The 40,389-nt window shown below is 41.1% G+C and carries 35 protein-coding genes and 5 tRNA genes (1 of these 40 running past the window's edge); 21 read left to right on the top strand and 19 right to left on the bottom strand.

Translation table 11 applies throughout. The features are described from left to right. Window positions 1-104: 104 nt before the first annotated feature. The 7 genes from J3L16_RS11040 to gltX all read right to left on the bottom strand — a co-directional run bounded on the left by J3L16_RS11040 (window position 105) and on the right by gltX (window position 4,073). Entirely contained in the window at window positions 105-1,037 is a 933-nt protein-coding gene (locus J3L16_RS11040) for a tRNA-dihydrouridine synthase (RefSeq protein WP_207613034.1), read from the bottom strand. Then, window positions 1,034-1,222: a DUF1289 domain-containing protein gene (locus J3L16_RS11035; protein ID WP_207613033.1), complete on the bottom strand. Its 189-nt coding sequence runs from the start codon at window positions 1,220-1,222 to the stop codon at window positions 1,034-1,036. The genes J3L16_RS11040 and J3L16_RS11035 overlap by 4 nt, the downstream gene beginning before the upstream one ends. Next, the gene (locus J3L16_RS11030; protein ID WP_207613032.1) at window positions 1,219-2,136 is read right to left on the bottom strand and encodes a DUF2817 domain-containing protein; all 918 of its coding nucleotides are present in this window, start codon (window positions 2,134-2,136) and stop codon (window positions 1,219-1,221) included. The genes J3L16_RS11035 and J3L16_RS11030 overlap by 4 nt, the downstream gene beginning before the upstream one ends. A 76-nt stretch (window positions 2,137-2,212) precedes the next feature. After that, window positions 2,213-2,288: transfer RNA gene (locus J3L16_RS11025), tRNA-Glu, on the bottom strand. Between the two features lie 115 nt (window positions 2,289-2,403). Further along, window positions 2,404-2,479 (bottom strand) — tRNA-Glu (locus tag J3L16_RS11020). Window positions 2,480-2,494: 15 nt separating this feature from the next. Then, window positions 2,495-2,570 (bottom strand) — tRNA-Ala (locus tag J3L16_RS11015). A 93-nt stretch (window positions 2,571-2,663) separates the two neighbouring features. Next, window positions 2,664-4,073: a glutamate--tRNA ligase gene (gene gltX, locus J3L16_RS11010; protein WP_207613031.1), complete on the bottom strand. Its 1,410-nt coding sequence runs from the start codon at window positions 4,071-4,073 to the stop codon at window positions 2,664-2,666. Window positions 4,074-4,292: 219 nt separating this feature from the next. Between gltX and J3L16_RS11005 the strand changes: the two genes are divergently transcribed. Continuing rightward, window positions 4,293-4,368 (top strand) — tRNA-Val (locus tag J3L16_RS11005). A gap of 113 nt (window positions 4,369-4,481) precedes the next feature. After that, a tRNA-Val gene (locus tag J3L16_RS11000) sits at window positions 4,482-4,557 on the top strand. Window positions 4,558-4,650: 93 nt separating this feature from the next. Here J3L16_RS11000 and sigX read toward each other — a convergent pair. From sigX to J3L16_RS10985, 3 genes are read right to left on the bottom strand one after another with little or no spacing between them, the layout of a single operon-like run. Then, the gene (gene sigX, locus J3L16_RS10995) at window positions 4,651-5,184 is read right to left on the bottom strand and encodes an RNA polymerase sigma factor SigX (RefSeq protein ID WP_207613030.1); all 534 of its coding nucleotides are present in this window, start codon (window positions 5,182-5,184) and stop codon (window positions 4,651-4,653) included. Window positions 5,185-5,199: 15 nt separating this feature from the next. Next, on the bottom strand, window positions 5,200-6,024 hold the full coding sequence (locus J3L16_RS10990) for a mechanosensitive ion channel family protein (RefSeq protein WP_207613029.1): 825 nt from the start codon (window positions 6,022-6,024) through the stop codon (window positions 5,200-5,202). Next, window positions 6,024-6,293, bottom strand: coding sequence for a hypothetical protein (locus J3L16_RS10985; RefSeq protein WP_207613028.1), 270 nt, complete (start codon window positions 6,291-6,293; stop codon window positions 6,024-6,026). Before J3L16_RS10985 ends, J3L16_RS10990 begins: the two co-directional genes overlap by 1 nt. 300 nt (window positions 6,294-6,593) lie before the next feature. On the opposite strand from J3L16_RS10985, the gene J3L16_RS10980 reads away from it, so the two are divergent. Beyond that, window positions 6,594-7,643, top strand: a complete 1,050-nt coding sequence (locus J3L16_RS10980; protein ID WP_207613027.1) for an OmpA family protein — start codon at window positions 6,594-6,596, stop codon at window positions 7,641-7,643. 53 nt (window positions 7,644-7,696) lie between these two features. Here J3L16_RS10980 and J3L16_RS10975 read toward each other — a convergent pair whose 3' ends face one another. Then, complete coding sequence (locus J3L16_RS10975) at window positions 7,697-8,458, bottom strand: SDR family oxidoreductase (protein ID WP_207613026.1); 762 nt, start codon at window positions 8,456-8,458, stop codon at window positions 7,697-7,699. A gap of 97 nt (window positions 8,459-8,555) precedes the next feature. Between J3L16_RS10975 and J3L16_RS10970 the strand changes: the two genes are divergently transcribed. Next, complete coding sequence (locus tag J3L16_RS10970; RefSeq protein ID WP_207613025.1) at window positions 8,556-9,446, top strand: LysR family transcriptional regulator; 891 nt, start codon at window positions 8,556-8,558, stop codon at window positions 9,444-9,446. A 53-nt stretch (window positions 9,447-9,499) separates the two neighbouring features. Here J3L16_RS10970 and J3L16_RS10965 read toward each other — a convergent pair whose 3' ends face one another. After that, complete coding sequence (locus J3L16_RS10965) at window positions 9,500-11,635, bottom strand: TonB-dependent siderophore receptor (RefSeq protein ID WP_207613024.1); 2,136 nt, start codon at window positions 11,633-11,635, stop codon at window positions 9,500-9,502. A 170-nt stretch (window positions 11,636-11,805) separates the two neighbouring features. Here J3L16_RS10965 and J3L16_RS10960 point away from each other — a divergent pair, with 170 nt between their 5' ends. The 4 genes from J3L16_RS10960 (at window position 11,806) to J3L16_RS10945 (ending at window position 16,310) form a co-directional block, all read left to right on the top strand. Beyond that, entirely contained in the window at window positions 11,806-12,696 is an 891-nt protein-coding gene (locus J3L16_RS10960; protein WP_207613023.1) for a helix-turn-helix domain-containing protein, read from the top strand. 32 nt (window positions 12,697-12,728) lie between these two features. Further along, window positions 12,729-13,430 (top strand): glutathione S-transferase family protein, encoded by a 702-nt coding sequence (locus tag J3L16_RS10955; protein ID WP_207613022.1) that lies wholly within the window; start codon window positions 12,729-12,731, stop codon window positions 13,428-13,430. Between the two features lie 119 nt (window positions 13,431-13,549). Then, window positions 13,550-14,566 (top strand): aldo/keto reductase, encoded by a 1,017-nt coding sequence (locus J3L16_RS10950; RefSeq protein ID WP_347564660.1) that lies wholly within the window; start codon window positions 13,550-13,552, stop codon window positions 14,564-14,566. 121 nt (window positions 14,567-14,687) lie between these two features. Continuing rightward, window positions 14,688-16,310, top strand: coding sequence for a response regulator (locus tag J3L16_RS10945; RefSeq protein ID WP_207613021.1), 1,623 nt, complete (start codon window positions 14,688-14,690; stop codon window positions 16,308-16,310). A 41-nt stretch (window positions 16,311-16,351) separates the two neighbouring features. Here J3L16_RS10945 and moaA read toward each other — a convergent pair whose 3' ends face one another. Beyond that, entirely contained in the window at window positions 16,352-17,320 is a 969-nt protein-coding gene (gene moaA, locus J3L16_RS10940) for a GTP 3',8-cyclase MoaA (protein WP_207613020.1), read from the bottom strand. A gap of 89 nt (window positions 17,321-17,409) precedes the next feature. On the opposite strand from moaA, the gene J3L16_RS10935 reads away from it, so the two are divergent. Both J3L16_RS10935 and J3L16_RS10930 read left to right on the top strand, forming a co-directional pair. Then, entirely contained in the window at window positions 17,410-19,185 is a 1,776-nt protein-coding gene (locus tag J3L16_RS10935) for an ABC transporter ATP-binding protein/permease (RefSeq protein WP_207613019.1), read from the top strand. A gap of 110 nt (window positions 19,186-19,295) precedes the next feature. After that, the gene (locus J3L16_RS10930; protein WP_207613018.1) at window positions 19,296-21,746 is read left to right on the top strand and encodes a carbohydrate-binding domain-containing protein; all 2,451 of its coding nucleotides are present in this window, start codon (window positions 19,296-19,298) and stop codon (window positions 21,744-21,746) included. A gap of 80 nt (window positions 21,747-21,826) precedes the next feature. Here the strand turns inward: J3L16_RS10930 and J3L16_RS10925 are convergent, their stop codons facing one another. Together J3L16_RS10925 and J3L16_RS10920 are read right to left on the bottom strand one after the other, a co-directional pair. Beyond that, window positions 21,827-23,179: a 3-deoxy-7-phosphoheptulonate synthase class II gene (locus J3L16_RS10925; RefSeq protein WP_207613017.1), complete on the bottom strand. Its 1,353-nt coding sequence runs from the start codon at window positions 23,177-23,179 to the stop codon at window positions 21,827-21,829. 96 nt (window positions 23,180-23,275) lie between these two features. Then, window positions 23,276-23,749 carry a low molecular weight protein-tyrosine-phosphatase gene (locus tag J3L16_RS10920; RefSeq protein ID WP_207613016.1) on the bottom strand — a complete coding sequence of 158 codons (474 nt, stop codon included), beginning with the start codon at window positions 23,747-23,749 and terminating at the stop codon, window positions 23,276-23,278. Between the two features lie 92 nt (window positions 23,750-23,841). Here J3L16_RS10920 and pepE point away from each other — a divergent pair, with 92 nt between their 5' ends. Further along, entirely contained in the window at window positions 23,842-24,525 is a 684-nt protein-coding gene (gene pepE / locus J3L16_RS10915) for a dipeptidase PepE (protein WP_207613038.1), read from the top strand. Window positions 24,526-24,557: 32 nt separating this feature from the next. Here the strand turns inward: pepE and bioD are convergent, their stop codons facing one another. The 4 genes from bioD to bioB are packed head-to-tail and all read right to left on the bottom strand — an operon-like array spanning window position 24,558 to window position 28,294. Next, window positions 24,558-25,232: a dethiobiotin synthase gene (gene bioD, locus J3L16_RS10910; RefSeq protein ID WP_207613015.1), complete on the bottom strand. Its 675-nt coding sequence runs from the start codon at window positions 25,230-25,232 to the stop codon at window positions 24,558-24,560. Window positions 25,233-25,239: 7 nt separating this feature from the next. Then, the gene (locus tag J3L16_RS10905) at window positions 25,240-26,025 is read right to left on the bottom strand and encodes a methyltransferase domain-containing protein (RefSeq protein ID WP_207613014.1); all 786 of its coding nucleotides are present in this window, start codon (window positions 26,023-26,025) and stop codon (window positions 25,240-25,242) included. After that, window positions 26,009-27,205: an 8-amino-7-oxononanoate synthase gene (locus J3L16_RS10900; RefSeq protein ID WP_207613013.1), complete on the bottom strand. Its 1,197-nt coding sequence runs from the start codon at window positions 27,203-27,205 to the stop codon at window positions 26,009-26,011. Before J3L16_RS10900 ends, J3L16_RS10905 begins: the two co-directional genes overlap by 17 nt. 9 nt (window positions 27,206-27,214) lie before the next feature. Beyond that, window positions 27,215-28,294, bottom strand: coding sequence for a biotin synthase BioB (gene bioB / locus J3L16_RS10895; protein WP_207613012.1), 1,080 nt, complete (start codon window positions 28,292-28,294; stop codon window positions 27,215-27,217). A gap of 103 nt (window positions 28,295-28,397) precedes the next feature. Between bioB and bioA the strand changes: the two genes are divergently transcribed. The 10 genes from bioA to J3L16_RS10845 all read left to right on the top strand — a co-directional run. After that, window positions 28,398-29,666: an adenosylmethionine--8-amino-7-oxononanoate transaminase gene (bioA, locus tag J3L16_RS10890; RefSeq protein WP_207613011.1), complete on the top strand. Its 1,269-nt coding sequence runs from the start codon at window positions 28,398-28,400 to the stop codon at window positions 29,664-29,666. Beyond that, entirely contained in the window at window positions 29,663-30,187 is a 525-nt protein-coding gene (locus J3L16_RS10885; RefSeq protein WP_207613010.1) for a DUF2937 family protein, read from the top strand. Before bioA ends, J3L16_RS10885 begins: the two co-directional genes overlap by 4 nt. Before the next feature lie 74 nt (window positions 30,188-30,261). Beyond that, window positions 30,262-30,510, top strand: a complete 249-nt coding sequence (locus J3L16_RS10880; protein ID WP_207613009.1) for a hypothetical protein — start codon at window positions 30,262-30,264, stop codon at window positions 30,508-30,510. 145 nt (window positions 30,511-30,655) lie between these two features. Further along, window positions 30,656-31,633, top strand: coding sequence for a calcium/sodium antiporter (locus J3L16_RS10875; protein ID WP_207613008.1), 978 nt, complete (start codon window positions 30,656-30,658; stop codon window positions 31,631-31,633). Between the two features lie 110 nt (window positions 31,634-31,743). After that, a complete protein-coding gene (asnS, locus tag J3L16_RS10870; RefSeq protein WP_207613007.1) occupies window positions 31,744-33,141 on the top strand; it encodes an asparagine--tRNA ligase in 1,398 nt (465 codons plus the stop codon). Window positions 33,142-33,165: 24 nt separating this feature from the next. Continuing rightward, on the top strand, window positions 33,166-34,302 hold the full coding sequence (locus J3L16_RS10865; protein ID WP_207613006.1) for a paraquat-inducible protein A: 1,137 nt from the start codon (window positions 33,166-33,168) through the stop codon (window positions 34,300-34,302). Further along, complete coding sequence (gene pqiB / locus J3L16_RS10860; RefSeq protein ID WP_207613005.1) at window positions 34,299-35,933, top strand: intermembrane transport protein PqiB; 1,635 nt, start codon at window positions 34,299-34,301, stop codon at window positions 35,931-35,933. Before J3L16_RS10865 ends, pqiB begins: the two co-directional genes overlap by 4 nt. Window position 35,934: 1 nt before the next feature. After that, window positions 35,935-36,495, top strand: a complete 561-nt coding sequence (locus J3L16_RS10855) for an ABC-type transport auxiliary lipoprotein family protein (protein ID WP_207613004.1) — start codon at window positions 35,935-35,937, stop codon at window positions 36,493-36,495. Window positions 36,496-36,594: 99 nt separating this feature from the next. Continuing rightward, window positions 36,595-37,764, top strand: coding sequence for an efflux RND transporter periplasmic adaptor subunit (locus J3L16_RS10850; protein WP_207613003.1), 1,170 nt, complete (start codon window positions 36,595-36,597; stop codon window positions 37,762-37,764). Window positions 37,765-37,773: 9 nt separating this feature from the next. Further along, on the top strand, window positions 37,774-40,389 hold the 5' portion of the coding sequence (locus J3L16_RS10845; protein WP_207613002.1) for an efflux RND transporter permease subunit. 543 nt of this gene lie beyond the right edge of the window; only the first 2,616 of its 3,159 coding nucleotides appear in the window; its start codon is at window positions 37,774-37,776; the stop codon falls past the right edge of the window.

The following is a 40,389-nucleotide window of genomic DNA, read 5'->3' as shown; positions in this document are numbered from 1 at the left end:
TTTTGACTCAGAACCACTGAGCCTGCAAGCAAGTGCCTCGGTCAGCAAGGCCCTAAATGAACAAAACTTGTACAGCAAAGATCAACACGCCCTAGCTATTAATATTAAATTTGAGAATGTAATACAGCCACAATATCTTCAGATTGTTTTAACCGTTTAATATCGTTGAACAACACCTCAGCCTCAGGGTATTGACGCTTTAAATAACCACACCATTGTTTAATTCTATTTGGGTAATATCGGCCTTTATCGCCGTATATTTCATATCCAGAATAACGGATCAGTAGCTGGGCTATATCTGCCCATGTCATCGCTGTTTCATTGTGTTTTATACACCTAGCTAGATTGGGCAACGCCAATGCACCGCGTCCAAGCATTATATTCTCGCACTGCGATTGCTGTTGGCACTGAAGGGCATCGGCTTGTGACCAAATTTCACCATTGGCGATAATAGGCGTAGCAATACGGCTTTTTATTTTCGCTATCCAATCCCAATATGCAGGAGGCTTATACCCGTCTCGTTTAGTACGCGCATGAATAACAATTTCTGACGCGCCGGCTGCTTCTAACGCTTGTGCATTTTCATAAGCCAAAGAGGTGTCGTCATACCCCAACCGAATTTTAGCGGTAACAACCTGTTCTTTAGGTACGGCAGAGCGGACCTCAGAAACAATGTCATACAGTTTATCTGGGGTTTGTAATAACACTGCTCCGCCTCGGCTCTTATTCACCGTTTTAGCAGGGCAGCCAAAATTTAAATCTATTCCAGGAGAACCCAATTCAATAGCAAGTTGTGCGTTTTCCGCCAACCATTGTGGATGTTGCCCTAAAAGTTGTACACGAACAGGCACTCCCGACGGGGTTTTACCTTCATTTTTGAGTTCAGGGCAATATTTAAGAAAGGTTTTTTTACTGAGTTTTTGCTCTACTACGCGAACAAATTCTGTGACGCATAAATCGAAACCACCGATACTCGTTAACATATCCCGCATTAAATGATCGACCACGCCCTCCATAGGCGCTAACACTATCTTCATGATTTGTTGTCGTTAGCTTCGCGCTGTGCACATCGGCGTAAAATAATCTGCTTTCTATCATCTGAAGCAGAATGCCAGCCTGTGATTTCATCAATATGGCGCTTACAACCTACGCAAATATCGGCGTTGTCCAGACAGCATTGGCCTATACAAGGCGATCCTAATACAAAGTTGTTTTCGTTCATTTAACTGTAACTACATAGTCAATTGCCGCTTTAATGGCGGTGACTTGTGCTAAATTACATTCTTGTGGCGTTGCGTTATCGCTATCAGGATACACTTCAGTGGTTGTAACATAAGTGGCCTCGGTGAAACCCGCACATAGATTTAGCGCTTTTTTATCGTAGTCAATCACGCCGTCACTGCTAATTTTCACACCAATAATTTTTTGCTGAGCATCAGTTGGTGCAACATGGGTCACTTGCTTGACTGCTTCAATAACCGCCCGTTGAAATTCAATTTCAGGCTTATGGGTATCTGCGACCAAATAAAAACCATCAGGTACTTGCCACACGCCTTGCTCAATTGCATCTCTCGCCGCTAATGCTGGTCTGAATTCTGAATTGTCCGAATCTGTGGTTTCATGCAAATCAATATGCAACAAAGGTTTTAAACCAATTGAAGATACAAACGCCATGGCGCTTTTTGCTTCTATTGAAGGTGAATCTGGAAAAAAATTACGGTTGGGGTCCACCGCATTCGCGCCCCAGCGATTAATGGTTTCATAACCCCAAGGGCTAATACACGGCAAAATAACTATATTTGCCAATTCGCTATAATGGGGTAATTGGTCAAATGCGAAATCAATAGCTCCTTGTACCCCACTGGTCTCATAACCATGTACACCACCGGTAACTAATACATCAGGTAAGTTTTCTTTTCTGTGAGTCGGTACAAGTGCAAATAAAGGGTATCGCGATGTATCTTGAGGCAAAGCACCGTATTGAACACATTGATGAGTTAACGAAGAAAACTGCTCTAAACGAGTGATGACCTCGTCGTGGTAGCTGCGTTTAATAGACTGAGCGTTAAACCATTGTTGTTTTTCATCGCTGTTCCACGGAATGCCAGAACGGCCGATAGGATAAAGAGAATTCATTGCTGCTAGCCTAAAAATAAAATGCGTGAGCTACAAATACAAAAAAAGCCCCACTTTTGCAAGTGAGGCTTCAATATGGCGTCCCCTAGGGGATTCGAACCCCTGTTACCGCCGTGAAAGGGCGGTGTCCTAGGCCTCTAGACGAAGGGGACAAAAAATCGTTATGAAAGCAAAACCTTCATGATCTTTTGTCAGAAAAAAGCATAACATGCTTATTTCTAACCTAGACTCTGGTGTTAATTTTTTTAGCCAAAAAACTAACGAAAATGGCGTCCCCTAGGGGATTCGAACCCCTGTTACCGCCGTGAAAGGGCGGTGTCCTAGGCCTCTAGACGAAGGGGACTAGGTTTGTTTTTTCTGGTGGAGCCAGGCGGGATCGAACCGCCGACCTCTTGCATGCCATGCAAGCGCTCTCCCAGCTGAGCTATGGCCCCGTGCTAAACACAGGAACAAATTTCAACTCAGTGACTGTTCCTTGACAGCGGGGCGCATTCTAGGCATCCCAATGGTTCATGTCAACGCTTTTTTTACGATTTTTCTCTGATTGATATAAAGTTGAGCGCCTTGTCTATTCGTTGACCAATTTCTGACTGTTTTAACAGCGCTAATGTCACATCTAGAGAAGGCGAGTTTCCACCGCCAGTAACAGCAACACGTAACGGCATCCCTACTTTCCCCATACCCACTTCAAGTTCTTCTGCCGTCGCATTAATGGCAGCTTGAATATGTTCAGCATCCCAGCAGGTTAAATCATTTAATTTTTGTTTTACCAAGGCTAACGCGTCTTTTGCCACTGGACGTAAATGCTTTTTCGCTGCTTTTTCATCGAACTCGTCATAGTCAGCATAAAAATAGCCACTAATCTCGGCTAGTTCTTTCAGCGTTTTCACTCTGTCGGCCTGTACGGTGATAACCGAGGCTAAACTAGGCCCTTGGCTTGTATCAATATTTAGTTGCTCAAAATGCCATACAGCATGTTCAGCAACCTCTTCAGCAGGCAACGATTTAATGTAGTGTTGATTTAACCAAATCAACTTATCGGTATTAAATGCCGACGCAGACTGTCCAATAGCATCTAAAGAGAAAAGCTCTATCATTTCCTCTAAAGAAAATATTTCCTGATCACCATGAGACCAACCTAAACGAACAAGGTAATTTAATAAGGCTTGCGGTAAATAACCATCATCGCGATATTGCATGACACCCACTGCCCCATGACGTTTAGATAATTTTTTACCGTCATCACCCAAAATCATCGATACATGGGCGTATTCTGGAATCGGTGCATTTAACGCAAGAAGAATATTAATTTGGCGAGGCGTATTGTTTATATGGTCCTCCCCTCTTACTACATGAGTAATTCCCATATCCCAATCGTCAACCACAACACAAAAGTTATAAGTTGGTGTACCGTCACTGCGAGCAATAATTAAATCGTCTAATTCACTATTGGCAATTTCTATGTCGCCGCGAATGTGATCTTTAATAACAACACTACCCTCTAACGGGTTTTTAAAACGAATAACAAAAGGCGCGTCCGCCGGATGATCATTTCTATCTCTCCAGGTACCAGGGTAACGGGGCTTTTCGCCGTTAGCTTTTTGTTCTTCTCTTATTTGGTCGAGCTCTTCAGCTGGCATAAAACATTTATAGGCTTTGCCCTCGGCTAACAGCTGATCGATAATTTCTTTGTATCGGTCGAATCTATCCGTTTGATATACCGGACCGACGTCAGCATCTAGGCCTAACCACGCCATACCTTCTAATATGGCTTGCTTAGCCGCTTCAGTTGAACGTTCAATGTCTGTGTCTTCAACACGTAAAACAAATTTTCCACCTTGGCTTTTAGCATATAACCAAGAATATAAAGCAGTACGAGCACCGCCTACGTGTAAATAGCCAGTAGGGCTTGGGGCAAAACGAGTTACAACAGACATAAAAGATACCTTAATCACGGTTTAGCCGCGCATTCTACCTTATGCCCTAACCTAGGCTCAAGTGCCCAATGTTCATCTTAAAATAGTTAAATAATCGCCAAAATGGCTAAAATTCATTCATACGATCAAACATATGAAAAATAGTGTTGACAGTTACAATTCCAACTCTATAATACCGCTCCACTTAGCCAAGGTTACTAACCAATTGGCAGAGTATGTGGACGCTTAGCTCAGTTGGGAGAGCATCGCCCTTACAAGGCGAGGGTCACTGGTTCAAGCCCAGTAGCGTCCACCAATTTTTAACTCTGAATTCTAAATTCAAGTTAGAAGGACGTAAAAATCGACTGGTTCAATAACTTCGTTACGAGCCATAGCAACGTCAAACAATTTACTACTTATCTATACAATGGACGCTTAGCTCAGTTGGGAGAGCATCGCCCTTACAAGGCGAGGGTCACTGGTTCAAGCCCAGTAGCGTCCACCATCTCTTAGTTATATATTCCTCAATTAGATATCCTTCTTAAATTTATTAAAATTCATTGTTATCTTAGTTGTTAATCAAACCTAGAATACGCCGCTAGGGATTAATTTGCTCTGACAAAAAGTCAATTACCCGTTTGTGGCGCATTTTAACCGCGGATAACTTTAAGTTACAAATATCGGCGATTTCTTGAAAATCCAACCCTGTACGGTATCGCAGCAACATAATATTGCGGTCGATAAATGACAGGTTGACCATTAACTCAGACAATGCGGTGGATATATCGTCCTGAGTGTTAACCTCATCAACAAGGTTTTCTAGGTAGTTCTCATCGCTTTCGTGGGTATCCCAACGGCGATCACGCATTTTATTGATACACTCATTGTGAGCAATTTTAAACAGCCACGCTTTAAAAGACACTGACCATTTGAAATTCTTCAAATGAGAGAGTGCCTTTATTATTGTTTCTTGAGTGACGTCTTCTGCATCGGCTTGATTCACCAACAATTTCCCACAATACCCTTTCAAAATGGGTAAGTAAGGCGTGACAAGTTGCTGAAACATACGCGTATCATAGGGCAAGCCCTCTTGCGCTAAAACAACGAGCTGACGTTCATTAAGTTGAGTCAAATTGTTATCGTGCTTCTAGCTTTTAGTAACTTTATTCGATAACAAAAAGGTATTGGGTACCGTGGTGATAAGCTCATCTTCACCGACTATTTTGGTTGCCACACTACCTATGGACGCCAAGGTTCCTTTAATTTCGTTAACTTCAATGCCATCTCCTGGCTGGTACATTTCTCGTAAATACACACCTGCCACCACTTCTTGCGCCATGGATTTAGTGCCTATACCTAGTGATATCGCAGCAGCTAAACCTACGCTAGCAATCACCACAGTCATAATGTTATTTAACAATGATACGTCAATATCTAGCTGAGTGATTGATAAGGAAACTGTGATAACAATGATGATTCCTCTGCATACTTCCGCAACCGAACGACCATAATCAACGCCTGTGTTACTTGCAGCAATTTTAACGCCGTTAAACACAATTTGAGCAACAAAGAAACCACAAAGCAATACAGCGAGAGAAGCCAGCAATTTAGGCAGAAATAACACTAGGGTATCGATTAAGTTCGATAATACAGTTAACCCTACAGTGTCTAATGCAGCAAGTAGAAAAATAAGTAAAAAGAAGGTGGATATAAGACTTGCAACAACTTGGCTTCCCTGAACACTGACATCCATCTTTTTCAATAATGTATCTAAACCCAATTTATCTAAAAAGGTATTGAAACCGATTTTGACCAAGCCTTTATTCAATACACTCTTAATAATAGATGCAACAACCCAGCCCACTAATAAAAAGACAAGAGCAACAAGTAGGTCAGGTAAAAACGTGACAATTTCATGCCAAATCGTAATAAAACCTGAATATGCTTTTTGCGTGATATTTTCATTTTCCATTATTTAGTTCCTTGTTCTGGTAATGTCGAATTTGTTCTTGTTTTTGGCGTTTTTGCCATTTGTTTGAATATTGGCTGTAAAATTTGCATAAAAAGGCTAGCAAAAACCACCCAAATAGAAGCCATACCTAATGCAGCCAAGTCTTTCACACCTTGTTGGTTATTCGCCGTTTTCGATGCGCGTTTAAACAATTCACCGTCAGATATACTGAACTCAAAATCAGTATCGTTTTCCAGTTGCTCTGTTATATCTTTCTCTAATTTATTCATGTCACCCTCAAGCAATCTTATTGTCGCTACAACCCTTTAACGGTCCACACATCTAAAAGTCACATTTTATTTGTTCGAATTTCATTCTTTTTGAGTGTTTTATTCGCGGCCCTTTTCGATTATCACATTCTACGTTAACTCGCTTGTTTCTATTAGGTTTTTTATCGCAAAAAGGCGAAAAAAGCTCACTTATAAAAAAATATAAATAAAAATTTTCTTAATTTTGTGACTTTCTGATTTCTATCCCGTTACAGCGTCAGGAGTTAGATAAAGCTCTAGAAACTCAATAAGGATCCATTTATGAAAATAGTTAAAATATCTCTACTAGCCGCGTTAATCAGTTCACCTCTGGCTGCAGATACAATTGATGAAACATGGGAAATCGGCGTATTTGGCGATTACATTAAATCAAGCACAGGTAAAGAAACGTCTCTCGATTTCCAACAAATAGAGGCTGGCAAAGGCATTGGTATAGACGTATCAAAAATTATAAATGATCAATGGAATTTTCGCTTTGAAGTGTCTCGTGCCCGTTACGATATTAATAACGGAACAGATAAAGATTACGGATACCGTTATGGTGTTGATGCCATATATAAAATAGAAGACTCTGGATGGTACCTTTTCTCAGGTATAAAGCGTTTTAATAACGTAAGAAGTTATAATGCACTAAATGTCGGTGCGGGTTATTCGTTATCGGTTAGTGAACGTTTTTCTGTATACAGTGAAGCCGCCATTTACCGTGATGTAGATTATGGTTACACAGACCAAGGCTTTAAACTTGGACTGAAATATACCTTTGGCGACGTTAAAAAAGCGCCAGTGGTAGCGCCAAAAGCAGAACCTACCCCAATAAAACCCGCAGTAGTTAGCGTAGTCGACAGCGATAATGATGGGGTCAAAGATTCCATCGACAAATGCAACAACACCCCAGCCAACGTAAAAGTGGATTCTAAAGGGTGTGCTTTGTATTCAGAAAAGTCAGTTGCGATTAACCTAAATGTTGGTTTCGAAAACAACAGTTCACAATTAAAAGCGTCCACGATGGACGATATACAGCGCTTGGCTGACTTTATGAAAACTTATACAAACACCAGTGTTGTTATAGAAGGTCACAGTTCTAAAGTGGGTACTTCTGAATATAATTTATACCTATCAGAAAAGCGTGCAAATGCAGTTAAAAACGTACTTACAAGCAAATTTGGTATTGCTGAAAGCCGTTTATCTGCAAAAGGCTTTGGTGAAACTCAGTTACTTTCTAATGGAAATAGACTAGCTGACCACATTGCTAACCGCCGTGTAGTTGCAAAAATAGAAACAACGGTAAAAGAAGTTGTCGAAAAAAATTAAAACTACCAATTAAAACGACGAAAGGGGAGTAAAGTACTTACTCCCCTACTTCTTCACTCCAAACCCACCAATTTTCTACCTTCTTCTGTTTTTAGCGAAAAATCCGTTCCCGAATAATGTCCGCCTTCAGGCCCACAAAGGTAAACAATACCTAGAGCCACGGATTCGGGCGAAATATGGCTAGACCAGTCAAGATTACTCACTACATTGATTTTTGCATCGCGAATTTTTTTCATCATCTCGGTCGCGACGGTGCCGGGCGATAAACCAATAACGTGAATGTTATAATGACTTAATTCTTTATGGGCTACTTCAGTTAATTTTTTAGCCGCTGCTTTTGTTGAACAATAATGACTCCAACCTTCCAGTATGCTATTCGCCGCCCCCGAACTTAAATTAATAATGGTGCCACCACCTTGAGATCGCATATGAGGCGCACAAGCGCGAATAACGTTGTAACTCCCTTTCAAATTGACGTCCACGGCTTTAGCCCATAAATCGGGGTCGCTATTAATCAAATGAGCTAAAGGGTCGATAGTTCCTGCACTATTCACTACAAAATCTAGACTGTCTGTTGCTAATACGGTTTCAACACATTTCACTACCGACTGATATTGCGTAACATCACAATGCAGCGCGGTGGCTGAAACACCTTGTTTTATCAACAAGTTGGATTGTTTTTCAATAACATCTAGTGATCTTGCAGCTAAAAACACTCTAGCGCCCTGCTCGCCAAACTTTTTGGCCGCAGCAAGACCAATACCTTGACTCGCGCCAATCACCAATACCGTTTTACCTTTCAAATAATCACTCATACATACGCCTTATAAACTGGATTTAATAAAGATTAATCGTGCGCTAATAACAGATAAACATGATTGACGACACTTCATTAATGCGTAAAATGCAGGAATGAATATAGATTTATTAAGACTCTTTGTTTCTACCTTTCAAAAAGGCAGCTTCGCAGCAGTTGCATTACAGCTGAATATTTCTCCGTCATCTGTATCTAGAGCGGTAGCAAATTTAGAAAAACAATTAAATACTCGGCTATTCCAAAGAAGCACTCGTACCTTAAAACCAACCCAAGCTGGCATAGAATATTATGAGCGTATTCGGACCATCCTCGATGAATTAGACAACCTTCATGAAGACATAAAATACGGTAAAGACTCCCCCTCAGGTACAGTGAAAGTAAGTGCGTCAACCACATTTGGGCAACGTGTACTTCCCGCTATAACCAAAGCATTTTACGAGAAATTCCCTCATATCAATTTAGAATTATCGCTGTCTGATAACCGATTAGATTTAATTGAAAATCAAATTGATGTTGCTATACGTCATGGTGCTCTGTCTGACAGCTCGCTCATTGCAAGAAAGCTCATTAGTGTGAATTATTTTTTAGTCGCTACCCCAGCTTATTTAGATACTCATCCACTCCTCACTCCTGAAGACTTAGTTAATCATCAAATAGTCTCATTTAATTATTCCGATTTTCGCAAACAATGGCACTTTACTAAGGACAACAGCACAAAAAGTATCTCCATCACGCCGTTTTTGCAGACGACGAATGCAGGTATGATCCGAGAGTGTGTATTACAAGATATGGGCATAGCGCTATTGGCCGATTGGACAACAAATGAAGATATTGCACAAGGAAAGTTAGTTCGATTATTGCCAGATTACCTTATATCTGGTGATACTCCACAAACGGCAATTTGGATGGTGCAGCCGAGTCGCTCGTACATCCCACGTAACGTGCTCGCATTTACCGAATTTTTATTTAACCATTTTAATAATTAGAATACATCGTTAACGAATAAGGCCTTAGTGTTCACCAAGGCCTTATTTAGCGATTAAAAATTAGCAGAAAACGTAAGGCTTATTTTACGAGGCTCTCCAGGATACAAAATCGTATCTCGCGTTCCACCATCAAAATAACGCTTATCGAAAATGTTCTCGATGTTTAACGCAATTGAATAATTGTCTCGTTCAAAATAAACCGCAGTATCAAAGGTTGTGTAACTAGGTAATTCAACTCTAGTTGAGGTATCAGAGCTGGTAAATCTTTCACTTTCATGATTAATACCTAATGACACACCGGTTAACCACCCCTTGAATGTTTCTGTTGCGTTGTAGCGAGTCCACAGGTAGAAATCATTTTTAGGCGCAAATGCAGTAGCATTTCCTTGTGTTGTCTCACTAGGACTTTTTGAAATAATTGAATCCACATAAGCGTAACCCGATTTAATTTGCCAGTTATCAATAGGCTGGGCTAAAAATTCAATTTCAAACCCACTGCTTTCTACTTCTCCAAGCAGCTCATCTTCACCGGTTTCTGGGTTATTTTCGACGATATTGTCTTGCACAATATCGAAATAAGCCACGGATATATTGGCTTTATCTTCAAACAAAAACGCTTTTGCACCTATTTCAAACTGTTTACCTTCTTCAGGGTCAAAACTGCCACCATCGGCGTTAGTATCTTCCACACTATTTGGGTTAAAGCTTTCGCCATAACTGGCATAAATCGACAGTTTATCTGTGGCTTTGTAGATAGCGCCAAGAGAAGGCACAAACGCATCGGTAATTTGATCGTTCGTCTCTTCACTTACTTGCTCAATAAAATCAACAAATTGTTTTTCATATCGAACCCCCACCATGGCTATCCAGTGTTCATTAAGGGATATCACGTCTTGAATATATGCACCATAATTCGATAATTCAGTGACACGGTCATTGACGCTTTCATTGCTGTCTTGTTCGACAGATGGGACACCTTCATTCAAAACGGGATTGAATATATCAATATTAGGAGTTATTGCCACTCCAAAACGGATACGGTCAAAGTCTCGTACTTCATAACCACCATTAAAGCCAAATAGCAGCTCATGTTCGATATTCCCGGTTTGAATTGCACCTCGTGAATTAATATCAACAAAGTGATATTCCCGCTTGTTAAGTTGGTTCCGGTCACGTCGTCTTAACGTACCGTCATCGTCATTAACACTGTTATTTTCAAATAGAATTCGGTTATCTTCATGCCAAACGCTTCGCCAGTTTGCCGTTAAATCAAATACGTCATTTATGGCGCTTTTATACGTGGCAAATGCAACAAAGGCTTCGTCGTTATCTACATCGCCATCTTCTTGATAACGGGTATTGATAGAGGCTGTTTGATTGATATCATTATTAAGCGCCACTAAACCTTGGTCAGCAGCCGCATTTTCTTTAACTAGCTCTAATCCAAAGGTTAATTCACTGATATCTGACATACGGTAAGTTAACGTAGGGAAAAGATAGTAACTTTCTTGATCGACGTTATCTCGGTATGAATTAATGGCATCGACGCTCACAATAAGTCGGTACAACCACTTTTCATCTTGAGTCAAGGCACCTGTCGCATCTAATGTGGCAGTGAAACCGTTATCAGTGCCTGCTGAACTCACGTCTGTGTCATAAGTCTGCCCAGATAAATCAAAATTAATAGATTGCTCTGCTTGAGGTTTTTTAGTTGAAATATTCACCAAGCCGCCAGGCTCAAGTTGCCCATAGAGCACAGATGCAGGGCCTTTTAACACCTCGATACGCTCAACATTAGCTGTTGTTGGCGAACCAAATCTAGACGCCAGCCCAGGTAAACCATTAATTTGAATACTTTGTAGACTTGCTGGAAGCCCTCGTAGGGTAAAGCTATTTGCATTAATTCCCGATTGGCTTAACCCCGTAGTGTAGCCATAGGCATCAGATAAGGTTTTGGCTCGTAAGTCACTTAGAAACACATCATTTATGGTATTAACCGTAAATGGCACATCGAAAGGGTCTGATAAGCCCTTAGTTGCAGTAGAAACCGCCGCATTCAAATACGACTCTTGTTTACCGACAACTTGAATAACTTCAATTTCGTCTTCATCGACACTCACTTCTTGGGCATGTATGTCAGTTACCGCAGATGTACAAATAATGCTCATCAACCAAAAACGTTTTTTCATCTATCATCCTTTTGCTAGATAGTTAGGTGTGTTGTAATTTCCGCAATTCTAACACATGCAAATAACAATGATTAGCATTTGCGATTAATTACTGAATAAAAAGCACAAAAGGTCAAACACGCCTTCTTTTAGTTGTTTATGATTAAGCCTACTGGTATCTAGGAAAGCACATGAAGCACTTAAACAGCATTCAAAAAGGCATTGAGTTTATTGAAGATAATTTGGATAAGCCGATTCCACTTACGACAATTTCAGCTCATGCCAATATCAGTCATTGGCACTTTCAACGAATATTTAAAGCCTTAACTAATGAAACCCTTAAGTCTTATGTTCGTTCACGACGTATTGCTAATTCTATGGACAGTTTATTTGACCAAAGGCTGTCGATCCTAGATGTTGCAATTGCATCTGGTTTTGAATCTCATGAAGCTTACACTCGCGCTTTCAAAAAGTTATTTGGTTATTCGCCCAGTGAATATCGGCAACGGGCTGCACAGCCTTTAATTATCAAGAAAGCCCGGTTTGATCATGAATATTTAGCCAATTTAAATCAAAATTTAACCTTAGAGCCTAGGTTATATGTATCAGAAGAAAAACACCTCATTGGCGTTAAAGTTGAAGTCATCGGAATTGAATCAGACAAAACCAATATAGCGGAAAAGCTCCCCAAACTTTGGCAAGATTTCATTCCAAGGCTATCTGAAATTAACCACAAAATTGAAGGGACCTGTTATGGCATCATTAATGTCGAAGAAAATGACGATGGAGAACAACGCTTGTTTTATACCGCATGTACTGAAGTATCAAAAGTCGTTCAGATACCAAAAGACATGACGTATTCAACTCTTCCACCTCAACAATACGCTGAATTTAAACACCACGGTCTAACAAACACCGAACATTTTAACCACACCATTAGTTATATTTATTCGAGTTGGTTACTGCGCTCAAACATGAAACACACCTATGGCCCAGATGTTGAAACCTATGGGCCAGAGTTTAAATACGATTCTAATGATTCAGTGGTGTACTACGCCGTTCCAGTAGAAGCCGCTAGCTAACCTGATTCCTGTTTAATTAAGGAGATACGATTATGATCACGTTATACAGTTTTGGTTCTAGTTTTAACCTCATTGACCCAAGCCCTTTTGTCGTCAAGACCCATTTTCTATTAACCCAATCCAACATACCTTTTGAAATATTAAGTGGCCCTCAGTATTTACAAAAAGCCCCTAAAGGCAAACTGCCCTTTATCACTGATGGTGACAAAACCGTCGCTGACAGTTTTTTCATTGAGCAATATATAAAGCAAGCATACGATTTTGACATTAATAGTCACTTGTCTGATCAACAAAAAGCTGAATGCGAATTACTGTGCGCAGCGTTAGAAGACCGTATGTACTGGTATATTGTTTATTTTCGTTGGGCCTACGATGCAAACTGGCAAGTATTAAAAGACACACTTTTCTCACGTTTACCATTTCCACTGAGTAAAATAGTGCCAAAAGTCGCCCGTAAAGACGTATTAAAAGCTTTGAGAGGACAAGGAACATCTCGGCACTCACAACAAGAAATACTGCAAATTGCCGAAGTTCAATTAGCGTCTATGAACAAGGTAATTGGTGACAAACCGTATTTTTTTAATGACCAGCTCAGTATGGCTGACATTTGTGCTTATTCCATGCTTGGGAATATTTTGGTTCCGTCATTACCGTCTCCTTTGCAAGACTTAGTGAAACACTTTCCTAACCTTGTGCGCTATTGTGAAAATATACATCAAACCTATTACCCTTAACTTAAACACGTCTTAAGTTACACATTTTTCGGCAAGTTCGTCTACAAAGTGTAAAAAACTTGTTAACTTTCCTCGTTTGATATTTACTAGATTTCCATCAAACGAAAGAGTTAGTCTGAATGCAAATTAACGATAAATCTGGGTTAACACCCTACCTTCCATCAGCAGATAGATACACAAACATGCATTTTAGACGATGCGGTAACAGCGGCATCCAGCTACCAGCACTCTCTTTGGGGTTGTGGCATAACTTCGGTTCGGTGGATTCATTGCTAAACGCAAAACGCATTGTAAGAACTGCATTTGATGCAGGTGTGACTCACTTTGATTTAGCCAATAACTATGGTCCCTCTTTTGGCAGTGCTGAAGAGAATTTTGGCCACATACTTAAAGACGATTTAGTCCATTACAGGGACGAACTTTTTATTTCCACCAAAGCCGGGTACGACATGTGGCCTGGCCCTTATGGTTATGGTGGCTCTAGGAAATACTTAGTAAGCAGTTTGGATCAAAGTTTACAGCGACTGGGGTTAGAGTATGTTGATGTGTTTTATCACCACTGCCCTGACATCGCGACACCTCTTGAAGAAACCGCTAGGGCATTGGATTACATCGTCCGTTCTGGTCGAGCCTTATATGTCGGTTTATCTAATTATAATGATGAACAAACAAAGAACATGGCTAAGCTGTTGGATGACTTAGGCACACCTTGCCTTATTCAGCAGTCCCGTTATTCAATGTTTGATCGGAATGTAGAAGAAAAACTATTAGACAAAGTCCAACAAAAGGGTATCGGGTTTATTGCTTTTTCGCCATTAGCGCAAGGGCTATTGACGGATCGTTACTTAACAAATATCCCTGAAGGATCACGAGCAAGCAAAGGCATGACTTATTTGGGTAAGAACGAGGTAACAGCGCTACAACCTAAAATAATAGCGTTAAATGAAATAGCACAACGCCGAGGGCAAAGCCTGTCGCAAATGGCATTATCATGGCTTTTGAAAGACCAACGGGTTAGTTCTGTATTAATAGGTGCAAGTAGTCCAGAACAGCTAGAACATAACTTACATTGCCTCAATGACCTTCATTTTGACGAAAGTGAACTGAACATAATTAAAGCTGTTTTAATGGGTTAACCTAGGGCGTGTTGATCTTTGCTGTACAGCAAAGATCAACACGCCCTAGTACTCGGCTAAAAGTCATGATAATTTGATTGATGACGATAACCTGTGTATGTAGTAGGCAACTGACAGTTCAATGAATCACAATTTAACCAAGAACATGCGTGTACTGGTCATAGACAATCACATGTTAGCCAGAGGTTACTTAAAATATTCAATGGAAGAACTTGGCTTTCAAAATATTGAATATATCGACAAACCAAACTTAGCATTAACCGCTTTACAAACAAACTATTACGATTTGATTATCTGCTCGTATCAACTAAAGAATGAGCAAGATGGCTATTTCCTCTATGAAAAATTCAAGTTAAGTGAATACTTCAGACCGACATCTGCATTTGTTTTTATTAGTGCTGATACAACGCCGGATATAGTACATAGTATTGTTGAGCTGCAACCCGATGACTTTTTAGCCAAGCCTTTTACAGTGCGAGAGCTAAGCAAACGCTTAACCCGTGTGTTAACCCGTAAACAAGCGTTGCGCCCTATTTATTCGCTGATCGAAAGCAACCAACTTGAATTAGCACTTTCAGAAATAGAAGTTTTTCTAAGTGAGTCTAAAAATGCCGACTTCTACCCAGTAGCGCTGAAACAAAAAGGAGAAATCCTGTTTGCAAAAGGTTTTATAGAGCAAGCAAAAGACTTTTATCAAGCCATTTTGAATGTACAGAATTTTACTTGGGCACAGTTCGGGTTAATTCGTTGCTTCATAAAATTAGACGAAGATGATGAAGCGGAAAAACGCATTTTAGAACTCGCTTTTCAACCTGACTCTATGCTTGCCGCATATGACCTTTTAACCGCACTACACATCAAACACAAAGACTTTGATGATGCGCTTGAATCAATACAAGTGGCTCGTAACGTATCTCCGAGAAACATTAATCGACACTATATGGCCGTAGATTTATCTCGTATAACTCATGACTACGAAACCCAATTTGAAGCAGCCAAACGACTAGTAAAATACGCCAAAAATTCTATCCACGATAAGCCTGAAATATACTTAAGTGTGGCAAGAGCGGGGATCGACTTCGCAATGACGGCAGAAAGCAGTGAAACATCGAAGTTATTAAAACAAGTTCATGAGTACATTAAACAAATGAGGTCCAGCTTTCCAAAAGCAGATTTGTCGGAACAAATGACAGTAATCGACGCCCGTATGCTGTACTTAAAAGACGAATCTCATAATGCCAAAGCATTACTCGATCAGCTTAGCAACACTCGACTAGAAGCGCAAAGTATGGAAGCCTTGCTAGACAAAGCTAAAGCCTTTCACGATGTAGGCTTACACGACAACGCATTAACCATTTTAGATGCAATCACTAAACGCTGTATCCAAGACAGTAAACAAAGTGAGTTATTCTTGCACTACATTCAACAAGAAAGAGAAGAAAAAGACAAAATACGCCACAGTCCTAAAAACTTGACGTCGTCGGCTGTGAATCAATACCAACAAGGCAATTTAGATGCTGCATTAGAAAACTTCCGACAAGCATTCACCATAATGCCCAAAAATCCGTCTATCGCATTAAATTTATTACAAGCTGCTGCAATCAGTATTCGCGACAAAGGACAGTCAAAGTACGATAAGGAAATGGTACGTAACTGCATGATAACCATTGAAAATGGCGCACTAAATGCTGAACAAGATCAGCGCTATCATAAAGTTAAAGAAATATTGAGAGAGCTAGATTGAAGCACAACCTGAAGAAGCACTCCCCAAATAACATAAAGATGTTAACCGCCTAGCATCGCAAGATGTTTTGTAGCACCGGTATTTCCTTCATGTAAAAAGTGGGTTGCCGCTTTTCTACCAATAAGTGACTGCAATTTTTGTTTTAACGCTTCAACATCTAAACTTGCAATTTCTGGCCGCATATCAAGACCTTGTTCGCTGAACAAACACAGGTGCAATTTCCCCAACGCACTGACTCTCAGGCGGTTACAAGTATCGCAGAAATCTTTAGCATAAGGTGTGATTAAGCCTATTTTCCCTAAGTAATCAGCATGCATAAACTCTTCTGCTGGCCCCGCATGTATTTCTCTTTTAATGGGTTTCCACCCAGTGCGAATTAGCATTTCTCTGACACTGGTTGCTCTTTGTTTATGAGATTGAAAAAACTGTCCAGATTGGCCGGTCTCCATTAACTCGATAAAACGCATAGTGACAGGCTTCGTCTTTAGAAGATCTAAAAATTGGTCCAATGTTTTTTGTGTGGTGGTCGACATCAAAACGGAATTGATTTTCACTAATAAACCTTGAGTTAAGGCTTCATCTACCCCATCAAGTACTTCAGAAAGTTTGTTTTGACCTGTAATTTCATGAAATTGCCGTGGGTCTAAGCTGTCAATGCTGATGTTAACTTGATTTAAACCCGCTTCTCGAAGTGGTCGAGACAAACGTTTAAGTCGCCCACCGTGGGTCGTCATTGCAACTAAATCGATACCTTTTGCTTGTGCAGCGGCAGCGGTAACCTCTACAATGTCTCTGCGCAATGTAGGCTCTCCGCCAGTTAAGCGAACTTTTTTTGTTCCTAAACTGGCAAACGCACGTATCACAGTGTCACATTCGTTTAGGCTTAAGAACTTTTCTGTTGTAGTAGGCATATATCCATTAGGCAAACAGTACTTGCAGCGAAAATTACACGCTTCAGTTAAAGATAACCTTAAGTAATAAAACCGACGGCCCAACGGGTCTTGTAACATAAAAATTCTACCCTCTACATACAACGAACCTAGTTTTCGACCCGTTTTATAATAGAGACCATAACAAAAAAAGGAACAATTTTTAAGCCATGCCGAAGCGAAGATTCAATTTAGATGAAAATACACCGTTTTATTGGCAAGTTATTTTGCAGCTTTGGCCTTATATGCTCGAATACAAAATTCGGGTTATTTTTGCTCTTCTTTGTTTAGTGGCGGCAAAAGGCGCGAGTGTACTACTGCCTTTTTTATTGAAATACATAGTTGATGATTTAAACCAAGATTCTAGTCAAACAGCACTTATCGCTGCCCCTGCTTCGCTTATTGTTGGTTATGGTTGTATTCGCCTGTTCAATACACTAATTGGCGAAGTAAGAGACACCCTGTTTGGACGAGTCACCGAGCGAGCAATGCGACGCATAGGCCTCAAAGTGTTTAACCACCTACATAAGTTAGAACTGGCTTTTCATTTAGACAGACAAACCGGCGGCTTATCGAGAGACATTGAAAGAGGATCTAGTGGTATTAGCTTTCTTATGCGTTTTATGGTGTTTAACATTGGCCCTACTTTACTTGAAATCATTATGGTCACAGGCCTGCTTTTTTATTATTACGGTTTCACCTTTGCTTTGATCATTTTATTGTCTGTGATTGCTTACGTAAGCTATTCAATTAAAGCAACAAATTGGCGAACTCGTTTTGTGAAGGAAATGAACAATGCTGATAATCGCACTCACACTCGTGCCATAGACAGCTTAATCAATTTCGAAACAGTAAAGTACTTTAGCAATGAGCAACACGAAGCCCAGTGCTATGACAAAAGCTTAGCGTCATGGGAAAACGCACGACGAAAGAACAGGTTATCTGTATTTGCACTTAACGGAGGTCAGGCCTTTATCATCGCTCTTTCAATGACCAGTATGATGCTAGTTGCAGCGAATGGCGTGGTAAATGGCACTATGACAATTGGTGATTTTGTCTTGATTAACGCCTTCACAATGCAATTGTTTTTACCTCTTAATTTTCTTGGTTTTGTTTACCGCGAAATAAAAGGATCCTTAGCAAATATTGAAAACCTGTTTTCGCTGTTACAGCGCCCATTAGCCATTAAAGATAACCCTAATGCCCCTGACATATGCGTGTCCTCAGGTAAAGTTAATTTCAATAATGTAAGCTTTCAATACAACGAAGAACGAAAAATACTCAAGCATATTAGCTTTACTGTAAACGCAGGCGAAAAAGTGGCCATTGTAGGAGAAAGCGGCAGTGGTAAGTCATCATTAATGAAGTGTTTATTTCGTTTTTACGATATTCAAACTGGGTCCATAGAAATTGATCACCAAGATATCAGCCAAGTAACGCAAGATTCTCTTCGAAAATCGCTAGGTATAGTCCCACAAGACACCGTTTTATTTAACGATACTCTGGAAGAAAACATACGTTACGGCAAGCCAGGCGCCAGTAACCAAGAATTACAGCGAGTAATCGAACTCGCCTACCTTTCTGATTTCATCAGCAAATTGCCTCAAGGTTTGCAAACAAGAGTGGGTGAAAGAGGGTTAAAATTATCTGGTGGAGAAAAGCAACGGGTCGCCATTGCTAGAGCCTTACTTAAAAATCCTCCGATCCTCGTGTTTGATGAAGCCACGTCTTCGTTAGATAGTGGTTCAGAACAAGCCATTCTCGCGGCTTTGCGAAATGCAGCAGAAGGCCATACAAGTATTGTCATAGCACACAGGCTTTCCACCATAGTGGATGCAGACAATATCATTGTTTTAGATAAAGGCAGTGTTGCAGAGCAAGGCTCCCACAATGAACTACTCAAACAAGGCGGTATTTACACCCAACTTTGGCAAGCTCAAAATTAATAATAAATATACCTCCACATATATTTGTATAATTTTTCAGCGATTTGACTTGCTATTGTTAAATTTTTATCATAATTTCTTTACTCAATTGTTATTAAATGAGAATGGAAATGTTTCAAAAAACAGCGCGATCTCAGCTACAAATGAAAGGAAAACGCGCCCTCCCCCTTTTACTATTAAGTCTAATTTTACCCATAGCATCATCGGCAAATGCACAAGTTGGTGGTTTGTTATGGGAAGAAAATTTTAACACCCTAGACCCGTCTATTTGGAAAATAGACGAAGGCAACGGCTGTGAAATAGGACTCTGTGGTTGGGGCAACTTAGAACGAGAATATTACTCTCCAAATAATGTATCCATTGAAGCCGTGCCCGGTGAAGCCGGTAATAACGCCTTAGTAATGGAAGCTCGCAGTGAAAATGCCACAGATACATTTGGCAATAACTTCGTCTATACCTCTGGCAAAATTCATAGTGAAAATGGATTAGCGGTTCAATATGGAATGATAGAAACCCGTATTCGAGTACCGGACCTACAAAACGGGTTGTGGCCTGCATTTTGGATGTTAGGTACAACCACTGCGGGCTGGCCAAGAAAGGGCGAACTCGACATCATGGAAATGGGTCAAAGCGATGCTGGCATAATTAGTCATGGCCATCCGGGCACACCACAAAACAATTTTGTTGGTGCTAATGCCATTTTTTATTCCGACGATGCCTGTGTGGTAGGCAACGAGACCTGCGCCGCAAGTACCGCATATCAAACCGATAACGCCTATGTGAGTACTGTGCCAATGAACGACCGTTTCATTGTTTACCGCATGTATTGGACCGACACCGAAATTCGTTTCACCGCGATAGACCAAGGTGTGGAATACGATATGTACGACAACCCCATTCCTATTACTGAAGAATCAGCAGAACTCGCAGAGCCATTCTATTTTTTAATGAACTTGGCTATTGGCGGCAATTTCACGGGGTTTTTAAACGACAGTGAAATTTCAGCGCCTTTACCTGCAAAAATGTATGTCGATTACATTCGAGTGTATGAATTTAACGGCCTTGGTGAAGTCACAGAAGGTAATTTCGCTAACCAAGAATTTGGCACCTTTGGTGTTTTTACCGACAACGCTGTTGTTGATAATCAACTCGAACCAGGTGTTAATTCAGATATTTTCATTTGGAACACCAATTCCACCGGAGGTGGAACAGAAGCCCCTTATGAAGGTGAAAATGCAATTTCTTGGGAATACCACACGCCAGGATTATGGTTTGGCGGCGGTGTACAAGCACGTCAACCTCTTGATATGAGTAGTTTTTTAGAAAATGGCAATCTAACCTTTAATATCAAGATACCTGCGGACATTAGTTTTAGAATTGGTATAACTGATACTTTTACCAATCAAAATTGGGTTGTCTTCTCTGCAAATCAAACTGCATATGGGCTTGTAAGAGATGGCGAATGGGGTAGTGTCACCATACCAGTCTCAGAGTTACAAGGTGAACTTATCGCCTTGCAGTCCACTGAATACCCTTTTGCTATTGTGAGTTTAGATACCGATCTGCCCACAAATACTTTTCAATTTGCCATTGATAATATTTTGTGGGAAGGCGGTGGAGATGCTCCCGTGGATGACAACGCTCCCGAGCCGGGCACAAATTTAGCGCTAAATAAAACCACCTCGCAGTCATCTACTCGGTTTAATGGTCAATCAACACGGGCCGTTGACGGGAATACTAGCGGAGTATATCGCGATGCCTCTGTCACTCACACCGCTTCTGAAAATGAACCTTGGTGGCAAGTTGATTTAGGTTCAGTGGAAGATATCACCCATATCAATATTTTTAACCGCACTGATTCATGCTGCGTAAGCCGACTAACTGACTTTTATGTGTTTGTATCCAATGTACCATTTACATCAAACAGCGTGGCCCAAACGGTAAATTCTAATCAGGTTAGCAGTGTGTATTACGATGGCACATTAAATGGCTCTGACACCATTACTGTCAATACTCAAGGGCAATACGTGCGTATTCAACTCATAGGCACAAACCCATTGAGCTTGGCTGAAGTCGAAGTAATTGCCGGCGAAGCACCGCCAGCTCCACCAAGAACCGCAGTGCTTGTAGAAGCAGAAGATTACACGGCCTTTTTGGATACAGATGCAGGTAATAACGGCAATCAATACCGTAGTGACGATGTAGATATTGAAATTTCATCAGATGAAAACGGCGGATTTAACGTGGGTTGGACCACCTCAGGCGAATGGTTAGAATATTCAGTGCAGCTGCAAGCCGGTAGTTACGAAATTGAATCTAGAGTGGCTTCTGTTACTGATACAGGAGAGTTTTTAATTTCGATTAATCAACAAGTTGTCGGTAGTGCTAGTGTAGACGCAACAGGCGGATGGCAAAATTGGGTTACCCTTCCATCGGGAGAAGTTAGCATACCAAGCGATGGTATCTATACCATCCGGATAGATGTCACAGGCAGTTCATTTAACATCAACTATTTCACACTATTACCCGTGGATTCAGATGTTGGGATCGCCGTTCCTTAGATGACCCAAATACTTTGGTTAGCCTTGCTTTACTAAAGGGTTAGGTACTTCCTAAAAGAAGTACCTAACAAGATAAGCAATTAGATATTGTTTTCAGATTTTAAATGGTCAGCCACTAAAAACGCCATCTCTAGTACTTGATCTGCGTTTAGACGAGGATCACATTGGGTTTGATACGCTTGTGCCAAATCATCATCGCCAATAGCGTACGCGCCACCTGTACATTCAGTTACATGTTGGCCAGTCATTTCTAAATGAATACCACCAGCGTGAGTTCCTTCAGCTTTATGTGCTGCAAAGAACTGCTTAATTTCTTTCAAGATCGCATCGAAGTTACGTGTTTTATAACCGCTTGACGACGTAAAAGTATTTCCGTGCATTGGATCAGAACTCCACACTACGTGACGTCCTTCCTCTTTCACTTTGCGTAACAAGCTCGGTAATTTGTCTCCAAGATTGTCTGCGCCCATACGGGTGATCAAGGTTAAACGACCGGGATCATTGAGTGGGTTAAGTGCATCAATTAAACGGATCAGTTCGTCAGGATCCATGCCAGGCCCTACTTTCACACCAATCGGGTTATGAATACCACGGAAAAATTCAATGTGAGCATGATCAAGTTGGCGAGTTCTTTCACCAATCCAAACCATATGTGCAGAACAATCATAAGGCTTACCCGTTAAGGTATCAGTACGAGTTAATGCTTGTTCGTAATTTAGCAGTAATGCTTCATGAGACGTAAACAACGCCGTTTCATGTAGTGTTGAAGTATTATTGCTGTTAATTCCAATCACATCCATAAAAGACAGCGCGTCTTGAATGCGATTTGCCAAATCTTGGTAACGACTGCGGTTTGGATTGTTTTCCAAAAACGTCATATTCCAACGATTCAGTTCGTGCAAATCAGCTAGCCCACCTTGAGCAAAGGCACGTAGAAGATTTAAGGTAGCAGAACTGCGATGATAAGCATCAAGCAAACGTTTTGGATCTGGCTCTCTAGCTTCTTTGGTAAATTCGAAGCTATTAATAATATCACCGCGGTAGCTCGGAAGTGATACGCCGTTAATCGTTTCTATATCTGATGAACGCGGTTTAGCGTACTGTCCCGCCATTCTTGCGACTTTAGTCACAGGGCAGCGTCCAGCAAACGTCAATACAATCGCCATTTGCAAGATAACTTTAAAGGTATCCCGAATTTTCGGAGCATTGAATTCATTGAAAGATTCAGCACAATCGCCACCTTGCAAAAGAAATCCTTTGCCAAGCGCAACTTCACCTAGTTGACGACGTAATTCGCGAGCTTCGGCTGCAAATACTAAAGGTGGATAAGACGACAAGCTATCTTCAACATTTTTAAGTAGTGATTGGTCAGCGTACGTAGGCTGTTGAAGAATAGGCTTTTTACGCCAGCTGTCAGGGCTCCAAGAATTCACGAATAGTCCTCTATTTTATGGATACTAAAAATCCGCGAAATAGTAACATATAACCACATGAAAATTGTGTTTTTTATATTAAATAAACTAGATTGCTTAATCGCTTTTCTGAATAGTCTTTATGAGACCGTCACTGGCTTCTTCGATTAAATCTAAAACCAGTTCAAAACCTTTCAAACCACCGTAATAAGGGTCTGGTACTTCCTTATCTTCATGAGCAGTAAAATCAAGCAGATGCATAATTTTGTTGTGAAATTCGCTCTCAGATTTTTCCAGTAACTTCTCGTGATTACTGTCGTCCATAGCTAAAATGTAGTCAAACTTTTCAAAATCTGATCCGTCCACTCGGCGGCATTTCACGCCCTTGAAGCTATAACCTCTAGCTTTGCCTACATCTTGAGAACGTTTATCTGGCGCTTTGCCTATGTGGTAACCATGAGTTCCAGCAGAATCTATTTCAATATCTAGGCCCGCTTCTTTTGCTTTGTGTCTAAATACAGCTTCAGCAGTTGGCGAACGGCATATATTACCCAAGCAAACAAACAATACAGAGGGCTTGGTAAACGACATTTATAACTTCCTTATGGATAACATGGTGTAAACTAGTATAAAGATTTTCTTCTAACTGTTAAGGATAAAATTTGTCACAATTCAATGTGCTAATGCTTAGCTCTTCTAAAGTCGGCAATGGTGGTTACTTATCTGATGCCAAGCCTTCGATTTTAACTCATTTAAACGGGCTCACTGACGTGACATTCATTCCCTATGCGGGCGTTAGCGTGACCTATGATGACTACACCCAAGCAGTAGCAGATGCGTTGCCAATGTTGAATATAAAAGGCATTCACACCTTTGAGCAGCCACAAGAAGCATTGGCAAGCAGTAACGCTATATTGGTCGGTGGAGGCAACACATTTGCCCTATTAGACATGCTTTACAAAACAGCGCTTCTGGCCCCATTACAACAACGGCTAGCTCAAGGTTTGCCTTATATCGGATGGAGCGCTGGCTCAAATATTTGTGGTGCAACACTACGTACAACCAATGATATGCCAATAGTAGAACCACCCTCTTTTAACGCATTAGGTGTTGTGCCCTTCCAACTCAACCCCCATTACACAGATTTTGTCGCTCCCGGTCACAATGGCGAAACCAGACAACAACGAATTCAAGAGTTTACCCAGTTAAACCCCACAACACCGGTAGTAGGAATTCAAGAAGGCTCAGCGTTATTGCTCAAAGGACAAACACTCACGTTGGAAGGTAATTTACCTGCTTTTGTGTTTTTAGCGGATAAGAAAACTCAAATAGAACAAGGCGCAGATCTAAGTCATCTTTTGGCCTAGTGGTTAATTAAATTGAGCTCGGTATAAAGTATTTAGCTATTAAAAAGGCGATGAATTAACTGCGCTCGCTGTACTTTTGTGAGCGCTGTGGTTTTAGGCACAATGGCTAATGCGGGGCCTAAAATTTCGTTCAGAGACTCAATATTTTCTTGTGAAAATAACATGTCACTGTGAATTTCATTGCCAATCCAGCCCACCAGCTCTGCGCCATCTGCTTTAATGGATTCAGCTGTTAATACGGCATGATTTAAGCAACCTAACTTTAACCCCACAACCAGAATGACTTTCATTTTGTGCTGCGCTGGAAATGATGAAAGATACTCGCCATTACCCAAAGGTAAACGCCATCCCCCCGCGCCTTCAGTGACAATAACCTCTGGTTGATGTTCTTCTAATTGGGCTAATCCAGCGTCCAATTGCGCAAAAGTTATTGTTTTTCCCTGTTGTTTTGCCGCTATATGGGGTGCAATAGGCGCTTCAAATGCGATGGGATTAATCTGCTCTATGGGGGCTTTTATTGTACTGTTTACTTGGTACTGTTTAGCGTCGTCATTTATCCACTGTCCCTCATTCCATTGGCAACCAGCAGAAATAGGTTTGTAGCCAATGCTTCTTAAACTCTGTTCAGCCAAGCCAAGCATAATTTGCTGACCTACATAAGTTTTACCTACGTCAGTGTCTGTTCCTGTAATAAACCATTTTTGCATAATAGAACTATTTCTCTAATGACATGTGCAAACAGCGATAATCCAGTGTGAATGCATTTTCGACTTTTGGATAACACCGTTCCAGTTGTATCAATTTGCTCTTAGTGAGTTGATTTGATGAAGTGTTTATAGTCGAAGAAGACGCCCCCACTTTCGAAATGGACTTAAGCAAAGCTCTAAAATCATCTCGCTTGTCTTGATAAACATGTTCAAATGAATGGGAGATTTTAAACCCCGCTTCTGTTGCTAAATACAGCCATTCAGCTGATGTTTGTAAAGGCAGGACTTTACTCTTCAAACCGCACTTTTCATAGGCTTGTTGAAGCTGACAAAATGCCCCTTGCACAGGGATCACTAAGGTTGCTCCACCACTAGGCGCAATCACGCGATAAATTTCATTCAACACAAGCACAGGGTGTTTAGACCATTGCAAAGCCATGCTAGAAAAAACATGAGAAAACAATTCACACCTAAAAGGCAACGCATCCATATCAGCATTAACCCACGCACTGCTAACGTTAGGAGTCTTAGGCGTGTTTTGTGCATTGCGCACCATTCCAAAAGCTAAGTCGACCCCGACAACATCCATGCCAAGGGAACGCGTATGTTCTCCGCTTGCACAGCCAATATCGAGAATTTTGCCATTGATAGCCGGTATATGTTCTTTTGCTGCAATTGCGATGGTATTTTGAATATTCGCCATAGTAAAATACTGGCTCGACGCTTTAGAAAATCGCTTCGCAATATCTCGCTTATTCAAAAGATGAGTGTCACAGCTATGAGTCAGTGCCATGTTCGCACTCCTGACTAGTTTGCTCTATTTGACTATTGGCAATACAAATTCCATCGATAAGAGCATCAATGTCTTTTTCACTGTGATCAGCCCTCAGCGTTATCCGTAATCTATCTGTACCTTTGGGCACTGTGGGCTCTCGCATCGCTCCAACCCATAAACCAAACTGTTTTAACGTCTGACTTAATGCAATTGTTCGTGTGGGAGATCCTATTTTAATCCATTGAATCGCGCTATCAGAAGGCTGGATGGCAATATTCGCCTTTGTGGCTTTTGCCTTAAAATACGCAATTTTTCGATGTAATTCTCGCGTGCGCTCTTCGGCTAGCATAATATTCCACGAAACCAGTGTGGCGTGAGCTTGTGCCGGTGGCATTGCTGTGGAATAAATGTAATCTCTGGCAAAGTTAATTAAAAAACTAATGAGTGTTTCACTGCCAGCAATAAAGGCCCCGCACGTTCCCAGCGCTTTGCCAAATGTCCCCATAATAATAGGGGCATTCTGTTGCGAGGGGTGATCTTCAATACTCAATACACCCAGACTGTGAGCTGCATCTAACATTAACCAACTATCGTATTTCTGTGACAGTTCAGCCATTGCATTGATATCAGGCGCGTCGCCATCCATACTAAAAATAGATTCCGTCGCGACTAAGGTAGGTAAATCGTTATTTTTGCGTTGTAATAATGATTCTAGGTGATTTAAATCATTGTGTTTGAATCGTTTAAACGAGGCTGAACTTGCCAAGGCTCCATCAATAAATGACGCATGCATCAGCTTATCGCAAAACAGATTTCCCGATGCTCCGTCTTTGCCGTGAAACAAGGCTCTGCAAAGTGCTTGGTTCGCGGCAAAGCCCGATGAAAACAACAAGGCAGCCTCTCTCTTTAAACTTTTTGCCACTTGTTGTTCAAGATCTTGATGGGCTTTCATGTATCCGGTTACCAGTGGCGATGCGCCACTGCCTGAGCCGTAAAGCTCTAATCCCTCAACCCAGCCTTGCAATACATCTGAATGATGGCGTAGTCCTAAATAGTCATTGCTTGCAAAATCAAGAAAATGGCCACTTTGAGTAGACACTATGCCTTGGTGATTTTGCTCAACACACACCCGCTCTCGAAACAAACCTTGCTGCTTTTGTTCTTCCAAGCGAGCATTGAACATTGAATTAAACGACATAAATTGGGTTTAGCTCGCGTCGTAAAATAGCTCGTCAGTACTCTGCGAAGCAATTTCTTCGTGTAACGCCTGCTCATGGGCTTCATCTGAATATTCCCTGCCCTGTTCAGTGTTAATCCCAAGCTTTCTAAATAATTGCACATCTGCATTGGTTTCTGGATTAGACGTCGTAAGCAACTTGCAACCATAAAAAATAGAGTTCGCGCCGGCCATAAAGCACATTGCTTGCATTTGTTCGTTCATATTTTCCCGTCCAGCAGACAAACGAACATGAGAGGCTGGCATCATAATTCGCGCAACCGCTATGGTGCGAATAAACTCAAATGGGTCTAAATCTTCCACTTGATCAAGAGGAGTTCCTTCCACTTTCACCAGCATATTAATTGGCACGCTTTGCGGGTGCTCTGGAAGATTAGCTAACTGAATCAATAATCCCGCTCTGTCTCCTGCGGTTTCCCCCATGCCCACAATACCACCAGAACACACGTTCATTCCCGCAGAACGAACGTTATCGAGTGTATTCAACCTGTCTTGATAGGTACGGGTGGTAATAATGTCGCCGTAAAATTCAGGTGACGTGTCTAAGTTATGATTGTAATAATCTAAACCTGACTGCTTTAATGCCAAAGCTTGTTCACGAGTTAACATTCCTAAGGTCATACAGGTTTCTAGACCTAGCTTTTTAACTTCTGCGACCATCTCAGTCACATAAGGCATGTCTCTTTCTTTTGGATTTCGCCAAGCAGCGCCCATGCAAAAACGAGTAGACCCCGCGGCTTTTGCTTCTTTCGCTCGTTGAATGACTTTTTCAACTTCTAACAAGCGCTCTTTTTCTAGCCCTGTGTCGTAACGCGCACTTTGAGGACAATATTTGCAATCTTCAGGACACGCTCCCGTTTTTATCGATAACAAGGTGCTTACTTGTACTTCGTTAGGGTTAAAGTGCATACGATGAATGCGCTGGGCTTCAAATAATAAATCATTAAATGGCATAGCAAATAAGTCAGCGACCTCTTTTGAAGTCCAATTGTGCTTTACAACGCCTAATGATGCAGCTTGAAATGCGCTATTATGTTGATGTGTTTGCATGCTATGCCTTTAAGTTTACTTGGTTCTAATGCGGGCTTAGTCTATGCTCACCCCAAACGATGTCAACTCCGATGTCTAGTTTAACTTTACAAGTGGCTATTTTGTGAACAATATTGAATTTGATGCTCGTCATATTTGGCACCCTTACACCTCAGCGATCAACCCTTTACCTTGCTATGAAGTAACTCACGCTGAAGGCTGTACCCTTACCTTTGCCTCCGGCGAGCAAGTTATCGACGGTATGGCAAGTTGGTGGTCTGCCGTACATGGTTATAACCACCCAGAACTCAATGCCGCTGCCCACAAACAAGTAGATACATTTTCTCATGTTATGTTTGGTGGCCTCACCCATCAGCCAGCAATTGATGTAAGCAAAGCACTGCTTGCTATGGCTCCCGCGGGTATTAACCGTGTATTTTTAGCCGATTCAGGTTCGGTTTCTGTTGAAGTAGCCATAAAAATGGCATTGCAATACTGGGCTTGCCAAGGACAAAGCCAAAAACATAAGTTAGTGACAGTTCGCAACGGTTATCACGGCGACACTTTTGCCGCAATGTCAGCCTGTGACCCCATAAACGGGATGCACAGTTTATTTGAGCAAACTTTGGCAAAACAGTATTTTGCACCTGCACCACAAACTCAATTTGGCCAAAGTTTCAGCGAAGATGACATTCTTCCAATGCAAGAATTAATTGAAAATCATCATTTGGATATTGCTGCACTGATCATTGAACCTGTTGTACAGGGCGCTGGGGGAATGCGGTTTTATTCACCGGAATATTTACGCCGCTGCCGAGAGCTATGCGACCAATACGATATATTGATGATTTGTGACGAAATTGCCACTGGCTTTGGTCGTACAGGTAAACTATTCGCCTGTGAACATGCGGGCATCACCCCTGACATTATGTGCGTTGGCAAAGCCCTCACAGGGGGTTATATGACACTAGCCGCAACGTTATGCACTGAAGATGTTGCATTAGGTGTATGCCAAGGGTTGCCCGGCGTATTTATGCATGGCCCAACGTATATGGGAAATCCTCTCGCGTGCTCAGTGGCCGCAGCTAGCCTCAATATCCTTGCAAAAAACGAATGGCAACAGCAAGTCAACGCAATAGAAGCCCAACTAAAACAAGCGCTTTTTCCATTTAATAAAAACGAACGGGTACAAAATGTAAGAGTATTAGGCGCTATCGGTGTGATTGAAATGAAACATCCTATCGATGTTGCCCGTACCCAAGCGCGATTAATTTCCCATGGTGTATGGCTAAGACCGTTTGGACGCTTGCTTTATATGATGCCTCCGTACATTATTACATCAGAAGAGCTCAGTAAAATAACCCGAGCAATAGGAAAGGTACTAGAAGAATGAACCCAATTCGCTGGATAGATCGCCTGATATTCGCAACAATATTAGTTTGCGCTTTGCAAATCCCCATATTGAGCGACCAATATAGGCAATATCTAGCGGGTTACGTTAATGCTTTGTCCGAGCAAGTAGAAAGCTGGCAAATTCTCGCCTATGAGTTCGATTTTCAATCTGTAGAGGCTTACATAAAACACCTTGAGTCCAACGACGATGTTCTAGTGGTCAAAGATGCACAGAATAAACGCGCTACCTTGTCAGACTATTACAACAAACAAGCTGGTCTAAAAGTAATGACCAATGAACAATTCCCGCAGCAGGTTATTTACATGCTGTCACCCAATAATTTTAATACCCTTAAAAATGTAGCCAGTCGCTATCAACCCGGTATCCCTTTATCACTTAACCAAATTGGCTATAGTGTTGTACTCGCCATTCTTATCGACATCCTATTCTTAATGCCCTTTTGGGGAGCAAAACGATTTAGAGACCGCAAAAAGTCTAAATTTAGCTCAGCGTATTTCTAATACTTTCATAATTCGTTAATCTTAGGTTAAGGAAACCATCGCTACTCTTCGTTTTGTAATTAGGAGTAGTATTTATGAAACATCAAGAAACACTTATCGTTGCACAAGTTATTCAGCACAGTGAAAAATTAAACGCTAAACGTCATATCATACCTGCGCATATGCAAGACAAGTGGCAATCTCTAATGAAGCAAGTAGATAGCCTAAAACCTTCAATTAACCCAATCACAATGAGAAAGTCAGTGTCATTTCAAGGAACCCTAGACGATTTAAACGCACTACTCTTAGCGTTATCAACAATGAATAGGCTCGTTAATAATTAGTAAATTATTGCGTTCCCAACGTCAACTTGTACAATATACAAACAGCAGACGAAATTAATCGCTGTTTTTTTATAATCCTTCTGTACTGCGACACCGTTGCCATAGTAACCTGATCGCTTTTATCGATACTGACGTTGGGGATTTAATGCTAGAAGCAAGTATTGCAATTTTGGTGGGGCTGCCGCTTCTTCTTTGGAGCGCCGAAAAATTTGTTGGTGGAGCCGCTGCGCTAGCCAATCATATCGGCATGTCGCCGCTGCTTATTGGTATGCTAATTATTGGCTTTGGCACCTCTGCACCAGAAATAATCGTTTCTATTATTGCCGCTTTGCAAGGGAAATCAGGCCTTGCATTAGGTAACGCTTATGGCTCTAACATTGCTAACGTCGCATTAATTCTCGGCTTAACTGCCATGATAAGCCCTATTGCGGTGAAATCGAACATCATCAAAAAAGAGCTCCCGATCATGTTGGGTCTGACGTTTTTTGGTGCTTATCAGGTTATCGATTTAAAAATAAGCCACGATGATGCTTATGCGCTCATTGGCTTATTTGTGTTACTCATATCCTGGAGTATCTATAGCGGCTTAAAATCCGACAAAGATATTTTAACTGCAGAATACCAAGATGAACTTGATGCAGGTGAAAAGAGTTTAAAACTCAACGTAATCTGGTTACTGGTAGGGTTATTGGTGCTCATTGGTAGCTCTCGCTTATTGGTTTGGGGCGCTGTAGACGTCGCTCAATACTTTGGTGTTAGCGATACTATTATTGGTCTTACCATAGTTGCTATTGGTACTAGCTTGCCTGAATTGGCCTCCTCTTTAATTGCAGTTAAAAAAGGTGAACATGATTTAGCACTTGGTAACGTTATCGGCTCTAACATGTTTAATACCTTAGCCGTTGTTGGTATTGCTGGCATGATTGAACCTATGAGTGTGGCATCTGAGTTTCTTTATAGAGATGTACTGATCATGGTCGGTTTTTCGGTAGCTCTATTTATATTTTGTATCGGTTTAAAGGGGCCGGGTCGACTTAATCGTCTGGAAGGCGCCGTTTTTGTTGCAGGTTACTGTGCTTACACGTATTTTTTAATCAATTCTGCCTTCGTCAATGGCGGTTGATTAAAACACATCAATTCAAGTACTGATGAATAATGAATATGGTATCTCTATTCAATTTCGTTATACTACTTAAAAATATTAAAAACACGTTTATATAAGGAAACACACCCATGACGCATGCGCCTGTGGTCGACGTTTTAAAAGGCCGCTACGCCGTTGGTGAGACTGTTACAGTAAAAGGTTGGGTAAGAACTCGTAGAGATTCAAAAGCCGGCCTTTCATTTATCGCTCTACATGATGGAAGCAGTTTCGACCCTATTCAAGTTGTTGCGCTAAGTACACTAGAAAACTATTCAGACATACAAAAGTTAACCACGGGCTGCTCATTGTCTGCAACCGGTGTAGTTAAAGCATCTGAAGGTAAAGGTCAAGCACTAGAAATTGATGCTACAGCCATTGAAATTGTTGGCTGGGTAGAAAACCCTGACACTTACCCTATGGCGGCCAAACGACATTCAATTGAATACTTACGTGAGCATGCTCATTTACGTCCTCGCACAAATATTATTGGTGCGGTCACCCGTGTACGCAATTGTTTATCTCAAGCGATACATCGTTTTTATCACGAACGTGGATTTGTATGGGTAAGTACGCCTATTTTAACGGCAAGTGACACTGAAGGTGCTGGTGAGTTATTCCAAGTATCTACATTAGATATGATGAATATCCCCCTAACTGAAAAAGGTGATGTAGATTACAGCCAAGATTTCTTTGGCAAAGAAACGTACTTAACCGTTTCAGGCCAACTTAATGGTGAAACTTATTGCTCTGCAATGTCTAAAGTCTATACCTTTGGGCCAACGTTTAGAGCTGAGAACAGTAATACATCTCGTCACCTAGCTGAATTTTGGATGATTGAACCAGAAGTTGCTTTCGCTGATTTAGAAAGTATCGCAGGCCTAGCGGAAGACATGCTTAAGTACGTATGTAAAGCGGTATTGGAAGAGCGCGCCGATGACATGGCCTTCTTTGCACAGCGTGTCGACAAAACTGCCATCGATCGCCTTCAGGCCTTAGTTGAGTCTGACTTTGTTCACATGGATTACACCGACGCCATCGATATACTCAAAGCGAGTAACAAGAAGTTTGAATTCCCTGTTGAGTGGGGCGTAGATTTAAGTTCTGAACATGAGCGCTACCTTGCAGAAGAGCACGTAGGTGCGCCAATCATTATGAAAAACTACCCTAAAGACATCAAAGCGTTTTACATGCGTATCAACGATGACAATAAAACCGTAGCCGCAATGGATATTTTGGCGCCGGGGATTGGTGAAATCATCGGTGGTTCACAACGTGAAGAGCGTTTAGACGTGTTCGATCGCCGACTTGAAGAAATGGGCTTAGATAAAGAAGATTACAGCTGGTACCGGGATTTGCGCCGTTATGGTTCGGTTCCCCATTCAGGCTTCGGGCTTGGCTTTGAGCGTTTAGTTGCTTATGTAACGGGAATGCAGAACGTAAGAGATGTAATACCATTCCCAAGAACACCTGGCAACGCCCAGTACTAATGAAGGCATATAGGTTGATACGTTATGGATAAACAACCTGCCTTCACCACACATTGTCACCTTTGTGGATTAAAGGTGGCAATACCGGAGCTGGACAAAAGCCACTGTGCCCAATGTCCTCGCTGTACAAATACGCTATCGCAATATCTTAATGATAATAAAGAGAAGGCGCTATCTTTTGCATTAGCAGCGTTAGTATTTTTAGCTCTTTCACTGCCCTATAAATTCCTCTCTTTTTCAGCCAGCGGACAACAACGCGAAATCGATTTACCCTCGGGATTACAAACACTTGCTGAATTAGATTTTTATCCACTTGCTTTAGTAACGGCACTACTCACTTTATTTATACCCGCTATCGTCTTATTGGGTATTATTAGCTTGAATGGATGTAGAGTAATCAACAAAAAACCTACATGGTTAATCCCTACGTTTAAAATGGTTAAGCTACTGCTGCCTTGGTCTATGGCTGAAATTTTTTTAGTCGGAACACTAGTCAGTTTGGTAAAAATAGCAGACATGGCAACACTTGATGTTGGCATGAGTTTTATTGCATTTTGTTTGTTTATTGTTTGCATGACCGCAACGCTTTATTTTTATGACAGCACAGAGTTTAGCGATTGGTTAGATGAAGCGTCTTTGCCCCCCAACCCCATCACGCACTTATCTAGACAAAAAAGTATTCAACAAACATGGGCCTTGCTATTTACCGCTACCTTACTTTATATACCCGCCAATACACTTCCTATAATGCACACCCAATTTTTTGGCTCAATTGAACCTAGCACGATAATTGGTGGGGTAATCAAACTTTGGCATACGGGTTCTTATCCTATTGCTATCATTATATTTTTAGCCAGTGTGGCCATTCCTATTGCAAAGTTAATTGTGCTAGCATGGCTAAATTGGAGTATACAAACTCAATCTGAAGAGCTTCATTGCAGGCGAGCGCTAGCGTACCAGCTAGTAGAATGGGTAGGCCGCTGGTCAATGATAGACGTATTTGTTGTCGCAGTACTTGTCGCACTTATTCAACTTGGCGGCACCATATCTATATTTCCCGGCTATGCAGCACTGGCATTTTGTGCAGTGGTATTTTTTACCATGCTCGCCGCTATTACCTTTGATTCACGTTTAATTTGGCAAAAGGAAACACTGTCTTGAGCGAAGTAGCTAAAATAAAAGGCCATCAAACATTTTCAAAAGTGTGGGTAATTCCCCTACTCGCTTTAGTGATTGGCGGTTGGATGGTGTACAGTCAATGGCTAAACCAAGGTACTTTCATTACCATTGAAATGACATCAGCGGTTGGAATAGAAGCCAACAAAACCGCAATTAAAGTACGTGATTTACAAATAGGAAAAGTTAAAAAAGTTTCCTTAAATGAAGGGGGCGAAAGCGTTTTAGTCACAGCGCAAATAGATAAAAATGCTGAACACTTACTGACCGAAACAAGTAAATTTTGGATTGTGTCACCTAGGATCACCCTTTCCGAAGTCTCAGGCTTAAACACTTTACTATCAGGCGTATATTTGTCGATGTCGGGTGATGGTGAAGGCAGAAAGAAAACTAAATTTACCCTTTTACCTCGTCCACCGGTGACTCCTCAAGGGACCCCAGGCTTATTTGTTACACTGACAAGTACAAAAGATTTCGCATATAAAGAAGGCGACGCAATCGTATACAAAGGTCATAAAGTGGGTCAATTTGAAGAGTCTTTCTTTAACCAATTTGAAAGAGCCATGTATTACACTGCGTTTATCAAAGCCCCTTACCATAGACTAATTAATGAAAACACGCGTTTTTGGGACACCAGTGGAATAAAAATCAGATTACGTGCTTCGGGTTTAGAAATTGATACTGGTAGTTTGGAAACCCTATTGTCTAGTGGTGTTTCATTTGATGTTCCTGAAGGTATGACATCTGGTGATTTAATTACTGAAAAAACCTACTTTGAAATTTTCGAATCTCAGGAAGAGGCTCAAGCTCAACAGTTTAACCTATCAGCTAAATATGTGTTACTCATAGACGAAAACGTCAGAGGTTTAAATGAAGGCGCTCCCGTTGAATACCGAGGTATCAACGTTGGTGAAGTAGTGTCTATCAATAAGTTATCTCTAGAAGAAAACAATATTTTACAAGAAGGCTATAAGATCCCCGTTGTAATAAGTGTTTATCCGGGGAAAGTCAGAGCCGATGACACTAAAGAAGGCTTAGTCGCTGTGCAACAACAAATGACACAGTGGATTAACCAAAACTTACATGCCACATTGCGTATGGGAAGCCTAGTAACTGGAGCCTTATACGTCGATTTACACCACTTTGGAACTGACACAGCGGATAGCGTTGAGACCTTCCTTGATTATGAAGTTATCCCAACCGCTTCCAATGAATTCGCCCAAATCACTCAAAAGGCAGAAGCTTTACTGGATAAACTTAATGCATTACCTCTAGATCGACTCGCCGTGGATGCCACTGACGCGATTAATGCCATGCTAGAAGCAGCTGAATCAGTGGAAAGTAGTAGTGATGATTTTGATGAGCTAATTAATGGTGTCGATATTGCGACTATGAATAATGAAATGGTGAGTACGTTAAAAAGTATTGCGATTTTAACTGATAACCTTAGTCATAGCGGAATTGAGAAAGATATCCAAAGTACAGCAAAAGAACTACAAGATACACTTAGAAGTATTCAACCAGTGCTACAACAGTTAAATGAGTCGCCAAGCAGTATACTATTTAATAGTAGCCGTAACGACGAAGTCACACCGAAAGCGAAACAAGGAAATTAGTATGCGCCACTTCATTTTTATTGCCATTATCTTGAGTCTTACTGGATGTAGTAATCATACTTCGACCATTCAGCATTATTTGCTGTCCTCCCCTAATGATATTCAAAGCGTAGATTTAACTCAGAGTAAAACCTTGCGCTTAACTCGACTCACTATTCCAGAATATCTTAAGCAGAACGGCCTGCCCCTGATGCTGGAATCAAACCAAATACAACTATCAAAAACACACCTTTGGGCAGAATCTTTTGATACTAGTTTAACCAAATATATGCAACATGCATTTTCATCCGAATATGTTTTAGCTACGGAGGGCGGCTTTAATGACGATCAATATTCGCTTTCTATTGATATTCTTCACTTGGTAGCAACCAGCAAGGGTGACGTCATTATTAGCGCGAATTACCAAATCAACAATGGCAGTCGGCTACTATCTCGACAGGCCTACAGTAAATCTTACTCACTTTCAGAAGATGGTTACGCTCATACCATTAATGTATACAGGCGCGCCATAAATGATATGGTTAACCACATAAAAACGAAGTTAACAGCTATAGAAAAGTAGTTTCATTTCAATAAATAACATTTATTTACATTTATTCACTCTATGAAACATTGCTTTACGTTACACTGTTAACGTCAAAAAATATGAGTGGAATTTAGGATGAAGAAACGCTATCAATTTGCTGCAGTAGCCGCTATTTTGATTTCGGGTATCGGTGGAATGAAGCTGATTGCAGCCACCGGCCATGAAGAGCCAGAAAAAGAGGTGAGTGATAATCGCCCTATAGTAAGCGTAGACACCCTCACAGCAACAGATCACACGATAGAAATAGAAAGCTATGGCGCTGTGGCGCCAACTGAGCGCACTATGCTCGCAACCAAAGTAGCCGGGCAAATTACCTCGTGGCATCCAAAATTTGTTCCAGGTGGAATTGTCCCTAAAGGCGAAATCCTATTTTCAATTGAAAAAGATACATACTCTGCTGCCCTCCTTGTTGCCGAAGCAAATTTACAACAAGCGAAAGCTAATTTAATTGAAGCTCAGGCACAAAGTGATGTCGCTCAATTAGAAGCGAAAAAATTTACAAGTAATTCGGTATCAGACCTGTATTTGAAAAAGCCTCAACTAATTAGTGCCAAAGCATTTGTAAAGTCTGCTGAAGCTCAGTTGAGTATTGCTCAGCGAGATTTAGACAGTTGTGATGTTCGCGCACCTTATGATGCATTAGTGATTTCTCGTAATATTGGTGTGGGTGATTTTATTTCTGTTGGCGCTGTTGCAGGCGAGTTAAATAACATTGAGAAAGCCGAAATCACACTTCCTATTGCGGGTTTTGACAATCAGTTTGTAGACGCAATTACGTCGGAACAGACGGTCAAAATTTTACCGTCATCTAGTGGCAAAGAAATCCTAGGCGTTTTGAATCGAGATACAGGTATTATCGATGAAGAAACTCGCATGACCCACTTTGTCGTGAGAGTAGACGACCCATATGGACTAAAGTCAGACAAACCTGCACTCAAATTCGGCAGCTATGTAACGGTTAAGTTTGATGGTGTTACTTTAGAAAATACCTATCAGGTACCTCAACAACTCATCAATAATGGTAAATTATGGATGGTCGACTCTGACGGTAAATTACTGTCCCATGCTGTTACTGTGCTAAGAGAAAACGGCCAATTTTTTGTCATCCAAGCTGATAGTGCGATTAATCAACCCGTGGTTGTTACCTTACCTGAGTATCCCAAAGAAGGTATGGCTGTAAAAGTTCTCTCGTCACCCGACGACTCAGACAACTCTCTACTTACCGCTCAACGCACAGAGAAATAAGGTAGACATATGAAACCTACTTCCGTTGAACAAAAACCTACAGGCCTTATTGCGGCATTTGCAAATAATTCCGTGGCCTCAAACCTATTAATGATTTTTATCATCATCATGGGTATTGCCAGTTATTTTACTATTCAGCGTCAGATGTTCCCTAATGTTGAGGTGAATTATATTGACATTGACGCGAGTTATCCCGGTGCGTCACCCCAAGAAATTGAAGAAAGTATCATGATAAAAATTGAGGAAGCATTAAAAGATGTCTCCGAAATTAAAAAAGTCTGGGCGCGCTCATTTAGAAACTCAGGTCGAGTAACCATAGAAGTCGAAACGGGCGCCAACCTTACCGATGTATTAGATAAAGTAAAGCTCAAAGTCGACAGTATAGGAACATTTCCTGCGGCCATGGAGCCTGTGATTATTGAGCAAATAGAATTCACTCAAGAAGTGATAACCTTTTCATTGGTTGGTGACTTACCTCTTTCCGAATTGAAACCGGTTGCCAAGCAAATAGAGAAAGAACTACTTCAATTCAACAATATTTCGTTAGTTGACGTTTCAAATCCTGACGGTGAGATTGCCATTGAAGTACAACCGCCACTACTGCGTAAATTCGGCGTCACAATTAATGATGTTACCGCAGCAATACAAAATTACTCAGCCAATATTTCAGCAGGTCAGCTAAGAACCGATGCAGGCATCATCTCAGTACGAGTAGAAAATCAATATTACACTGGGGATGAGTTTAAAAGCATTCCAATAAAAACCAGTAAAGCCGGTGGGCGAGTGCTTCTTCAAGACGTTGCCATAGTGAAAGACGGTTTTACAGAGGGCGAGCGGTATTTCAAGTATTCGGGTAAAAATGCCATTTTAATTGAAGTGGCTGCGACTAAAAGTCAAAGTATTACCCCGGTTGCAGATACAGTAAAGCAATACATAGAACAAAAAAATGAAACATTGCCAGAAAGTTTATCTCTAGAGGTGTTAGTTGATTTAACTTATTACTTAGACGAGCGTCTAAATATGATGCTAAAAAATCTACTTCAAGGTGCTATTTTAGTGGCGCTAATGTTGACTTTGTTTCTTCGTTTTCGCTTAGCTCTATGGGTAATGATAGGTCTTCCCGTGTGCTTTTTAGGTGCAATCATGATGATGCCTCTTTTTGGGGTAACCATTAATATACTGTCGTTATTTGCCTTTATTATGGTACTAGGCATAGTTGTAGACGACGCCATTGTAATAGGAGAAAGCGCCTACTCTGAAATTGAAAGTAAAGGGGGTGGTGTTGATAATGTGGTTCGCGGTGCTAAACGTGTTGCCACGCCAGCTACATTTGGTGTGTTAACGACTATTGCTGTTTTTGCACCCTTTACTATGTCGTCTGGACCAGAAGGCGCACTTTTCTACAACATAGCTGTGGTTGTGATACTGTGTTTAGTGTTCAGTCTCATTGAATCTAAACTTATTCTACCGGCTCATTTAGCCAATACGCGTTTTACAGAAGTTAAACCAACCAGTTGGCGAGCTAATTTTAATCGTCGTTTTTACAATTTTGTGAATGGTCCATATAAGCGCCTTGTAGAAAAAGCCTTAGACTTACGCTGGTTGGTGTTTTTCCTATTTATTGCTTTATTTTGTTTAAGCTTAGGCCTAATTCAAGGTAACTTTGTTCGCTTGGTTCCTAACCCTAAAGTCCCCCATGACTTTCCAGCTATTAGTATAGAAATGAACGAAAATGTATCTGATACTGCAGCAATTAACGCACTGAAAACCATTGAAAATATTATCCTGTCAGAAGATAAAAAAATTGAAGAAGAATTCGGTCAAGGTATGGTTAGAGACATACTCGCCTTTAACCGAGGACGCACTGAAGCCCGTATTATCATTCCGTTAATACACGAGGACCTACGCCCTTTTAATACTTTTGAACTGGCTCGGCGCTGGCGTCAACAGATACCTGAAATACCTGGAATGAAGTCATTAACTATTCAAGACGATGTCAATGGTAATGACGGCGGTGACGGTGAGTTTGGCTACTTGTTGTACGGACCTGATGTAGAAACCTTAAATGAAGCGGGAAAATTGTTAATTAAGCGCCTTCAGGATTCAACAGGCTTGTTGGATATCAGTTCAACAATTGATCCCGCGAGCAAAGAAATTCAACTAGCTCTATTACCTGTTGCCTATGATTTAGGTCTCGACTTGAACAGTGTTGCTAGCCAAGTTGGTGCCAGCTATTTTGGTGGAGAAGCACAAAGGCTCATTAGAGATGGCGAAGAAATAAAAGTGATGGTTCGCTACCCTAGGCTCACGCGAGAAAGCTTTGCAGCGTTGAAATACACGCTTATTCAAACACCAACAGGTGATAATGTAGTCTTGGGCGACATCGCTGAATTGTCAGAAACACCGGGAATTAGCTATATTCGTCGAGAGGGTGGCTATCGAAGTGTTTACTTGTGGGGCAATATTGACGAAGAAGTCATTGAACCCAATGAAGCAATAAAAAATATTGAAGAAAATCTTTTGCCTGAATTAAAGCAAGCATTCCCGTCTGTGATCACAGAGCTAGGTGGAGATATTGAAGAGCAGCAAGCATCGCAAAGCGAGCAGTTGTTATTCTTTGTTGCT

Origin of the sequence: Alteromonas sp. 5E99-2, from assembly GCF_017368475.1 — a bacterium.
Lineage (GTDB): Bacteria > Pseudomonadota > Gammaproteobacteria > Enterobacterales > Alteromonadaceae > Alteromonas_F.
The sequence above is the reverse complement of the archived record's forward strand: the minus strand, read 5'-3'. Positions and strand labels throughout refer to the sequence as shown.

Excerpts from the sequence above, each read along its gene's own strand:
- J3L16_RS11040 (WP_207613034.1), bottom strand. The coding sequence starts at position 1,037 with ATGAAGATAGTGTTAGCGCCTATGGAGGGCGTGGTCGATCATTTAATG.
- J3L16_RS11035 (WP_207613033.1), bottom strand. The coding sequence starts at position 1,222 with ATGAACGAAAACAACTTTGTATTAGGATCGCCTTGTATAGGCCAATGC.
- J3L16_RS11030 (WP_207613032.1), bottom strand. The coding sequence starts at position 2,136 with ATGAATTCTCTTTATCCTATCGGCCGTTCTGGCATTCCGTGGAACAGC.
- gltX (WP_207613031.1), bottom strand. The coding sequence starts at position 4,073 with ATGTCTGTTGTAACTCGTTTTGCCCCAAGCCCTACTGGCTATTTACAC.
- J3L16_RS10990 (WP_207613029.1), bottom strand. The coding sequence starts at position 6,024 with ATGGAAAATGAAAATATCACGCAAAAAGCATATTCAGGTTTTATTACG.
- J3L16_RS10985 (WP_207613028.1), bottom strand. The coding sequence starts at position 6,293 with ATGAATAAATTAGAGAAAGATATAACAGAGCAACTGGAAAACGATACT.
- J3L16_RS10980 (WP_207613027.1), top strand. The coding sequence starts at position 6,594 with ATGAAAATAGTTAAAATATCTCTACTAGCCGCGTTAATCAGTTCACCT.
- J3L16_RS10975 (WP_207613026.1), bottom strand. The coding sequence starts at position 8,458 with ATGAGTGATTATTTGAAAGGTAAAACGGTATTGGTGATTGGCGCGAGT.
- J3L16_RS10970 (WP_207613025.1), top strand. The coding sequence starts at position 8,556 with ATGAATATAGATTTATTAAGACTCTTTGTTTCTACCTTTCAAAAAGGC.
- J3L16_RS10965 (WP_207613024.1), bottom strand. The coding sequence starts at position 11,635 with ATGAAAAAACGTTTTTGGTTGATGAGCATTATTTGTACATCTGCGGTA.
- J3L16_RS10960 (WP_207613023.1), top strand. The coding sequence starts at position 11,806 with ATGAAGCACTTAAACAGCATTCAAAAAGGCATTGAGTTTATTGAAGAT.
- J3L16_RS10955 (WP_207613022.1), top strand. The coding sequence starts at position 12,729 with ATGATCACGTTATACAGTTTTGGTTCTAGTTTTAACCTCATTGACCCA.
- J3L16_RS10950 (WP_347564660.1), top strand. The coding sequence starts at position 13,550 with ATGCAAATTAACGATAAATCTGGGTTAACACCCTACCTTCCATCAGCA.
- J3L16_RS10945 (WP_207613021.1), top strand. The coding sequence starts at position 14,688 with ATGAATCACAATTTAACCAAGAACATGCGTGTACTGGTCATAGACAAT.
- moaA (WP_207613020.1), bottom strand. The coding sequence starts at position 17,320 with ATGTTACAAGACCCGTTGGGCCGTCGGTTTTATTACTTAAGGTTATCT.
- J3L16_RS10935 (WP_207613019.1), top strand. The coding sequence starts at position 17,410 with ATGCCGAAGCGAAGATTCAATTTAGATGAAAATACACCGTTTTATTGG.
- J3L16_RS10930 (WP_207613018.1), top strand. The coding sequence starts at position 19,296 with ATGTTTCAAAAAACAGCGCGATCTCAGCTACAAATGAAAGGAAAACGC.
- J3L16_RS10920 (WP_207613016.1), bottom strand. The coding sequence starts at position 23,749 with ATGTCGTTTACCAAGCCCTCTGTATTGTTTGTTTGCTTGGGTAATATA.
- pepE (WP_207613038.1), top strand. The coding sequence starts at position 23,842 with ATGCTTAGCTCTTCTAAAGTCGGCAATGGTGGTTACTTATCTGATGCC.
- bioD (WP_207613015.1), bottom strand. The coding sequence starts at position 25,232 with ATGCAAAAATGGTTTATTACAGGAACAGACACTGACGTAGGTAAAACT.
- J3L16_RS10905 (WP_207613014.1), bottom strand. The coding sequence starts at position 26,025 with ATGGCACTGACTCATAGCTGTGACACTCATCTTTTGAATAAGCGAGAT.
- J3L16_RS10900 (WP_207613013.1), bottom strand. The coding sequence starts at position 27,205 with ATGTCGTTTAATTCAATGTTCAATGCTCGCTTGGAAGAACAAAAGCAG.
- bioB (WP_207613012.1), bottom strand. The coding sequence starts at position 28,294 with ATGCAAACACATCAACATAATAGCGCATTTCAAGCTGCATCATTAGGC.
- J3L16_RS10885 (WP_207613010.1), top strand. The coding sequence starts at position 29,663 with ATGAACCCAATTCGCTGGATAGATCGCCTGATATTCGCAACAATATTA.
- J3L16_RS10880 (WP_207613009.1), top strand. The coding sequence starts at position 30,262 with ATGAAACATCAAGAAACACTTATCGTTGCACAAGTTATTCAGCACAGT.
- J3L16_RS10875 (WP_207613008.1), top strand. The coding sequence starts at position 30,656 with ATGCTAGAAGCAAGTATTGCAATTTTGGTGGGGCTGCCGCTTCTTCTT.
- asnS (WP_207613007.1), top strand. The coding sequence starts at position 31,744 with ATGACGCATGCGCCTGTGGTCGACGTTTTAAAAGGCCGCTACGCCGTT.
- J3L16_RS10865 (WP_207613006.1), top strand. The coding sequence starts at position 33,166 with ATGGATAAACAACCTGCCTTCACCACACATTGTCACCTTTGTGGATTA.
- J3L16_RS10855 (WP_207613004.1), top strand. The coding sequence starts at position 35,935 with ATGCGCCACTTCATTTTTATTGCCATTATCTTGAGTCTTACTGGATGT.
- J3L16_RS10850 (WP_207613003.1), top strand. The coding sequence starts at position 36,595 with ATGAAGAAACGCTATCAATTTGCTGCAGTAGCCGCTATTTTGATTTCG.